This is a genomic window from Actinoplanes sp. NPDC048988, from assembly GCF_043197815.1.
GTDB lineage: Bacteria > Actinomycetota > Actinomycetes > Mycobacteriales > Micromonosporaceae > Actinoplanes.
This window is the reverse complement of the sequence record NZ_JBICTW010000001.1, coordinates 914185-968590: the sequence shown is the minus strand read 5'-3', so window position 1 is coordinate 968590 and position 54406 is coordinate 914185. Positions and strand designations below refer to the sequence as shown.

The following is a 54406-nucleotide window of genomic DNA, read 5'->3' as shown; positions in this document are numbered from 1 at the left end:
GGGTCAGGCCGGCGGCACGCAGGATCTCGAGGACGGCCTGGGCCTGGTCGAGGGGTATGCCCAGCTCGGCGGCCCTCAGCAGGACCTGGCGTTCGGGGCGGGTGCCGTCGAGCAGGTCGAGAATCTCGGCGGCTCGGGGGTCGGGCAGGCGCAGCAGCACGGCCCGGGCCGGGTCGGCGCCCAGTTGGAGTTCGGTGTCGTCCCGCCAGACTCGGGGGAGTCCCGGGAGGAGGAGAGGGCGGTTCACGGGTGACAGCATGTCACCACGGCGATGCGGAGCGAGTTGGTTGTCCACAGGGCCGCACCGCCTGGGAAGCGGGTTATCCACAGCTCTGCGGGAGTTATCCACAGGCTAGAGAGTTGTCCACAACCTCACTCAACGTGCCCGATTCGGTGTGGATATGGCGGTGCCAGGTAAAGCACCGGGGAGGGCGACGTGCCCTCCCCGGGTGGGTGAACGGCCTTGCCGGGAACTCGGATGTGGCCTAGAGGCCCCGGCGCGGCCGCGCCACTAGGCCTTGGCCTTGCCCAGGATGCGGTTGACCGTGGTGCCGCACACCGGGCACTTGCCCTTGGCCATGTTCATGCCCGTCTTCGAGACCTCGACGGTCCCCTGGAAGTCGCGCTTCTCCTTGCACTTCACGCAGTAGCCGTTGTACGTGTTGTCGGCCACGGTTCCTCCTCGTCAATGTTTGTCGGCCGGGGTCGGCCCGATGCCTGCTCGCGGTGGCAGGCCGCGACCTGTTTCGGCGCTGGACCGTTCCGCGACCACGTGGATGTGGCCACCCGTCAGGGCCGTCCACTACCCAGGTCAAGCCGGTTCCATGTCAGCGCGGCGTCGGTGGTGTCGGCGCCGACGTGAGTGTGCCGGGCGGAATCGCCCTTTTTGGCCAGTTGTGCCGCAACACGCCGTGGATTGCCTTCAAAAGGTCATAAAGGGGACGGGGGACGCGTGCGCTAAGTTGGCAAGCTGTCATCGATGTTGCGGCTGTGGAAATTTTTTCCGGTAATACAGGGAGCAACTACGCATATCCGGCGGGTGTCATCGGCCGTACTCTTGCGGTGACATGGGTCTCACGGATTAGCGTCTCAACGTGAACCCGAATCTGGGCCTCGCGAGCCGGTGATGGCCCGGACGCGCAAGCCTGTCGTCGAAGTGCGGCGCAGCCAGCGCCGGCGTCGCACAGTGTCCGCGTACCGGGACGGTGAGCGCGTGGTCGTGCTCATTCCGGACAGGTTCTCCCGTGCCGAGGAAACCGAGTGGGTCGAGCGCATGCTGGCCCGCCTCGAGGCCCGTGAGGAGCGCATCCGCCGTACCGACGAGGAGCTTCTGTCCCGGGCCCGGCGGCTCACCGGCCGATACCTCGCCGATCACGCCGAGCGGGTCCGGCCCGCCAGCGTGCGCTGGGTGACCAACCAGAACGGCCGCTGGGGCTCCTGCACCCCCGACGACAGCACCATCCGCATCTCCCACCGCATCCAGGAGATGCCCGACTGGGTGATCGACTACGTGCTGCTGCACGAGCTCTCCCACCTGGTCGTCCCCAGCCACAGCCCCCGCTTCTGGGAGCTGGTCAACCGCTACCCCAAGGCCGAACGCGCTCGCGGCTACCTCGAGGGCATCTCGGCCGCCACGGGGCTGGTGCTCGCCGACGACTAGGGTTGAGCCGTGGTGAAACGGCTCGTCGCTGCGTTGCTGGTGCCCGTCGAGTGGAGTCCGCCCGGCGTCGAACGCGCCGTGTGGCGGGCCGCGCTGGCCGAGGACGTGGTCGACCTGCTCGCCCGCCTGGCCCAGGCCGACGCGGCCATCGCGGCGACCCCGGCCGACCGTGAGCTGGCCGAGGAGATCGCCTGGCCCGGCATGCGGATCTACGAGGTGCCCACCCCGACCTACCTGCCGGTCCTGGCCGCGGCCGAGGCCGACGGCTTCGACCAGGCCGCCGTGATCGCGGCCGACGCCCCCGACCTGCCCGGCATGATCCTCGGCAAGCTTCTGCGGCCCTTGGAGACCAAGGCGGTCGCGGTGGCCGCCGGCGGCCCCGGCAACGGCCTGCTCGGCCTGGCCACGAGCCTTCCCGTCCCATCCTGGCTGGCCGATTTCGACCTGGACACGGCGACGGCACAACTTCTCCGGCGTACGGCTCCCGAGCCCGGCGCCGTCTCCTCGACTCCCGAGTGGCGCCGCCTGAAGGGCCCGGCCGAGCTGGCCTCGCTCGACCCCGCTCTGGAGGGCTGGGAGAACACCCGGGCCATCCTCGGGGGCTGAAAGCTCGAGTTGCAGCTCAGCCCGCAGCACGCGGCAAAGGCTGGGGACGGCAGCGAGGCCGCGCTGTCGAAGCGGAGCTGTGGCCGATCCGTACATTCAAAAGAGCCGGACCGGCCACGGCCAGTTACTTCTCCTCGTCGCCTTTGTCGAGGTTGTCGAGCTCGCTGATGTCCCAGTCGGAGCTGCCCTGCGCGAAGGACTGCGGGTTCGCGAAGTCCTCGTCGGTGGGCAGCAGGTCGGGGTGGCCCCACAGGGCGTCGCGGCCCTGGATGCCGCGCTGCTCGGCCACCGCGGCCCAGAGCGCGCCCGCCTCGCGCAGACGGCGTGGACGCAGCTCGAGGCCGACCAGGGCGGCGAAGGTCTGCTCGGCCGGGCCGCCCGCGGCCCGGCGGCGACGGAACGCCTCGCCGAGCTGGACCACCGACGGGAGCCGGTCGCCGGCGGCGGAGTCGACCACGTGGCCGACCCAGCCCTCGATCAGGGCCAGCGCCGTCTCGAGGCGGGCCAGGCTGGCCTTCTGCTGCGGCGTGTCCTCGGGTGTGAAAATGCCCTCGAGCGCCATGGCCTGCATCGACTCGGGATCGGTGGGGTCGACCCGGCTCATCGCCTCTTCGATGGCCTCACGGTTGACCGTGATGCCGTTGGCGTACGTCTCGACGGCGTTCAGCACGTGCGCCCGCAGCCACGGGACGTGACCGAAGAGCCGCTGGTGGGCCGCCTCGCGCAGCGCGACGTAGAGCCGGACCTGGTCCTCGGGGATCTCGAGGCCCTCGCCGTACGCCTTGATGTTGGCCGGGACGAGCGCGGCCGTGCCGGTGGGGCCGAGCGGGAGGCCGATGTCGCCGGCCGAGAGAACCTCGGCCGCGAGCTGGCCCAGCGCCTGGCCGAGCTGGCCGCCGAACAGGGCGCCGCCGAGCGTGGCCACCATCGACTGCATGGGGCCGAGCTGCGCTTTCGCCTCGTCGGGGACGAGGTCGCCCATGGCGCCCACCATGCGGCCCGCGATCGGGTCGCACAGCTTCTTCCAGACGTCGAGGGTGTTGTAGATCCATTCGTTGCGGTTCCAGGCGGCGGCCGAACGGATGCCGCTGGGCAGCGCCGAGGCCGGGTCGAGCCACAGGTCGGCGAGGCGCAGGGCTTCCTCGACCTGGTTGCGCTCGTACATGTTCACCGCGGGGTCACCGGACGCGGACAGCTGGCTGGCCGCGACCTGCCGGGCCAGGTCCCAGTTGACCGGGCCGCTGCCGGGACCGGCGAACATCTGCTGCAGCTGCGCCATGAACTGCTGCATCTGCTGCGGGTCGGAGGGGTCGGGCGGCTGGGCGCCCGGCAGGGAGAAGCCGAACGGGATATCAGGCACGTAGTCAACCGTACGCGGGAAACGCCCGCTCCGGACCGATGGCGGCGTCCGCTCAGAGAGAACTCTGGTCAGCTCAGAGAGCACTCAGGGAGGGGGGATAGTCTCACGCGCATGAGACGTCGTGGTGTCACGGTAATCCTCGGCGCCCTGATCACCGCCCTGCTGGCAGTCGGTGTCATGGCCGCACCCCTGCCCTTTGTCGTGCTGAAGCCCGGGCCGACCGTCAACACGCTCGGTTCGGACAACGGCGCCGAGGTGATCCAGGTGACGGACGCCGCCAAGACCTCGACGTCGGCCGGGCAGCTCCGGCTGACCACGGTGAACGTGCAGTCGCAGGTCGAGTTGGTGTGGGCGATCAGCAGCTGGTTCAGCCACTCGGACGCGGTGGTGCCGCGAGAGCTGATCTACCCGCCGAACCAGTCGGAGAAACAGGTCGAGCAGCAGAACGCCGAGGAGTGGACGGAGTCGCAGGCCAGCGCCGTCACCGTCGCGCTGACGAAGCTGGGCTACCCGGTTCTGCCCTACGTCAAGAAGGTCACCGCCGACGGCGCCGCGACCGGCGTGCTGAAGGCCGACGACGTGATCACCGCCGTGGACGGCACGAAGATCACCGAGCCCGACAAGCTGACCGAGCTGGTCCGGGCCAAGCCGGCCGGCACGACCTTCACCATCTCCTACACGCGCGCCGGCAAGGCCGCCACCGGCCGGATCACCACCAAGACGAGCGGTGACGACAAGACGCCGCGGCTCGGTATCGAGATCGGCACCAAGCAGGACGCCCCGTTCAAGGTCAAGATCGACCTGAACAAGATCGGCGGCCCGAGCGCGGGGCTGATGTTCACCCTCGGCATCCTCGACAAGCTCCAGCCCGAGGACCTGACCGGGGGGAAGATCATCGCGGGAACCGGCACGATCGACGACAGCGGTAACGTCGGCCCGATCGGCGGCATCCCGCAGAAGCTCGTCGGCGCCAAGAAGGCCGGCGCTCAGATCTTCCTGGTCCCCAAGGACAACTGCGCCGAGGCGCTGAAGAACGCGGTCGACGGCCTGCCGATGGCCGAGGTCGCCACCGTGGACGACGCGCTGACCGCCCTCAAGACCTTCACCGGCGGCGGCACCCCCAAGCCGTGCTCGGCCGCGTGACAGATGTCGTACTGTGAGACACCGGCCCGACTGAATTGTGGAGCCTCCGTTGGTTATGCGAAATAGCCCTCTTCCGAGGATGAGCCGGCGCGGTCGCGTCACCGTCGGCGTCCTGGTCGGGGTCTTCCTTCTTTTCACGCTGCTCGGGTGGGGCATCGACGCGTACACCGATTATCTGTGGTTCAACGAAGTTGATTTCGTCAACGTCTTCTCCGGTGTACTGCTCACCCGTCTCCTGCTGTTCCTGGCCATCGGCATCGCGGTGGCCCTGATCATCGCGGCCAACCTCTACCTGGCCTACCGGCTGCGCCCGCTGCTGCGGCCGCACTCGGCCGAGCAGGCGACCCTCGAGCGCTACCGAATGATCATCGCGCCCCGCCTGGGCACGTGGATCACCGTCATCACTGTGATCATCGGCTTCTTCGCCGGCCTCTCCGCGCAGGGCCGGTGGAAAGACTGGATGCTGTTCCGCAACGGCGGGAACTTCGGCGTCAAGGACCCGCAGTTCAACGTGGACATCGGGTTCTACGTCTTCGACTACCCGCTGTGGCGCTACATCCTCGGCGTCGCCTTCACGGCCGTCGTGCTCTCCGTTCTGGGCGCGCTCGCGGTCCACTACATCTTCGGTGGGGTACGCCTGCAGGGCGTCGGCGACCGCATGACGACCGCGGCCCGGGCCCACCTGACCACCCTGGTCGCGATCTTCGTCCTGCTCAAGGCTGTGGCCTACGTGCTCGACCGCCGCGCCCTGCTGCTCGAGCAGCACGTGTCGCCCGGTCTCTACGGCGCCGGCTACACCGACGTCAACGCGCTGCTGCCGGCCAAGGAGATCCTCGCCTACATCTCCATCGTGGTGGCGATCGCGATCATCGTGTTCTCCAACGCGGGCATGCGAAACCTGGTATGGCCCGGCGTCTCGCTGGCCCTGCTGGCCATCTCGGCGGTGGCGATCGGCGGCATCTACCCGCTCGCCGTGCAGAACTTCTCGGTCAAGCCCAGCCTGGCCGAGAAGGAAGCGCCGTACATCAAACGCTCGATCGAGGCGACCAGAGCGGCATTCGGCATCAGTGACACCGAGACGGCGCCCTACCGCGCCAACAACGTGGTCCCGCAAGCCGGGCTGACCAGCGACACGAGCGCCCAGAACGCCCGGCTGGTCGATCCGCAGCTGGTCTCGCAGGCCTTCACCCAGTCGCAGCAGTCCCGCGGCTTCTACGACTTCGGCAAGAAGCTCGACGTCGACCGGTACACGATCGACGACAAGACCGCCGACTACGTGGTGGGCGCGCGCGAGATCAACGACGACAAGCTGACCGCGCAGCAGCGCAACTGGCTCAACCGGCACACCGTCTACACCCACGGCTACGGCCTGGTGGCGGCCCCGGCCAACCAGGTCGTCTGCGGTGGCCTGCCGTACTTCGTCTCCGGCTTCCTCGGCGACGACCGCCCGCCGGGCTGCTCCTCGGCCAGCGACGAGATCAAGGTCGACCAGCCGCGGATCTACTTCGGCGAGCAGTCCACCGAGTACGCGATCGTCGGCCAGGAGGACGCGAACAAGAAGGTCGAGTTCGACCGTCCGCAGGAGGAGAACAACAACGCCGAGGAGCTTTACACGTACGACGGCAAGGGCGGCGTCCCGATCGGCTCGTTCTTCCGCCGGCTCGTCTTCGCGGTCAAGAACACCGAGAGCAACTTCCTGCTGTCGGACGCGGTCAACTCCGAGTCCCGGCTGATGTACATCCGCGACCCGCGCTCGCGCGTGGAAAAGGTCGCGCCCTTCCTCACCATCGACGGCGACCCGTACCCGGCCGTGGTCGACGGCCGGATCACCTGGATCCTCGACGGCTACACCACGGCCGCGACCTACCCGTACAGCCAGAAGATCAACCTGGCCAACGAGACGCGCGACGAGCTCACCGGTCAGGGGCAGTTCGCCCTGGCCCGCGACGACGTCAACTACATGCGCAACTCGGTCAAGGCGACCGTCGACGCGTACGACGGCACGGTCAAGCTGTACGAGTTCGACGAGAACGACCCGGTGCTCAAGGCGTGGAACAAGGCGTTCGGCGGTGACCTGATCATCCCGAAGGCGGACACGCCGGCGTCGCTCGAAGCGCACTTCCGCTACCCGCAGGACCTGTTCAAGGTGCAGCGCAACCTGCTCACCAAGTTCCACGTGACCGACCCGCAGGCGTACTTCTCCGGCCAGGACTTCTGGCAGGTGCCGAACGCGCCGGACTCGCCCTCGAGCAACATCAAGCAGCCGCCGTTCTACCTGAACGTGCAGCTGCCCGAACAGGACCAGACCAGATTCCAGCTCACGGCCGGCGTCACACCGGCCAACCGGGAAAACCTGGCGGCCCTGATCTCCGGCTCGTACGTGGACAACAAACCGGTGCTCCAGGTCCTCGAACTACCCGACCAGACGGTCATCCCCGGCCCGGTCCAGGTCCATCAGAAGATGACCAACAACGCGGCCGTACGCCAACAGCTGAACCTGCTGTCGAACAACGCCCAATCACAGGTGCTGTACGGCAACCTGATCTCCCTGCCGGTCGAAGGCGGCGTCCTGTACGTCGAACCGGTCTACGTCAAGACCGGCAACCAGGACAACGCCGCACCCCTGCTGCAGAAGGTCCTGATGTCGTACGGCGACGGCGGCACGTACGTGGTCCTCGCCGACAACCTGAAACAGGGCCTCGAACAGCTGGTGGCCCAGGGCAAGAACGCCAGTTCCGGCACCGGCAACAACACCGGCGGCAACAACACCGGCAACGGCAACACCACAAACCCGCCGCCGGCCTCCCTGACCGGCGAACTGGCCCAGGCGGCAGCCGCCCTCGACACGGCCATCGCCAACGTCAAAACCGCCCAGCAGTCCGGCGACTTCGCCAAATACGGCGAGGCGCTGCAGGCCCTCGACACCGCGATGACCAACTTCCAGAACGCCCAGAAGGCGGCCACCGCCCCATCCACCTCACCGTCGTCGGGCCCCTCCTCGGCCCCGTCGGCACCGGCGCCATCAGGATCCGCGGCGCCCAACCCCACACCAAGCGGCTGACAGAAAGGCGGTGGCCCACCGTGAGGAGGGCCACCGCCACCCGTTTTGCAGCAAGACAGACAGTTGCGCTAGTGTTAACGAGCCGACGCGGGGTGGAGCAGCTCGGTAGCTCGCTGGGCTCATAACCCAGAGGTCGCAGGTTCAAATCCTGTCCCCGCTACAAATTGGGAAATCCCTGTCCGCGGAGTGCGCGGACGGGGATTTTTCGCATTTGCCCCTGGGGGCCGAGCCCCCAGACCCCCACGGTGCGGTCTGTTGCGCTTGGTGGGTGGTTGCGCTCGCAGGCTGCGCCTGCATCGGAGTGACGGCTCGTCCTTCGGACTTCGCGCCCTGCGCTCTCGGGCCTGGCGCCTGCGCCTCGCGCGCCTGCGCCTCGCGCGCCTGCGCCTCCCGCCTTGCGCGGTGGCGCCTTGCGCCCTCGGACCTGGCGCCCTGGGCCTGGCGCCTCGCTCCGCGCCCTTGGACCTGGCGCCCTCGCGCCTCGCGCGCTCGGACCTTGCGCCTTTGCGCCCGCGCCCACGCCTTGCGCGCTCGCATCTGGCGCCTTGCGCCTGGCGCCCCGTGCCCTCGGACCTCGTGCCCCGCGCCTTGCACCTTGCGCTCTAGAACCTCGCGCCCCGCCCCTGCGCTCTGCGCCCCGGGCCTCGTGCCCCGCCCTCGGCCCCAGGCACCGCGCCTTGCCCCCGCGACCCTGCGGTCCACGGCCCGCGCCCTGCGGTCTACGGCCCGCGCCCTGCGGTCTACGGCCGGGCCCTGCGGTCCGCGGGCCGGGCACTGCGGGCCTGGACCTCGCCCCCGTGCCCCAGGGCTCGCGCCACAGGCCCTGGTCTCGCGTCCGCGCTCCGGCCCCGGGTCTCGCCTCCGCGTCCCAGGACTCGCGCCCTGGGTACGGGTCTTGCGCCGTCGCACCGGGACCCGGGTGGCGTGTCCTCGCGCCAGGTCTCGTGCCCTCGTTGCAGGGCTTGGGCCTTGTGGTCGGTTGCTGGGGTGGGAGCGTCGTTGCGGATAAGCGGCGTCTGGGGATTGGGTGCGTTCGTGGTCGGGGTCTTTGGTGGACGGTGGCTGTGTCGTGCGTGACGTGGTGCTCGGGATAGTGGCCTTCTGGTGTTGGCTCGGTCGGTATGTCGTCTGGGGTGAAGTTGTGGGGTGCTGACTCGGTGCTTGGGGGTGCGACGGAGTTGTCAGTGGAGGGTGGTGAGGGTGGTTCGGTAGGTGTCTAAGACGCCGGGGGCCAATAAGGAGCGTGGCCACAGGGTGGCGGTGGTTAGGCCGGTGAACTTTGAGGTTTCCATGATGGGGCGGGCCATGGAGTGGGCGGCGTTGAAGTGCTTGGTGGTCAGGGACTGGCCGAGTATGCGCTGGTAGGTGGTGGCGGTTTCGGTGATGTCCACGTTGAGGTCGTGGGTGGCCAGCATCAGCAAAGTGGGCAGGTGTCTGGTGGCGGCGGCGGTCAGGTCGGCTGTGGCGTCGGAGCGGTAGTTGAGCTTGACGAAAGTCCAGCGGGCGGCGTCCATGGGGTCGGGGGTGTGGGCGCGGTAGGTGGCGTAGTCGGCGTTGCTGGTCAGTAGTTCGCGGGTTTGGTTGCTGGCGGCTACGGCGCGGTTCTGGTCCTCGGGGGTGGCGCCGGACTCGCGTAGTTCGGCCAGGAGGTTGTAGCGGCCCTGGCGGAGCCAGTTGATGGCGGGGCTGACGGCGACGATGCCGGTCAGGTCGTTGCGGGCGGCGGCGACCTTGGGGAGGACCCAGCCGGCCTGGCTGGCGCCCCACAGCACGAGGGCGCGGGTGGGGATGTCGGGGCGGGCACGAGCCCAGTCGATGGCTGCCTCCACCTCGTGGGCGCGATCGTCCATGGTCTGGGAGAGCCAGTTGCCGGGCTTGGTCCAGGAGAGGGTGGCGAAACCGGCGTCGGCGGCGGCCTCGAACCAAGGGCGGTAGAGGCCGTCGTGGGTGGCCTCGACCGGACCGTCGCCGTGGACCATGACGACCAGGCCGGTGGGGTCGCTGTCGCGAGGGCGGGCGAGTACGGCGTCCAGGCTGCGGCCGGGCAGGTCGATGGTCAGCCGCTCCTCGGTGATCCGGTAGTCGTTGCCGATCAGAACCACCACGGTGACGCCGCCGACCAGCGTCAGGACGATCGCGAACAAGGTAAGTATCTTTTTCTTCACGCTCGTATCGTATGCGATAGGTTTTCACGTGTGATTGAGATGGGGTTCCACACGTCGGAGCGTCAGTGCGTGGGCGCGTTGTATTGGGCGGCCTTCGGGCGCAAGCTCCAAGTGGGCTTCCCCGACGCCGCGAGGGGCGAGGCGTTCGTGACGGACAACCTTCGGGCGGACCGCATGTTCGTGGCCCGGGTCGACGGTGAAGTGGCCGGCGTCTGCGGGTTCCACGCGGGTGGAGCGGGAGCGGCGGCGCTGACCTGGCCCGGCTTGCGCGACAGGTTCGGGTGGACGGGCGCGATCCGGGCCACCGTCGCCCTCGCCCCGCTCAGCCGAGCCGAGCGGGACGGGGTGCTCGTGCTCGACGGCATCTGCGTGGACGCCCGGCATCGTGGGCGAGGCCTCGGCACCGCGCTGCTGGCGGCCGCGCACGAGCATGCCGCCGGGTGCGGAGACCGGGAGGTGCAGTTGTCGGTCGTCGACACCAATCCGCGGGCCGAAGCCCTGTACCGGCGGCTCGGATACCGCGTCGTCGACGAGGGCTCGATGGGTTCACTCGGTAGCCTCTACGGGTTCCGGCGGTACAAGACGATGCGGAAGCGGGTCGCGAGATGACGGGCGCCGCGCCCACGCCGCGTACGGTGATCGAGGCCTTTCTCCCCCGGGAAGGCGAGGTCGGGCTGGACCTCGTCTACGACACGGCCAACGCCGCCGGCCTCGACGATCAGCCCCTGCGCCTGGCGATCCGGCGGATGGCCGCGGCCGGCGAGGTGATCCAGTCGGGCCGAGGGCGCGGCGGCAGCCTCGCGCTCACCCCGGCCGGGCGGGAACGGCTGGACCGGGACAGGCTCGCCCTGCGGCTCGCCTTCGCGCAGGACGCCGGTCAGGCGCCCTGGGACGGCCGGTGGCGGCTGCTGGCCTTCGGCATTCAAGAAGACGAGCGGGCCGTACGGGATCAGTTGCGCCGCTCGCTCGTCGAGGCCGGCGCCGCCGCGCTCGCGCCGGGCCTGTACGTCAGCCCGCACGACCTGAGCCCGATGCTCGACAGCCCGGCCCGCCTCGTCCGGGCGACCGCGACCGACCTCGACGTCCGCGGGGTCACCGACCCCGTCGAGCTCACCGAGCTGCTGTGGCCGGCGGGGCCGGTCGTCGAGGCGTACACCGCAATTGAGCATGTGATTTTGAAGCCGGGCCCGGACCCGGTCGTCGAACGGCTCCGGCTCGCCGAGGCCTTGGAACGGGCCATGCGCGACGACCCGCTCATCCCGCTTGAACTACGCCCGTCACCGTGGCCGCCGAGCGACGTCCGGCGCGCCTGGCTCGCCGCCTGGAACGAGCAGAACGACGGGCGCCTCTACCGCGGATGGCTGTGATTCGCCGATCGTGGACCCCGGATTGGGCGCCAAGGAGGGCGGCAAGGTAGTGTTAAGAAGCCGACGCGGGGTGGAGCAGCTCGGTAGCTCGCTGGGCTCATAACCCAGAGGTCGCAGGTTCAAATCCTGTCCCCGCTACAAATTGGGAGATCCCTGTCCGCGGAGTGCGCGGACGGGGATTTTTCGCATTTGCCCCTGGGGGCCGAGCCCCCAGACCCCCACGGTGCGGTCTGTTGCGCTTGGTGGGTGGTTGTGGTCGCTTGCTTTGGTACGGGGGTTGGGCCGCTGACACCCGTCGCTTGCTTTGGTGCGGGGTTGGGCCGCTGACACCCGTCGCTTGCTTTGGTGCGGGGTTGGGCGGCTGACACCCGTCGCTTGCTTTGGTACGGGGTTGGGCGGCCGACACCTGTTACTTGATCCCGCTGCTAGAGCGGTCGGCCGGTCGGCGGCGGAAACGTCGAGGCTTGATCGGCGGTCGCTCACCTGCGTTCGAACCTGGCTTCCGCTGGCGCGGGCTCGGCGACTGGGCGTCAATTACCGAGCCACCCTCGGCCTGGGCGCGACTGCCTGCCTGCGTGCGTGCCGGGCGCGACGGATGTGATCCGCGGGTAGGACCTGGCTGCTTATGGAAGGGGGTCAGGCGGCTAGCTGCTTGTAGAGGAGGGTCAGGTCTCCCGAGAGGGCGGATTTGACGGTGCGGCTTACGTCGTCGGCCAGGACCTCGTGGGCGTTGGACTCGATGCCGTTCAGGGCGGCCACGGCTACGTCGTGGGGGGAAGTCTTGGGGGCGTCGATCTTGGTGGTCATGTCGGTGTCGACGTAGCCGACGTGGAGGCCGGTCACGGCGATGTGGCGGGGGCGCAGCAGCAGGCGCAAGGAATTGGACTGGGACCAGAGGGCGGCCTTCGAGGCGCTGTACGGGCCGCCGTCGGCGAACCAGGACAGGGCCGAGTGCACGTTGAGGATGTGGCCGCCGCCGTTGCGCTCGATGATCGGGGCGAAGGCGCGGGTCAGCAGCAGCGGGCCGTAAAAGTTGGCCTCCATGTCGCGGCGGACCTCGTCGAGCGGGGAGTCCAGGAACGAGGCGCCGGAGGCGATGCCGGCGTTGTTGATCAGGATGGTGATGTCGCCGGCCTGGGCGGCCGCGGCGGCCACGGAAGCCTCGTCGGTCACTTCCAGGGCCAGCGGTACGGCGTCGGGGTTGGTCACCGTGCGCGGGTCGCGGGCCGTGGCGTACACCTTGGCCGCGCCCCGGGCGTACAACTCCTCGACCAAAGCCTTGCCGATGCCCCGGCTGCCGCCGGTGACGAGTGCTACAGAGTCCTTGATGGTGGTCATGGCGTGGCCTCTCGGAGAAAACTGATCGGTTTCCACCAAGGTAAACCGATCGGTTTCGGTACGGCAAGGCTGTGCCGTGTGACAAAGGAAACCGATCGGTTTTGGTGCGAGCTATGCTGGCGGCATGACCGGGGAAGCCACGCGGGACCGCCTGCTCGACGCTGCGGCGGACCTCTTCTATCGCGAGGGCGTCGGCGTGGGCGTGGAGGCTCTGAGCCGTGCCGCCGGTGTCTCCAAGCGCTCGATGTACCAGCTCTTCGGCAGCAAGGACGAGATCCTGGCGGCCGGGCTCGACCGCGTCGGGCCGGCCTTCACCGCGTACCTCCTGCCCGCCGCCGGCGACGAGTCCAGCCATCGCGAGCGGATCCTGCACGTGTTCCGCCGCTTCGAGGAAACCTCGGCCGCGCCCGGATTCCAGGGCTGCCCCATGGTCGCGGTCTCGGTCGAGGTCAAGGCGCCGGAGCATCCCGCACGGCTGGTGGCCCGGCGCTACAAGGACCAGCTGACCGCGTTCTTCCGGGCCGAGGCTGAGCAGGGCGGCGCCGCCCACCCGGAAAGGCTGGCGCGGCAGCTCACGATGACCTTCGACGGCGCCAGCGCCTGGGCCGTGATGCACGGCGAGGCGCCGGACGCGGTCGAGATGGCCACCGTGCTCCTCGACGCCGCGGGTGTCGAGGGGTGACTCAGCAGGTGGTTTCGCCGGTGCCGACGCGCGACCACTTGCAGGTGTCGACGGTCACATTCGCGGCGGTACGAAGTTGAGCCGTGTCCCCGCCGTTGTTCCAGACGTAGCCCGTTTTGCCGGTACGGCCCCAGTATCGGCGGACCGCCGTGTTCGTACCCTTGCCGGTCTGCACCAGGACCGACGCGCCGGCGTTCAGATAGACCGTGCCGGTGAACCTGTAGACGATGTTCTGGGCGTCGCGGAGGGTCCAGCCGTTGAGGTTGACACGGGTTCCGGTCTTGTTGGTGAGCTTGACCCACTCGGCGTTCAGGCTGGCGTTGGTGCCCGTGTCGGCGCCCGTCGAGTCGTACCTGATCTTGGTGAATTGGACCGAGCCGGCCCCCGTCGCCTTGACGGTGACCTTCAGCTCCTTGGAGTAGTTGCCCTGCACGCCCTGCGAGGTGTCGCCGCCGGCGTACGCCCGGAAAGTCTGGACGCTGCCGGGCGTCAGGCCACTGATCCGCGCGTCGAGGAAGGCGCCGTCGGCGTCGCTCGAACCCTTGCCGGAGAACACCGTCTTCCAGGTGCCGTCGGCCTGCTTGAGCTGGAACTGGTACGGCAACCCGCCCTCGCCCGGCACGTTCCACGCGGTCAGATCGGCCCGGCCGGCGACGGTCGACCCGCCGCTCAGGCCGACCTGCAGCCGGGAGTAGACGGTCACGCGGTTGGAGACGGCGGTGCCCTGGTGAACCTCGAAGAGGAAGCCCGAGTCGACGTACCGGCTGAACGAATAATGACCCGAGGCGTCGGCGGTGGCGACGACGGTGCCGCCGTTGGTCCAGTCCTGGGCCGGCTGCATGTCGTTCCAGCCGATAGCGGTCTCGTAGAGCCGCACCTGAGCCCCGGCGTCGGCGGTGCCGGACAGTGTCACGGGGTTGTAGCCGACGATGACCGGGGCGCTGGCCCGCAGCGTGGGAACACCGGCGGCCTGAGCCGGCACGGCGACGGCAACCGCCGCGCCGAGCCCGGAAACGACAGCCATAGACACGAGCCTGGAGATCATTCACAGCAGCGTAGTTAGATGTTTCCGCTGCTCAGATGGCCCGCACGGACATTTCGGGCCACCATCAGGACACCGGCGAGGACGCTTTCCGTCGGTGGGTTCCCGCCGTTGTGGGCCTATTTCGGTGCTCGATATCCACAAGCTCGGGGCCGTCCAGCGGAACCCGGTACCGATAGGTGATCCCCTCGTCTCGTACCACGAAATCGTCCGAATCCTCCCGCCGCCACGTCAGGATCATCTGCCCGTACTTCTCCGCCAGTTTGACCAGCGCCGGGAAGTTGTCGACGTTGACGACGGGTTTGCCCGGCGGGCTGGCCATCGGCTCGACCTGCACGAGAAGCTGCGGATAGCGCCGCTCAATCTGAGCCCGGGTCCGAAGCGGCATCCGCCGAAGCGCGAGCAGAAGCACAACGGCGACGATCACGGCCGCGGCGATAAGGACGAGAATGGCGTACGAACGCGCCTTGGCGGCCGTGAGGCCGAGAAGGCCGATTTCCCGGGGTACGACGGTGGTGCTCGCGCTTCCGGAGTTGCTGCTGGTGAGTTTGGCGCTTCCATTGAGCACCATCTGCATCGGCGTGATCTCCAGTACCAGGGGCGCGCTCATGGTGCCGAGGCCGTCGGACACCACTCGTGCCGTCAGGGCGACGGCGACCGCGCCGCTGCCCGCCGCTCCGATCGCGGCCGAGGCCGCGTCGGCCCGGGCGACCAGGGCCTTGAGGTCGAACTTGGCCGTCGCCTTGTACGTCGTGCCGGTGAAGGCCACCTCGTCGACCAGGTTGATCGTGGTGTGCCAGCCGGTGCCGTTGGTGAGATTGGCGCTGAGGTCGAAGGTGCCGGCCGGCCCCTTGTACTCCACGACGAGGTCGACGTTGTCGGTCAGCTTGCGGAAGATGGGCTCGGGCGAGGTGACGGTCGTGCCGTCGTAGGCCGCCGATTTCGGCACCTTGGCCGAGTACGAGTACGTGATCGACTGGCCGGGCGGAGCGGCGGTGGTCCGCGTCTCGACGACCGGCTTCATCCAGCCGAGAATTCCGATCACCAGCGCGAACACGGTCAAGGCGGCCGCGAAGTAGGCGGCCGAACGAAGGGCCGGTGGGAGGCGCTGCACCGTTTTGAGGACCGCCGCAGCGGTCTCCAGCGAACCTCCCTGCCGCGACATGGCCTTCACCTTCTTCTTCCGGCGGCCTCGCGGGATCTCCCGCCGGTTTCGCGCCGCGGTGGCGGCTCCGCCGCTGATGACCAGAAAGCTGAGCATCCCGAGCCCGGTGGGACTGAGAAAAGGCTTCAGCCAGGTGCCGACCTTCGGGATGTGCAGGACGGCGCGGCCGATCATCTCGTCGGTCGTCGGGTTCTTCGGGTCGATCGACTGGTTGTTGTCCCCCTTCAGCACGAATCCCGCGGAGCCGTTCCCGCCGATGATGCGATGCAGGACCCGCTGCCCGGGAATATCACCATGATAGGCAGCGATCTGCCCCACTTGGTACGAATCGGCCTTCGCGGTGATGACCAGGTCGCCCTGGTAGTAGACCGGGTTCATGCTGATTCCCGAGGTCACCACGTAGGCGATCCGCTCGGTCAGCAGCGCCCAAGCACCGATGGCCGCCATCCCGAGGATGGCGGCCACGAAGTAGGTGCGCAGAGACTTCTGGATCGGTCCCTCCGGAGGGCGAGGCTATGGGTCAGCCTCGCACTCCGAGCCGCCGATCGAGGCGGATTAGCTGACGCTGACGGCCATGTCCAGGGAGGCGAGCCCCTTGTACCAGCCCTGCGTCACGTGGCCGGCGGTGAGCTCCGGCACGCAGGTGACCGTGGCCGGGCTGGCGGTGAGCAGGACCTTGGGCGCCGTAGCGTGGTAGACCGTAGTCCCGCTGATGTTGCCCGTGCACTTCCACTGGTCGGCGACGTCGCCGGAGGTGCCATCGGAGAGGGTGCTGAAGCCCGTGCCGGTCGGGGTGAGCGTCAGGTACCGGGTGTCCGCGCCGCTGATGGTGACCGCGATCGAGGTGATCTTCGTGCCGGAGAGGTCCCGGCCGTACACGACATTCGTGACGGTCGCGCCGCCGGAGACGGTCTGCTGGATGGTACCGCCGACGAACTGGTCGGGCGTGGCGCTGCCGCCGAAAGCCACACCATGGCCGGTCAGAGCGGTTGCGCCGGTCGCGATGACACCGGCCGCGGCGACGCCGCCCACGATCTGAAGCATGCTGCGCATTCTGTATCTCCCCTGGTTTCGGTTATCCGTTTGGCCCGGTTTCGGTCCGGGGTTTTCGTTGTCAGCTGCGGACACAAGTTGTTTCGGCCACGGGGTGGGGACACATGAAGACGAGGGGGTTGCATCTCGGGTGCCGGTGACTCCGGGAAACGGCCGGGCGGGACTGTCTGAGACAGTTGAGGCCGTATGACTGATCGAGAACTTCACGCCGACTGCGCCCGCTGTGCGGGGCTGTGCTGCGTCGCACCCGCGTTCGTCAAATCGTCGGACTTCGCCGTCACCAAGGCGGCCGGCCAAGCCTGTCTCAACCTGGCCGACGACTTCCGGTGCCGGATTCATGAGCGGCTGGAGCCCAGTGGCTTCCACGGGTGTGTGGTCTTCGACTGCTTCGGGGCCGGGCAGCGGATCACCCAGGAGACCTTCGGCGGGCGTACGTGGCGGGACGCCCCGGAGTTGTCCGGGCCCATGTTCGCCGCCCTGCCCGTGGTGCGACAGCTGCACGAGATCATGTGGTACCTGGCCGAGGCGCTGAAGCTGGGCGAGGCCCACCGCGTACATCCCAAGCTCGAAAGCGCTCTCGCCGAGACCGATCGCCTGGCCGGCGGCACGCCGGACGAGCTGGCCGGGCTCGACCTGGACGCGCATCGGCGCAAGGTCAACCCGCTGCTGCGCAAGGCGAGTGAGCTGGCTCGCGGGCGCAACCGGCCCGACCACAGCGGCGCCGACCTGATCGGCCGCCGGATGCGCAAGGCCGACCTGCGCGGGGCGAGCTTCCGGGGTGCGCTGCTGATCGGCGCCGATCTGCGGGAAGCCGATCTGCGGCGGGCCGATTTCACCGGGGCCGATCTCCGGGGTACGGATCTCCGCGGCGCCGATCTGACCGGCGTGCTCTTCCTCACCGCCTCCCAACGTCGCGCCGCGGTCACCTCACCGCCTTAGGATGAGCGCATGCAGGATGTGTCGGGTGTGGTGTGGGTGGCGACCGTGCTCGGCATCGTCGGGTTGCTGCTCTTCGATTTCTTCTTCCACGTACGCAAGGCGCATGTGCCGACGCTCGGCGAGGCCGCCCGGTGGACGTCGATCTACGTGTCGATCGCGATCCTGTTCGGGCTCGGCGTGTGGATCTTCGGCGGCAGCCAGATGGGCGCGGAGTACTTCGCCGGCTACGTGACCGAGGAAGCGCTGTCCGTCGACAACCTGTTCGTCTTCCTCCTGTTGCTCGGCAGCTTCAAGGTGCCCCGCGCCGACCAGCAGAAAGTGCTGCTCGTCGGCATCGTGGTGTCACTGATAGCGCGGACCGGCTTCATCTTCCTGGGCTCGGCGCTGATCAACTCGTTCGCCTGGGTGTTCTACCTGTTCGGGCTGATCCTGCTGATCACCTCGGGCAACCTGCTCCGCGAACAGCACGGCGACCAGGAGGAGAAGCCCGACAACTTCGTGATCCGGATCGCCCGGCGGGTGCTGCGCACGTCCGACGAGTACGACGGGGACAAGCTGTTCACCTACCAGGACGGCAAGCGGGTGCTGACCCCGATGGTGCTGGTCATGGTGGCGATCGGCGGAACCGACATCCTGTTCGCGCTCGACTCGATCCCGGCCATCTTCGGCCTCACCCAGAACGTGTACCTGGTCTTCACGGCGACGGCGTTCTCCCTGCTCGGCCTGCGCCAGCTGTACTTCCTCATCGACGGGCTGCTGGACCGGCTGGTCTACCTGTCGTACGGGCTGGCGGCGATCCTGGCCCTGATCGGCGTGAAGCTGATCCTGCACGCCATGCACGAGAACAACGTGCCGTTCATCAACGACGGCGAGTCGATCCACGTGATCGAGATTTCCACCGCGCTCTCCCTGGCCCTGATCGTCTCGATCCTGCTGATCACCGTGGTGGCGTCACTGCTGAGCCCGAAGGGCCGGACCCAGACGTACGTGGCCGCGGCGCGCCGGCACGCCACCGAGTTCCTCGACATCGAGACGGACCCCGCCTACTGCGACGAGATCTTCCACAAGCTCCTGGTGGAGGAGGCCCGCCTCAAGAGCCTGCCGGAGAAATACCGAGCCCAGATCCGCTCCGAGGACGAGCTCATGGCCCTGCTGCACCGAGCACACGAGCTCCACGACCAGCGGGTAGCAGCCGGCACATGCTTCGTCCCCGAGTCAGCCGCAGCCCGCCGGGCCTGACCCACCACCTCCCCGCGCCTTGACGTCCAAGGCACCGCGGCCTTCACAGCGCCCGGGCGCCGGCGGCGCTTTGCCGTTGGCGTGCGCCGCCGCCTTCCGGCGCGTTGGCCCGCGCCGCTGCTTCGCTGCACCTATTCTTCGCGCCGCCTTGATTGCGCCGCGCCCCTGGTCTTCGCGGTGGGGCCTCGCGGTGGCTTGGCCTCGGCGTGCACCATGGGCGTGGCGGCGTCTCGGCCTTGGCGAGCGCCTGACCGTCGTGGCACCTGGCCTTTGCGAGGGCCTGGCCTTCGTGGCGCCTCGCCTTCGTGGCGCCTGGTCTTGGCGAGGGCCTGGCCTTCGTGGCGCCTCGCCTTCGTGGCGCCTGGTCTTGGCGAGGGCCTGGCGTTCGTGACGCCTCGCCTTCGTGACGCCTCGCCTTCGTGGCGCCTGGCCTTGGCGAGCGTCTGGCCTCGGCGAGCGCCTGGCCTTCCTGGCGCTCCTGTCTTTGCAGCGCCGTTGCCCTCGTGAGTGCTACAGCCTGAGCGGGGTCTGCTCTGGCGGTGTTTGGGTCGGGGTCAGCCCTGGCGGTGGTTGCCCGGGCTGGGGATGTCGCCCGTGTCCTGGCGTGCGATGGAGCCGCGGGTGCGTGCGGCGTTCCCGGCGAAGCGGGCGGCGGTGCGGCGTACTGACTCGGCCCGCTCGGCGCCGTCCCAGCCGGCGCCCGAGACCGGGGTGTCCCAGCCCGCGCCGGAGGTCGGTGATGCGGCGGCGCCGTACGGAGGAGGCTCGGGCGAGCGGGGCACCGGCCGCTCGAGGAACGCGGAGAGGTTGGTTTCGCCGTTCGGGCGGGTGCCGCCGCCGGAGACCAGGTCGGCCACGCGCGCGGCCAGGCTGGCGGCGCGCGAGTCGAGGTCGTCGCGGCCGTGCAGGGCGGTGTCGTCGGCGGGCTGGACGTGCCAGACCTCGGAGGAACCGTGTTCCCGGCCGCCGGCCTGCGACGTGGGCGAGGCAGAGGTGGGCGAGGCAGAGGTGGGCGAGGCAGGGGTGGGCGAGGCAGGGGTGGGCGAGGCAGAGGTGGGCGCGGCCGAGAACGGAGCTCCGGGCGCCGCCGAGGTAGGCGTGGCAGAGCCGGCAGAGAAGGGTGCGGCCGACGTGGGCACCGGCGGGGGAGCGGGGGCCGGAGCGGGAACGACGGGCGGGGCGGGCGCCGGGGCGGGGACCACCGGCGAGGCGGGCGTCGCCGAGCGGATCACCGGCGCGGATCCAGCGGCCGCCGCGGAGAAGCCGCCGGAGGAGTAGCCGGCCGCCGCGGGCGGGCCGGAAACGACCGGAGGCGCCGAGTAAGGAGCGGGGGAGTAGCCAGAGTGCGCGGCGTGGCCGGGGGCGGCCTGACCAGGGGCGCTGTTGCCGGAGGCGGAGTAGCCGGAGAAGGCCTGGCCAGGATCGTGAGCCGGGGCCGCGGACTGCGCGGGGGCCGAAGGAGCCGCGTGGGCCGGCTTCGCGTAGGCGTCCGAGGCGGGTGGTGCGTAGGCCGAGGCGACCCAGGGGTTTTGCGGCTCGGCCGCCAGGCGCTGGACCGACACCGCGCCGATCAGGGTCACCGTCTGGCCGTCGCCGCCCTGGAAGTTGTTGAATTCGGGGCCGATGACCAGGCGGGACAGCATGCGGGTCTGCAGCACCGGGATGCCCAGCTCGGTGGCGTGCTCGACCCGGTACCGGGCGATGGCCTGCCGCAGCGTGTTGGCCAGGCGGTCGGCGTCGCCGACGCCGGCCAGGTCGCCGCCGGCGAAGACCAGGGCCGGGAACGAGTTGTTCGGGCCGGCGCAGACGAGCTGGATCTGGGTGACCGTGCCGGAGCGGCCGGCGTCGCGGTTGCCGGGCTGCACGCGCAGGTGCTGCGGCCAGGGCCAGCGCAGCTCGCCGGTGCTGAGCGTGACCGGGTCGCGGTAGAGCACCCGCTCCTCGGTGACCACGACCTCGGTCCCCTCGGGCAGCGTCCAGCGCGGCATCGAGGCCGGCTCGTCGAACGCGTACTCGGCGACGGCGCACTGTCCGCTCCAGAGCACCCGCTCCGTCGCGCTCTGTATTGAGTCACGCAGTGACGATCCGGCGGGTGCCGCGCTCGTCGGCGCGGTCGCCTGCCCTGTATCTGCGGACGCGAAGTACTTGTCCGGCATGCGCGGCTATCCCCCCAGTAGTGCCGCGCCCCCACACGCGGCCGTAACCGATTACAGCGGGGTGCCGGTAGCCAAACAAGTGGGCAAGCGCGAATCACACCGGATTTCCTGACGACTACACGACAGGCTGGAAGAGCTTCAACCCTTTGGACCGAAACTGGTTACTTACGGTTACCGAAGAGGCCGGCTGGGGGAAGCGGTGACGATACGGCGACACTGTCGGTCACAGGTGCCGCGCCACCGGTGAACCGGTCGAGGTCGGTTTCGACCCGGCCCGGGAACCAGTCGCCGGCGGCCCGGCGCGAGAGCTCGGAGACCGGCGGCGGGGTCCGGCCGGCCAGGACCACCAGGTTGCCGAACCGGCGCCCGCGCAGCACGGCCGCGTCGGCGACCAGGCACGCCTCGGGCAGCGCGGCCCGGATGGTGGCGACCTGGACCTTGGCGTGGCGCAGCGGCGGCCCGTCGGCGATGTTGGCGATCAGCCATCCGGCCGGGTCGAGGACCCGGGCGATCTCGTTCATGAATTCGACCGAGGCCAGGTGGGCGGGGGTGCGGGCGCCGGCGAAGACGTCCAGCACGATCAGGTCGTACCCGTTGTCGCGCATGCCTTCCAGGGCCGCCCGCGCGTCGGCCACGCGGACCCGGATGTTGGCCTTGGCCGGCAGGGGCAGGACCCGGCGTACGAGCTCGACCAGCGGCCCGTCGATCTCGACCACCCGCTGGGCCGAGCCGGGCCGGGTCGCCGCGACGTAGCGGGGAAGCGTCAGCGCGCCGCCGCCGAGGTGCAGCGACCGCAGCGGCTGCCCGGACGGCGCGATCAGGTCGATCGCCGCCGCCATCCGCCGGATGTACTCGAACTCCAGGTGGGTGGGGTCGGCCAGGTCGACGTGGGACTGGGGCGCGCCGTCGAGCACCAGCGTGTAGGCGGTGTCGCGGTCGGGGTCCGGCGTCACCTCGGCCACGCCGGAGGCGACCGTCTCGACGATCCGCTCCGACCTTTTGCGCTGTGCCACGCCGCAAGTATCCCGGTTCGGCCGTTCGGGCCGTCACCGCGTCGGTGACCATTTCGGAGTTCCGGCCCCAAACCACGTTTTTCTGGCCAGACTTCTCGGCGTCGTCTCTCTTTATTTCTGTACGGAGGTGAGCCGTGTCCACGAGCAATGTGCTGGCGCAGATCATCGGCGGGGATGCGCGCCGCCCCACGGGCCCACCACCGGCCGGCGCCATGCCCGCGATCCTGGCCGCGGCTCAGGAAGAAGCGGGACCGCCGCTCAAGATCCGGCGTTACCTCTCGGACGAGGGCCCGGCGTTCTGGCGCTGGGACTGCGCCAATTGCGGTGAGTACGGCGGCGGCCGGCACCACAGCGACGCGATGACCCGGGCGATGCGGCACTGCGCCGAACACCCCGACCACCGTTCGTCGCTGCTGCCGCCGCTGCTGTGCCGGCAGCGGGACAATTTCGTCCCGCTGCACCCCATGCTGCACGCGGTCGACGACGATCCGCCGCCTCCGCCGCTGGCGGTCTGAGCCGCTCAGCCGTTGGTGTCCCCGTCGCCGGTGCGCTTCTGCGCCTCGTCGACGCCCTTGTCCACCTGGGACGAGTACTTGTTCCCGGTGCGGCTGTCGACCTGGTCGCCGGCCTTCTCGAGGCCCTGGTCGACCTGCTTGTCGTGGTCGTCGGCGAAGTCCTTGGCCTTATCCATGAAGCTCATCGCTTGCTCCTTCTTGCTCGGGGACCTTCTATTGCTTCCCGAGCAAGAAGGAGGGAAACGTCAGCGGCGGGTGTCGCCGTCGCCGGTGCGCTTCTGCGCCTCGTCGACGCCCTTGTCGATCTGCGACGAGTACTTGTGCCCGGTGCGCTTGTCGACCTCGTCGCCGATCTTCTCGAGGGCCTGGTCGACCTGCTTGTCGTGCTTGTCCAGGAAGTCCTTGGCCTTGTCCATGAAGCTCATCGGCTCGCCTTTCTCTCTCCGAGAACCTTCGCGATCGCCTGTACGCGCGGGTCCTCGGCTATCTTCTCCAGTCCCGTCCTGAGCGGCATCCGCCAGTTCGGGTACTCGTCCATGGTGCCGGGCAGGTTGGGCTGGTCGAGCTCGCCCAGCACGTCGTAGAGCGAGGCGGTCACGAAGCGGCACGGCGTACGGGCGAGGAACTCGTGCATGGCCACGATGATCTCGGCGTCCGTGCTGGCCGCGGTGATCAGGCCCTCGGCGCGGAGCGCGTCGAGCAGCTGGGCCCGGTCCTTGGCCGCGTTCTTCCGTTCCTGCTCCACCGGCCCGGCGAGCTGGCCGAGCTCGGCCCGCACCTTCACCTGCTCACCGGCGAGGAAGCCGGCGGCGGTGGGCAGGTCGTGGGTCGAGATCGAGGCCAGCGCGTTGCGCGGATACTTCTCGGCCGGCAGGTAGCCGCCGTCCGGATCGTCGTCGTCGCGGGTGAACCACAGCACGGCCGAGCCGAGCATGTTCATCCGCTCCAGCCCCTCGGTGACCTCGGGCAGTACGGTTCCCAGGTCCTCACCGATCACGACGGCGCCGGCCCGGTGCGCCTCCAGGGCCAGGATGCCGAGCATCGCGTCGGGGTCGTAGTGCACGTACGTCCCGCCGTCGGCGCCCATGCCCGGCGGCACCCACCACAGCCGCCACAGTCCGGCCACGTGGTCGACGCGGAGCCCGCCGGCGTACCGGAAGATCCGCCGCAGCATGTCCCGGTAGGCCGCGTAGCCGGTCTCGATGAGCCGGTCGGGCCGCCAGGCGGCCAGGCCCCAGTCCTGGCCGAGCTGGTTGAACGCGTCCGGCGGCGCCCCCGCGTGGACACCGGCCGCGAGCACGTCCTGCAGCAGCCAGCCGTCGGCCCCGTTCGGGTCGATGCCGACGGCCAGGTCGTGCACGACGCCGGCCGGCATGCCCCGGCGCCGGGCCTCGTCGTTGGCGGCCTCGAGCTGGGCCAGCAGAAGCCGCTGGAGCCAGGCATGGAAGGCGATGCGCTCGCTCGTGAAGGCTTTCACCTCGGGCGTGTCGGGCCGGCGGAACTCGGGCGGCCATTCCGGCCAGTTCGGGCCGTGGATCTCGGCCAGCGCGCAGAACCGGGCGAAGTCCACCAGGCCCTCGTCGGAGTCCACGTCCGACTTCTCGGCCAGCGGCCAGAGCAGCTCCAGCGCCTCCCGCTTGGCCTTCCAGACCGCGCTGTAGTCGATCAGCTCGGTCGGGCCGGGGCGCAGCGCGTCGATCCGCGCCCGCAGCGCCGGGTCGGCCGCCTGGTACTCCGGGATGTCCTCGATCCGCAGGTAGAGCGGGTTGACGAAGCGCCGGCTGGACGGCGAGTAGGGCGAGGCCGGCACCGGCAGGGTCGGCGTGATCGCGTGCAGCGGATTCAGCAGCACCAGCCCGGGCGAGCCGGAGACGCCGAGGAACTCCCGCAGGTCACCCAGGTCACCCATGCCCCACGAGCGGGCCGAGTGCAGTGCGTACAGCTGAAGCATCCAGCCCCAGGTCTGCGGTGGCTCGGGCAGCTCGGTGGGCACCACGACGAGCGTCACCCGCTGGCCGCCGACCTCGAGCCGGTGCCAGCCCAGGGGCAGGTCGGCGGGCACCTCGCGCACCTCGCGGGTGGTGCCGTCCTCGAGCTCGATCGTGGCCGGGCCGGGCAGGTCGCGCCGGCTGCCCTGCCGTACGACCACGGTGCCCGGCATGCGGCCGAGTCGCTCGCGCTCGCGTACGGCGGCCAGTTCGGTGCTGACCGCGGCCGGCGTGGTGGCGTCCACACCGAGCAGGCCGAGCACCCCGACGACGGATTCGGCGGAGACATCCTTGCGCTCGCGGTGCCAGTCCTCGTACCAGGTGGCCACCCCGTGAGCTGTCGCCAGTGCCGCCAGATCGGCGTCCATCCGTACCCCTCTCAGTTCGGTCCCGCTGGTCATACCCTGCCGGATCGGGGGGTACTCGCGTGGCCGTCCTTGCCCGTGTCCGTCAGGATGGGGTGCATGTCTCCAGTGGTGAAGTGGTGGTCCCGACTGGCCGCGGTGGTGACCGGTGCCGTGTTGACGCTGGTCGTGCCGGTGCACGCGTGGGCCGCGAGCAACGGCGTGGCCGACGTGGCGATCGAGGCGGCCAAGGCCCGGCGCCGTCGCGGTGGCTTCGGGTTCTTCGGCATCTTCGGGGGTCTGTGCTGCCTGTTCGTGGTGGCGGCGATCGTGCTCGTGATCGTCCTGGTCTCCCGCAACCGCAAGCGGAAGTAGGGCTTTTCGCCGAACCCCGGGGATCATGACGATTCCCGGCCTAGCGTTGAAGAATGCGCATCCGAGCAGGATCGGTCGGGTCGGCGGCGCTCGGTACCGGGGTGGCGGTCGTGCTCGGCGTTCCCCTGGTCATCTCCGTGGCGGCCGGTGCCGACAGCAACGTGCTGATCTCCCGCGGCCGGCCGGCGACCGCCTCGTCGGTGGAGCGGGGCGCCACGGCGGCCCAGGCGACGGACACGAGCGCGGTCACCCGGTGGGCCAGCGCCAGCGGTCCCGGCAGCCAGTGGCTGCGGATCGACCTCGGCTCGGTCAAGCGCGTCGAGCGGGTCTCGCTGCGCTGGTCGTCGTCGTACGCCCGGACGTACCGCGTGCAGACCTCGGTGGACGGCGCCAACTGGGCTTCGATCTACGCCACCACGGCCGGCAACGGCGGCACCGACGATCTGAAGCGGCTGAACGGGACCGGCCGTTTCGTGCGGGTGCTGGCGACGCAGCGGGCGTCGAGGACCGGCGGCTACTCGCTGGGTGACGTGCGCGTCTACGGCCCGGCGTCGAAGGTGCTGCCGGCCGCCGCCCCGCCGACCGGGTCGCTCGCCTCGGGCCTGGAGGACAAGCGGAAGAAGGAGGCCGCGCTCCAGCTGGTGTCGAGTGCGGAGAACTCGACGGTGAGCTGGCGCAATTCGTTCGGCTACATCGAGGACATCGACGACGGACGCGGTTACACGGCCGGCATCGTGGGCTTCTGCTCGGGCACCTCGGACATGCTCCAGGTGGTGGTCGAGTACACCAAGCGCAAGCCGGGCAACGTGCTCGCCCGGTACATCCCGGCGCTGCGCACTGTCGACGGCTCCGACTCGCACGCGGGGCTCGACCCGGGCTTCCCGGCGGCCTGGCGGACGGCGGCCCGGGATCCGATCTTCCAGAAGGTTCAGGAGGACGCCCGCGACTCGATGTACTTCAACCCGTCGGTGCGCATGGCCCGGCTGGACGGGCTGCGGGCGCTGGGGCAGTTCGCGTACTTCGACGCGGCCGTGATGCACGGCGTGTCGGGACTTCAGGGCATCCGCGCGGCCGCGATGCGTACGGCCCGGACCCCGGCCCAGGGCGGCGACGAGCCGGCCTATCTGAATGCCTTCCTCAACGCCCGGGTCGCCGAGATGCGCTCCGAGGCGGCCCACAGCGACACCACCCGCGTCGACACCGCCCAGCGCAGCCTCCTGGGCCGCAGCAACCTCGATCTGACGGCCCCGCTGAGCTGGAGCGTCTACGGCGACGCGTACCGGATCGCCCGCTGAGTCAGACCTTCTCGAAGAGGGCGGGCAGCGCCGTCGGCTCCCACCCGGGCAGCGACGTGTGCGCCTCCTTGACCCGGTAGGTCACTCCCTTGTAGGTCACCAGGTCGCCGGCGACGTAGTCGGTGAAGGACTTCCAAGCAGGGGCGGAAGGTGCGCTGCTGGTGGGGGCCGGGCTGGTGGGAGCCGGGCTGGTGGGGGCCGCGCTGGTGGGAGCCGGGCTGGTGGGAGCCGGGCTGGTGGGAGCCGGGCTGGTCGGAGCCGCGCTCGTCGGCGACGAGCTGGGCACGGACGGCGTGGGAAGGGGCTTCGCGCTCGCCGTGACCTTCACGAAGTCGACGGCCATGCGGCCGGGGCGGCGGCCGTCGGTGGCCAGGTTGAGCACCAGCGCGATCGGCAGGCCGGGCTCGTCCGGCACGAGCCGCAGGGCCGGCCGTCCGTCGACCGACCACACGATGGCGGTCGGGGACCAGTCGATGACGTACGTGTGGAAGTCGTCGCCCGACGTGGGATCGGCGTCCTTGTCGAGCACGTCGATCGAGCCGCGCAGCACCCGGCCGTACTTGTCGACCACCCCGAAGGCCCGCCAGGGCCCTGCCTCCCGGTCGACCTTGATGCGCGCCTCGGCGTGCCCGAACGGCTGCGCGAAGGCCTTACGGGTGCTGATCAGACGGTCGACGACGAGCTCACCGTCGCGCTGACGGCCGTTCTCCCACGGGTCGCCGTCGATCAGCCACTTGGCGGCGTCGAGACGTTCGCCGCCGAAGTCGTCGGCGAAGCTCGACCGGCGCTCGGAGGCGTCCGCGACGTCGTTGCGGCCGGGCAGATAGATCGCGGCCGCGAGCCCCACGACCGCCACGGCCAGAGCCGCCACCGCGCGCGGGCGGATGGGCCATCTCGACGTGACGGTCCGGTGACGTGCCTCGCCCACAGCTTCCCCCTGAAGTAACAGCAGGCACGACTGTCAAACGTGAGGAGCATTCGCGCAAGTTCGCCGGGCGTGGTTTAAGGATCTCTTAAGGAAGATCGGCTGGACACCCGAACCGTGGTGCCGCCGGCGCCCGTACGAATGTCGAACTCGTCCGTCAGCTCCTCCGCCAGCCACAGCCCCCACCCGCCGGGCTGATTCGCCGCCGGGCGCGCCGCCGGCTCGGCCCGCTGGGCCGGGAGGCCGCCGCCGGAATCGCTCACCTCGCACACGACCGAGCCGTCCGCGTGCCACAGGGACACCCGGCCGACGCCGCCGCCGTGCCGGACGGCGTTGGTGAGCAGCTCGTTGACCGCGACCACGAAATCGTCGAGGCGGTCGCCGCGGAGACCGGCGTCGGTGGCGCAGGACGCGACGGCGTGCCGCAGCGCGGTGATCGAGCTGTGGTCGAACGTTTCGGAGAGCAGGACCTGGGTGCTGATCCTTCGACGTTAGGCCACGTCCGATCTTCCCGCAGCGCGGCCTGCCGGTGCGATGCGCCATGTGGGATGGTCGGCGCATGCCGGACGTACGCGACAGCGGATTCCAGACCCCGCTGTGGAGAGCCATCGCGGTCTACCGGATCGCCGCCCTCATCTACGCGACGATCCTGGTCGTCGGCAACGTCGGGGACTACTTGCGGCCCATGCTGGCGTGGCCGGTGCTGGCCGTGATGGCCGCGTGGACGGTCGTGACCACGTACGCGTACGGGAATCCGGCCCGTCGCCGTCCGCCCCTGCTCGTGGCCGACCTGCTGATCACCATGGCCGCGCTGGCCGCCAGCGTCCTGATCGTCGGCCGCACCGCACTGGAGGCCGGCCGGCCCACCCTGGCCGTCGCCTGGCACGTCGCGCCGGTGCTCTGCTGGGCGGTGGCCGGCGGGCGCCGGGCCGGCATCGCGGCCGCGCTCGCCATGGGCGCCACCGACCTGATCGTGCGGGCCCACTACGACCAGGCGGCGCTCACCGGCGCGGTGCTGATGCTGCTGGCCGCGATCGCTGTCGGCTATCTGGTGCGGATCGCCGAGGTGGCGCAGGAACGGCTCGAACGGGCGGTCGAGCTGGAGGCGGCCACCCGGGAACGGGAGCGGCTGGCCCGGGAGGTGCACGACTCGGTGCTCCAAGTGCTCGCGCTGGTGAAGCGGCGCGGCGCGGGCCTCGACGGTGAGGCCGGCGAGCTGGCACGGCTGGCCGGGGAACAGGAGACGGCGTTGCGCAGTCTCATGGCGGGGCGCGCTCTGGGCGATCCGCAGGGGGCCGAGCTCGATCTCATGGCGCTGCTGGAGGCGTACGCCTCGCCGGTCGTGACCGTCTCCGGACCGGCCGGGCCGGTGCGGCTGCCGGCGCCGGTGGCGCGGGAACTGCGGCTGGCGGTGGCGGCCGCGCTCGACAACGTGGCCCGGCACTGCGCACCCGGGACGAAGGCGTACGTGTTCGTGGAGGACGAGCCCGGCGAGGTGGTCGTGACCGTCCGCGACGACGGCTGCGGCATCGAGCCCGACCGGCTGGCCCAGGCCGAGGCGCAGGGGCGGCTCGGGGTGGCCCAGTCGATCCGGGGCCGGGTGGCCGAGCTCGGCGGCCGGGTGTCGATCGTCTCGGCGCCGGGCGAGGGGGCCGAGGTGGAGATGGCCGTGCCGCGGGCACCGCTATCGTGAGCCGGTGACCGCTGCGATCCGGGTGATGGTGGTCGACGACCACCCGATGTGGCGCGAGGGCGTCAGCCGTGACCTGACCACCGCCGGCTACGACGTGGTGGCGACGACCGGGGAGGGCCGCCAGGCGGTCCGCATCGCCGCGGCGGCGCGGCCCGACGTCGTCGTGCTCGATCTCCAGCTGCCCGACGTCTCCGGCGTCGAGGTCATCAACGGCCTGCAGACGGAGCTTCCGGGTGTACGCATCCTCATGCTCTCGGCCAGCGGCGAGCAGCAGGACGTGCTCGACGCGATGAAGGCCGGCGCCACCGGATACCTGCTGAAGTCGGCCGGGCTCGACGAGTTCCTCGACGCGGTGAGCCGCACGGTCGCGGGCGACACCGTGTTCACCCCCGGCCTGGCCGGGCTGGTGCTGGGCGAGTTCCGCCGCATCGCGCCGCGGGAGGCCGCGCCGAAGCTCACCGAGCGGGAGACCGAGGTCCTGCGCCTGGTGGCGAAGGGTCTGTCGTACCGACAGATCGCCGCGCGGCTCGTGTTGAGCCACCGCACGGTGCAGAACCACGTCCAGAACACGCTCGGCAAGCTTCAGCTGCACAACCGCGTGGAGCTCACCCGCTATGCCCTGCAAGCCGGTCTCGCTCCGCTCGACGAGGATCCCGCCCCATAAGGTCGGGCGAGATCCCGAACAAGGGCTCGAGGAGCCCGAGCCTCAGTCGTAGTCGGGGGCGTTCGTCTCGTGCATGGCCAGTTCCTCGGCCGAGGCGCCGCCGCCCGAGGCGCCCGCGTCGTAGGCGACGCTGTCGGTCTCGTCGTCGAACCCGTAGCCCTCGTCCGGCGCGACCAGGCGGCCGACCGGCTGCGGGTCGTCGTCGTCGAGCTGGCCGTCGTCGTAGAGCGACACCTGCGACTTGGGGTCCGAGGTCGGGCTCGCGCCCCACACGTCCGCGTCGAAGTCGCGCTGCGCCGAGCTGTCGACGGTCTCGTCGATCGGGTCGCGGCGCTGCGGAATCGTCTCCTCGGCGCCGAAGTCCGGCTCCTCCTGGCTCAGGCGGTAGTCGAGAGACTCGCCCTCGCGGGCCTCCTCGGCGGTGTCGCCGAAGCGGTTGGAGCCGCCGGGGCCGACGCCCGCCAGCGCGGCCGGGTCGGCGCCGTCCGCCCAGCGGCCGCTCTCCACCTCGTCGTAGGCGGTCGAATCGTCATCCGCGGTGTCCGGCAGGCCTGAGGCCTCCGGGTCGGACACCTCGGCGGGGTAGTCGTTGTCTCGCATGAGCGCAATCTACCCGCGAGCGGGGTCCGCCATGCTTGCGCCGTCGGGTTTCCGGGGCGTGGCCTTCGCCGCTTCCTCGTCGCTGAGCAGCGCCCACACCACCTTGCCGCCGTCCAGGACGAGGCTGCCCCAGCGGGTCGCCACGGAATCGATCAGCAGCATGCCGCGGCCGCCGTAGGCGGTGACCGGCACGGGCGTGCCGTCGAAGCTCGGAACGGTGGCCGAGCGGTCGCGCACGGCCACGCTCATGCCCTCGCCGTGGGTGGCCAGCAGCACGATCATCGGGGTGTGCGCGTGCGCCACCACGTTGTTCACCAACTCGGTGACCACGATGCAGGCGGGACCGGCCAGCTCCGGGCAATCCCACCGGCCGCACGACTCGGTGATCAGCTCGCGGGACTGCCGGGCGGCGCCGACCGAGGGCTCCAGCTCCAGGCTCACCCTGTGCTCGGGTTCGGGCTCGCCCAGGGCGGCGAAGGCCTGCGCCGGGTCCGGCCAGACGGGCCAGCCCGTGCCCTGCCAGGCGCCGGCGTCGGTGGCGCAGAGAGCCAGGTGGGCCGCGGGCCAGTCGGTGGTCTCCCGCCGGATGTCGCGCAGCACGCCGGCCGACTCCGGGCCGTCGAGGCTCAGACCGCCGACGTCGACCACTACCGCCTCGGGTTGCTCGGCGATCAGGTCGAGCAGGACGGACCGGATCGTGGGAGCGCTTCCAGTGTTGAGCACACCGGAAAGCTGGACCAGGGGGTACGTCTGCCCGCGGTCCACCAGGTGCCGCACCTCGCTCGACATGATCGCTCCATTGTGCAGAACACGTGACGGTTTCGCATTTTCGCGACGAAAATCTCGGCCCCGCGCCGCACGACACGGAGGTAATCGGGACATAAGCGCCACTAAGGCATGGTCAGCTCTGTACCCGCGCGCGGCACTTCCATACACGCTTCCGCGGCCGCGGTCACAGACAGAGGTCAGTGGCTCGAGGTGGCCGGGCGCAGCGGAGTCTTCTCCGGGCGGCACGACTCGGCGGTCGTGTGGTGATGTTGCGGCTCGGCGTACCGGGTCAGGCCGATCACGGCGACCAGCGTGAGCACGAAACCGAGCGCGCCCAGCCAGCCCCGGCCCGGGTGGATCTGATCGCCCAGCAGGAGCAGGCCGACGACCGCGGCCGGGACGGCGCCACCGGCGTCCATGGCGGCCACGGCGGCCGTGGTGGAGCCGCGCTGCATGGCCAGCCCCAGCAGCAACTGGCCGACGAGCGAGTGCACGACCAGCAGGTAGAGCAGCGGATTGGCGAAGAAGCCACCGACCGAGTGCTCGTTGGCCAGCGGGCGGGCGGCGATCGCGGCGGCCGAGAACCCCACACCGGCCAGCGAGCCCAGCACGACAGAACCGAGCGCGCCCTGAAGCCGTACGGCAAAAAAGCCCAAAGCGGCGATCACCAGGACCGTCAGGGCCAGCATGGCGACGGCGAAAGCGCCCAGCGGGCGCGCCGGCGCCGGTTTCGCCGAGTGGACCAGGCCGGCGATGCCGACCAGCAGCAGCGCCAGCAGGCCGATCTCGGCGACCGGCAGCGACCACTTCAGCAGCAGCACACCCAGCAGCGCGGTCACGCCGAGCCCGGCGGCGACACTCGCCTGGACGAGGAAGAGCGGAAGATCCTCACGGGCCAGGAACGCCAGGACGAAGCCGAGCACCTGGCAGCCGAGGCCCACCAGGTAGGTGCGCTGACCGGCCAGCCGCACCAGCAGGCCCGGGTCGAAGGTGTGGTGCACGGTCGTACGGGTCGCGGCCGCCGACTGCAGCAGGTTAGCCACCCCGTACGCCAGAATCATGGCGATGAGGAAGAGCCAGCCCGAGGACACCACGTGACGCACGATAGACCAGCGATGGCCCGGGTTCAGCTCTTCGGGGCGCATTGCCGGTGAGGGTGCCCGGCCCGTCACTGAGGGCTACCGGGCCCGCGGCTACCTGATCTTCGGCGTCAAAGCGGTCAGAACGGTCTCGTGCAGCGGCCCGTTCGTGGCGATCACCGAGGACTTGTCGGCCGGCGCCCGCCCGGCCAGGTCGGTGACGGTACCCCCGGCCTCGGTGATGATCGGAATGAGCGCGGCCATGTCCCACAGCGACAGCTCCGGCTCGACCATGACGTCGAGCGCACCCTCGGCCAGCAGCATGTATCCGTAGAAGTCGCCGTAGGCCCGGCTGCGCCACGAGGCCAGGCTCAGATCGACGACGTTCTGCAGCAGCCCGACATCCGACCAGCCGGAGAGGCTGGCGAAGCAGAAACTGGCGTCGGCCATCCGCCGGACCCCCGACACCCCGATCCGGGTGGCGGCGTGCTGGTGCTTTCCCGCGTACGACCCATGGCCGCGCGCACCCCACCACCGCCGGCCCAGAGCTGGGGCCGAGACGAGACCGGCCACCGGCGTGTCCCCCTCGAGCAGCGCGATCAGCGTGGCCCAGACGGGCACCCCGCGCACGAAGTTCTTCGTCCCGTCGATCGGATCGATGACCCACCGGCGGGTGCCCGGCCCGGCCGCCGCCTCGGTGCGCCCGAACTCCTCACCCAGCACGGCGTCGCGTGGACGGGCACGGCCCAGCGTCGACCGGATCGCCTGCTCGACGGCGGTGTCGGCGTCCGACACCGGGGTCAGGTCGGGCTTGGACTCGACCCGAAGGTCGAGCGCCCGGAACCGCCCCATCGAAATCGAGTCGGCGGTGTCCGCCAGCATGTGGGCGAGAGCGAGATCGTCGGCATAGCCAGCCATGCCGGAACGCTATCCGATCCCCGCCGCACCCGGCCTGTGAGTCTCAGACCGGGTGGTTCTGCACGGTGTCGTCGTCGGGCGGGGTGTCCCGCCCGTCGGGCTCGCCGGCCCGGGAGGCCAGCAGCCGGCGGTACGAGGCGAGGCGGCGCGGGTCGGCTTTGCCCTCGGCCACCCACGTGTCCAGGCGACAGCCGGCGTCGGCCGCGGTGTGCCCGCAGTTCGGCTGGTCGTCCAGAGTGCCCTCGACCAGGTCGGGGAAGCCGTGCAGCAGGCTCTCGGCGCTGACGTGGGCCAGCCCGAAGCTGCGGATGCCCGGCGTGTCGATGATCCAGCCCGGATCCTTGCGGGAGCGCCCCACCGGCGGCAGGCGCAGCGCGACCGCGCTGGTCGAGGTGTGCCGGCCCTTGCCGATGGCGCTGACCGCGCCGACCGCCCGCAGCGCGTCCGGCACCAGGCGGTTGACCAGCGTGGACTTGCCGACCCCGGAGTGGCCGACCAGAACCGAGATGTTCCCGGCCAGGCGCTTGCGCACGTCGCCGAGGTCGCTGTCGGGGCGGACCAGCACGTACGGCAGATCAAGCTCCGCGTAGTAGTCGAGCACCGCCTCCGGACCGGCCAGATCGGCCTTGGTCAGGCACAGCAGCGGTTCGATGTCGGCGTCGTAGGCCGCCACCAGGCAGCGGTCGATGAAGCCGGTACGCGGCGGCGGATCGGCGAGCGCGCTCACGATGACCAGCTGGTCGGCGTTGGCCACCACGACCCGTTCGAGGCGCCCCTCGGGGGTGGTGTCGTCGTCGTCGGCCGTGCGCCGCAGCACCGAGGTGCGCTCGGCGATGCGCACGATGCGGGCCAGGGCGCCGGGCGCCCCGGTGACGTCGCCGACCAGGGCCACCCGGTCGCCCACGACCACCGACTTGCGGCCCAGCTCGCGCGCGCGCATAGCGGTGATCACGGGGCTGTCCGGCGGCGCGTCGGTCACCACGCAGCCGTACCGGCCACGATCCACGGTGATCACCAGGGCGTCGACGGCATCGTCGTGTTTGGGCCGGGTCCGGGTACGCGGACGCGACGAACGGCCCGGACGGATCCGGACGTCGTCCTCGTCGTACTCCCGCTTGCGCGCAGGCAGGTTCAGCTCCTCGCCACGAGTCCCGCCCAGAGTTCGGGGAACTCGGGCAACGTCTTCGACGTACACGCTACGTCGGTGAGGGCAATGCCCGGGACAGCGAGGCCCATAACCGCCGCCGCGTGCGCCATCCGGTGATCCGCGTACGTCTCGAAGCTCGACGCCCGCGGCGCCCCCGGCACGATCCGCAGCCCGTCGGGGAACTCGGTGACGTCGGCCCCGGCCTTGCCCAGCTCGGCCGCGAGGGCGGCGATGCGGTCGGTCTCGTGCCCGCGGATGTGCGCCACACCGCGCAGCTCGGAGGGCCCGTCGGCCAGCGCGGCCAGAGCGGCGACCACCGGCGTGAGCTCGCTGACCTCGGACAGGTCGGCGGTGATTCCGCGCAGCGAGCCGGTGCCCCGCACGGTCAGCCCCTCGGCGGACTGGGTCACCTCGGCCCCGAGCGCGGTCAGCAGCTCGGTGACCCGCCCGACCGGCTGCCAGCTCTCGGCCGGCCACCCGGCGAGCGTGATCGAGCCTCCGGTCACCATGGCCGCGGCGAAGAAAGGAGCAGCCCCGGAAAGATCAGGTTCGATCACCCACGTACGTCCCCGCAGAACCCCCGGCTCAACGGCCCACACATCGGGCACACTCTCGTCGACCACGGCCCCGGCGGCCCGCAGCATGTGCGTCGTCATGCGCAGATGCGGCGCGGACGGCACCGGCGGCCCCTCATGACGAAGCCGCAGCCCCTTGGTGAACCGGGGCGCGGACAGCAGCAGCCCCGAGACGAACTGGCTGGACCCGGAAGCGTCGATGACAGCCTCGCCGCCCTCGACAAGCCCAGCCCCGCGCACGGTCAGCGGCAGCCCACCGCTCGCGGAAGCCTCGATCGCCACCCCGAGAGCCCGAAGCGCCTCGACAATCGGCCGCAGCGGCCGGTTACGAGCATGCGGATCGCCGTCGAACTCGACAACACCCTCAGCCAGCGCCGCCGCCGGAGGCAGAAACCGCATGATCGTGCCGGCCAGCCCGACATCGACACGCGCGGGCCCCCGCAGCGGCCCCGGCTCGACCACCCAGCGCTCGTCAGAACTCGTGTCGACCCCGACCCCGAGAGCGCGAAGCCCCGCCGCCATGAGCTCGGTGTCACGCGCCCGCAGCGGCCGCTCCACCACGGACGGCTCACCGGCCAGCGCGGCCAGAACCAGCGCCCGCGCCGTCATCGACTTGGAGCCGGGCAGACGAACAACACCACTGACCGCGCCAGAAGCGGTCGGGGCAAGCCAGGGGCGAGCTTGAGCAGTCACGCGGCTATTCTGCCCGCCCCCACCGACAATTCCCCGCAGGCTCCCGCCGGCCGAGACGCCAACCTTCCGCCGAAAGCGCTCGTGCGGCGCCGTCCGCGTCGCCCGAGCGCCACCGGCGTCCGAGCGTCGTCCGGTGCTCGAGCGCCGTGTGCTTGGACATCCCATGCGCAGCGCCGCGTTCCTGGATCCCCTGCCCAGGCGTCTCGTGTCCGTGCCCTGCGTGTCCGTGCCCTGCGTGTCCGTGCCCTGCGTGTCCGTGCCCCGCGTGTCCGTGCCTCGCGTGTCTGGGCCTTCCACGCTCGACGTCGCGCTTCCAGGCGTCGCCTGTTCGAGCGTCGTGTGTCCGCCCGACCCCACGCTCGATCGCGTCGGGCCGGTCCGCGCTGCCCCCGGGCCTCCCGGCGCGAGTATGCCCAAGCGCGCTGAGCTCGCCCGCCGCCTTGGCCGTCCCGAGGGAGCTCGCCCGCACAGTGCCCGCCCACCCAAGGGGGAACCCCCGCTGGTCAGTCTTCCGGAAGGCTGCGTGATCGTGTCGGTGGGCTGTGGATAACCGCGTTTCTGTGGATGGCGATGTGCCATGTCGGTGACGGGGCGGGGCGCGGGGCCGCGGAAGGCGGCCGGAAGGCGTACCGTTTCGGGCCATGTGCGGGCGGTACGCGACGACGCGGAGCGAAGCCGACCTCAGCGATCTCTTCGAGGCCGTCAATGTGGCTGAGACGCTGGGGCCGAGCTGGAACGTCGCCCCGACCGACCCGGTGCCTGTCGTGCGCGTCTCGCAGACCCGTGAGGCTCGCGTTCTCGACGCGGCGCGCTGGGGGTTCGTGCCGCCGTGGGCCAAGGATCTGCGGGCCGGCGCTCGGATGATCAATGCTCGTTCGGAGACGGTGGCCACCTCCCCGGCCTTTGCCTCCTCCTTCGCCAAGCGGCGCTGTCTGGTGCCGGCCGACGGCTGGTTCGAGTGGGTACGTGACGGCAAGCAGCGCCAGGCGTACTACATGACGCCGGTCGACGGGTCCCCGCTCGCTTTCGCCGGCATCTGGTCGGCCTGGGGGCCGGAGTCGGTGGTGACGTGCAGCGTTCTGACGACGGCGGCGCTCGGTGGACTGGCTCGCGTGCACGACCGGATGCCGCTGATCCTGCCCCGCGAGCGCTGGGCCGACTGGCTCGCCGGCGGCGGGGACGCCGCTGAGCTGCTCACTCCGCTTGCGGTGGGTGAGCTGGAGAAGATCGAGGTTCGTGCGGTACGCCCGGACGTCGGCAACGTACGCAACAACGGTCCCCACCTGCTCGACCCGCCGGTGGAGCCGGCGCGCCAGGCCGCCCCGGCGGAGCAGACGCTCTTCTGACGAGCCCGGCCGGCCGCCCCGCCGCCGCTCGCCGTGCGGAGCGCAGCCGCAAGGGCTGGGCGGCACCGCTCGAGGCCCGGAAAAGCGCCGCTTAAGGGCCGAAAGGCACCCCGTTAGGGCTGGGAGGGCGCCGGGCGGGGGCTGGGGGCGCCAGGCGGGGGCTGCAAGAGCGCCAGGCGGGGGCTGCAAGAGCGCCAGGCGGGGACTGCAAGAGCGCCAGGCGGGGACTGCAAGAGCGCCAGGCGGGGACTGCAAGAGCGCCAGGCGGGGACTGCAAGAGCGCCAGGCGAGGGCTGCAAGAGCGCCAGGCGAGGGCTGGAGGAGCGCCAGGCGAGGGCTGGAGGGGCCAGGCGACGGCTAAGGGGGCGCTGGAGCGAGGGCTGAAGGCCGCCGAGTGGGGTCGCGGGAAGCGGTGGGAGCGGTCCCATGGCGCGACCTCGAAAAGGGCGACCGGTCGGTAACGATTACCTGGGAGTGGGGTAGATCAACAGGGCGATTGGTGGGTTAATGTCTGCATTTTTTACTGGCAACTTTGTTTCAAGATAGATAAGGCCCTTGTTCTGATCTCTTCGCCTGCGATACAAAACTGCGCCGGAGTGGTGCTGGTTCGCACGGTGCGGACTGGTTGCCATACGCATGACCGGTCCCACGGGGGAGGTGGGCTCATGACACGGGCACGTATGCCGCGTCCACATGAAGTTGCCATCGCGCGACGCGATCCTCGGCTGATCGAGGCCATTCGCGAGCGGCGCACCGACGAAGCCTGGCGGACACGCGGCGCCTGCCGTTCCGTCGATCCGGAAACGTTTTTTCCCGCGCCCAACGAGCCGTCCGAAGGGGCGGTCTCGCTCTGCGGTACCTGCACTGTCCAGGGTCCTTGCCTGGCCTGGGCGCTGCAGGTCGGCGACTGCCACGGCGTCTGGGGCGGCACCACACCGCGCGAGCGCCGGGCGATGCTGGTGGCCTGGCGGGAACGGGTCGGGCCGGACGGCGAAGGCGTCGACGACGAGCCGGACGAGGAAGACCGCAGGTTGCTGACCCTCTTACCGGTGATGCCGGTGAGCCGCTGATTACATAGGGGCTGTGACCAGCTCCGAAATCGAGACACCGCGCGGGCCGGCCGGCCTTCGGATCACCGAACCGGCCGGTTCGCCCGTCAGCCTGCTCGTTCTGGGCCACGGCGCGGGCGGCGGTGTCGACGCGCCCGACCTGATCGCCGTGCACGACGCGGCTGTCGCTTCGGGGGTACGGGTGGCGCTCGTGACCCAGCCCTACCGGGTCGCCGGCCGTCGCGCGCCCGCGCCCGCCGGTCAGCTCGACGAGGCGTGGACCGCCGTCGTGCGGACACTGCGCACGGGCGTACCGCAAATTCCTTTGATCGTCGGCGGAAGGTCCAGCGGCGCGCGAGTCGCCTGCCGCACCGCGACCACCCTCGAGGCCGCGGCCGTACTGTGCCTCGCTTTTCCTCTGCACCCGCCGGGCAAGCCCGACAAGACCCGCGCCGGCGAGCTGCCCGTGGGCGTGCCGACCCTGGTCCTCAACGGTGACCGAGATCCCTTCGGGGTGCCGCGGCCGGCACCCGGCGTCGAGGTGATCGTTCGGCCGGGCGCCACCCACGACCTGCGCAAAGACGTCAAGACGACGGCCGAGCTGGCAATCGGGTGGCTGCGCCGTCGCGGGTGGGCCAATTGAGGATCTGGCCGCCACCAAAGTCGCGCTGCGCCCTCGACAACGACCTCCCGGGGCGAAGTGCCCGCCGAGCGGAGCGAGGCCAGCCAGCCCAGCAGGGAATGCAAGTTGCGCCTTCGCGGTTGTACGGCTCGGAGCTTGTACGTCGGAAGGGGTAAATGAGGTGCGAGCCGGAACCGACTTCCTCGAGCGCGAGGGCGCGGAGGTGACTCGGGTGCGGGATCTGCTGGATTCCCCCGAGTGGCCGGCCACGCAACCCGCCTCTCTATCGGTGAGTGTCAGCACACCGGCGGTTTTCGAAGCCGCTGATGGGGCACTACCCGTATCCTCGGCGGGGCGGTCGAGGGGAGAGCTCAGGGTGGCCCAGACAGAACGGACCGAGGAGCGCCGGGCGCGCTTCGAGCGGGACGCGTTGCCTTTTGTGGACCAGTTGTACGCGGCTGGTCTGCGGATGACGCGTAATCCCGCGGACGCCGAGGACCTTGTTCAGGAGACCTACCTGAAGGCGTTCTCCGCGTTCCACCAGTTTGAGGAGGGCACCAACCTCAAGGCTTGGCTGTACCGCATCCTCACGAACACGTATATCAACTCTTATCGGCGTAAGCAGCGTCAGCCGGTGCAGGCTCCCACCGAGGAGATCACCGACTGGCAGCTCGCCTCGTCGGAGTCGCACACGTCGGCGGGCCTGCGGTCGGCCGAGACCGAGGCGCTGGACCGGCTGCCGGACAGCGACATCAAGGAAGCTCTCCAGGCTCTGCCCGAGGACTTCCGTTTGGCCGTCTACCTCGCTGATGTCGAGGGTTTCTCGTACAAGGAGATCGCCGACATCATGGGCACGCCGATCGGCACCGTCATGTCTCGTCTGCACCGTGGCCGGCGCAACCTGCGCAAGACCCTGGAGCGGTACGCCGTCGACCGGGGCATCACCCGGACCGCTTCGGAACCGCAGGAGGCGTGAACCGATGAGCGGCCACGACGACGAGCACGACACCGATTGCGGCATCGTCCTCTCCGAGGTGTACCTCTACCTCGACCTGGAGTGCAGTGAGGACCGGCGGACGCTGATCCAGAAGCACCTGGACGACTGCGACGGCTGCCTGCGGGAGTACGGCATCGAGCACGAGGTGAAGGCCCTGGTCTCCCGCTGCTGCGGCGACGAGAAGGCCCCGCGCGAGCTGCGCGACCGCCTGCGTATCAAGCTCGACCAGCTCGAGGTGCAGGTGGAGACGCGGGAGTACCTCCCGTAAGACGACACGAAAAAGCCCGGCGGACATCCGCCGGGCTTTTTCTTTGTCAGCTGTTGGGGCGCTTGCCGTGGTTGGCGCTGCTCTTCTTACGGGCCTTCTTCTTACGGGCCTTCTTAGCCATGGTGAGACTCCTGTCGGTGCGGTGTTTCCCGCGTCGATCGTAGTCGGGCCGCTTCCGTGGTTTGATGACCCCACCTAAGCCCACGAAGCGAGGAGGATTACCGATGGCCGACGAGATCCGGGCCGAGATGGTGGCGAACGTGTGGAAGGTCGTGGCCTCCGCCGGTGACACCGTCGCCGAGGGTGACACCCTGGTGATCCTCGAGTCGATGAAGATGGAGATCCCCGTCCTGGCCGAGTCGGAGGGCACGGTGGCCGAGCTGGCCGTGCACGAGGGCGACGTCGTCCAGGAGGGTGACCTCATAGCGGTTATCGCTGCCTGAACGACCACTTCAGGAGCAGGCGGTTGCGGCCGCGTGGGCGGGGGACCACCGGGACCCTGGTCATCGCGGCCGCGAGCTGACGGGTCGAGCGGTCGAGGCCGGGCGTGGCCAGCGCCAGTTCGGCCACCGAGCGGGCGCCGGGCCGGGACGCGACCTCGCTGAGCCGGGCCGTCACGACGCCGGCCACGTCGTCGCGGGCGGCCGGGTCGATCCAGGCCGCCACGATCATGGCGAACAGGGCCGCCTCGGTCACCCGATCGAGGCCGCCGTCGAGCAGTTCGAGCAGGCGCCGCCGGCGGGCCGAGTCGAGCCAGGGCTCCTCGGTGCCGTGGTGCAGCAGGCCGAGGCAGGCCCAGATCTCGGCCGCGGCCACGTCGGCCGGTGGGTGGGCCAGCAGGGCCGTCAGGTCCCCGGGGGTCAGCATGATCAGCGGGACGGCCGCGTCGTACGCCGCCGACGGGTGCGACCAGGAGAGGGCGGCCACCTGGCGCAGGCGGCGGACCGCCTCGTCCGAGGGTTCGGCGCCGGAGGCGACGTGGCCGCGTGGTAGCGGGGCGGCCGCCGGGGCGCCGCCGAGCCAGGGCGTGTCCCGGCAGCAGTCGCCGAGATCGCTGTGCTCGTGGGACTCGTCGGGGTGGTCGCGGATGTAGTCGGCCAGGCGGACCAGGTGCATGAGGTCGCCGTCGGCGCGGTAGCGCAGCCGGTGGGCCGTGTGCACCGCGCAGTCGTACTCGGGGTCGCGTTCGAGCGCCCGGTCGACCCAGCTCAGCGCGTCCTCGAGGCGGCCGTTGTCGGCCAGGGTGCCGGCGATGTCGGCGTACACCGAAAGGTCGTCGGGGTCGTGGGCGACCGCGCGGCGCAGCGCCGCGAGCGCCTCGGGGAGCCGACCGGCGCTGCGGTAGGCGTACCCGAGCCAGATCTCGCCGAGCTTGGACGGGCGGACCCGGGCGCCGCGGGCGGCCCAGTCGACGGCCAGGTCGTGTTCGCCGACCCGGCGGGCCAGGGCCGAGCCGGCGCCGAGCAGCATCGCGTGTTCGGGGTAGGCGGCGATCGCGTGCCGCACCACGGTCAGGTAGGGGCGCAGGGTGGGCGGGGCCGGTTCGCCCACCCGGGTGCAGAGGCGCATGAGAATCTGGGCGAGCAGGCCGGGTTCGATGCGCACGCCCAGGGCGGGCTCGGCGACCCAGGGCACGCCGGCCCAGTCGGCCGCGGGCGCGTGCCCGCTCGCGGCGGTGAGCAAGGGCAGGCCGTCCTCGGGGCGGCCGGCGGCGGCGAGCAGGTGGGCGCGGGCGGCGAGCCGGCCGGCCGACGTGTGCGGGCCGACCTGGAAGAGGTCGAGGCCGCCGCCGGGGCGGGCGGCCAGCCTGCTCAGCAGTTCGTGGACCTCGGGGAGCGCCGGCGCGTGGGCCAGGGCCCCGGCGAGGTGATCGGCGGCTTTCTCCGGCTCCTCGCGCGCCAGAGCCGATCGTGCCTGCTCAAGTGCGCGGTCGGCCGCACGGCGTACATCCACGGTGCAGAACAGTAGGCGATACGGGCGAGTATGTCAGCAGGCGTGTGATGCGCATTAGTGCGCGAAACGTTGACTATCTAAGCTGTTTCTTGCAAGACTGCGCATCGATTGCGCGATAGATGCTCATCAGGGGAGGAACACGTGACACAGCGAGGCCAGGGGATGGCGGCGGACATCGCGGAACAACCGGGCGGATTCGCTCGGCTGATCGGTGGTGAACACGCGGCCGGCATCGCCGAGGTGGCCGCCGAGGTGGCCCGCCGCAAGCCGCGCAACGTGGTGTTCGTGGGCCGGGGCACCTCCGACCACGCGGCGCTGTACGGCGCGTACCTCACCGAGATCCGCCTCGGCCTGCCGGTGGCCAGCGCCTCGCCGAGCGCGATCACGCTGTACGGCGCGCGGCCCGACTTCGCCGGCACCCTCGTCGTCGGGGTCAGCCAGAGCGGCGGCTCGCCCGACCTCACCGGCGTGCTCCAGACCGCCCGCGAGACCGGCGGCCTCACCCTCGCGGTGACCAACAACCCGTCGTCGCCGCTGGCCCAGGCGGCCGAGCTCTCGATCGACGTGGCGGCCGGCCACGAGCGGGCGGTCGCGGCCACCAAGACGTACACCGCCGAACTTCTCGCCCTGCTGATGCTCGTCGAGGGCATCCGGTCCGGCGACGGCCGCCTGCCCGACGAGGAACGCGCCGCGCTGGACAAGCTGCCCCAGCTGGCCGAGGACGCGCTCGGCGACCCGGCCGCCGACGACCTGGCGCAGCGCTACCGGTTCGCCTCCCGGATGGTCACGACCGGGCGTGGGTACGCCTATCCGACCGCTCGCGAGGCCGCCCTCAAGCTCATGGAGACCTCGTACCTGCCCGCGCTCTCCTTCTCGGGCGCCGACCTGCTGCACGGGCCGCTGGCCATGACCGACCCCGACGTGCCGGTGCTGGCCGTGGTCGGTGACGGCCCCGGCGGCCGGTCGATGCGCGACGTGGTCACCCGGCTCGCCGAGCGCCGGGCCGACGTGGTGACGGTCGGCGCGACCGACGTGACCGGCGCCTCGGGGCGGCTGGCGGTGCCCGCGGTGACCGACGAGCGCTACAGCGCCCTGCTCGACATCCTGCCGCTGCAGAAGCTCGCGCTCGCCCTGGCGCTCGCCCGCGGCGAGGACCCGGACGCGCCGCGGGGCTTGAAGAAGGTCACGACGACCCTTTAAAGAAATATGGACGTGGAAAGCTTGTGCCGTGTCCACGTTGCGTGATCTGGCCGAGGAGCACACCTCCCTCGGCCCAGCCGACATCGACCACCTGCACCGGCTCGCGGGTGACTGGCAGCTGCTGTCCGACCTCTCCTTCGCCGACCTGCTGCTCTGGGTGCCGGTGAAGCGGGAGGACGGGCAGCCGCGCGAATACCTGTGCGTGGCCCAGGTGCGCCCGAACAGCGCGCCCACCGCGTACCAGGACGACCAGGTCGGCAAGATCGTCGGTGGCCCCGAGGTCGCACACCTCGACATCGCCTTCACCCAGGAACGGATCTGGCGGGAGGGCGACCCCGTCTGGTACGGCGACACGCCGGCCCGCCACGAGGCCATTCCCGTCCGGCTGCGCGACGACAACGGCCGTGAGGAGGGCTGGAGCCAGGTCATCGCGGTGATCGGCCGGGACACCAACCTCTCCACCGCGCGCACGCCCAGCCAGCTCGAGCTCAATTACCTGACCACCGCCGACGACCTGGCCCAGATGGTCGCCGACGGCACCTTCCCGCCGCCGCGGCACCCGGGGGAGACCACCTCGGCCCCGCGCGTCGGCGACGGCCTGGCCCGGCTCGACGCCGGTGGCAAGGTGACCTACGCCAGCCCGAACGCGCAGTCGGCGTTCCGCCGGCTCGGCTTCAACGCGCATCTCGTGGGCGAGGAGCTGTCGAACCTGATCAGCCGGCTCGCGGCCGACCCGCTGGAGGGCAACGACGCGGCCGAGCGGATCCTGGCCGCCCTGCGCGGCGAGTTCCCGCCCCGCCAGGAGGTCGAGGCGCGCGGCGCCACCGTGCTCACCCGCGCCCTGCCTCTGCTGCCGGCCGGCGTCCCGATCGGCGCGCTGGTGCTGGTCCGCGACGTGACCGAGGTCCGCCGCCGGGACCGCGCGCTGATGACCAAGGATGCGACCATCCGGGAGATCCACCACCGGGTCAAGAACAACCTGCAGACGGTGGCCGCCCTGCTGCGGCTCCAGGCCCGCCGGGTGGACGCGCCCGAGGCCCGGATGGCATTGCAGGAGTCGGTACGCCGGGTCGCCTCGATCGCGCTGGTGCACGAGACGCTGTCGATGTCGAGCGACGAGGCGGTCGAGTTCGACGGCATCGTCGACCGGGTGGCGACCGCGGCGGCCGAGGTGGCGGCGACCAGCATCCAGGTCAAGATGCGCCGCGAGGGCACGTTCGGGGTGCTGCCGGCCGAGATCGCCACGTCGCTGGTGATGGTGCTCAACGAGCTGCTGATCAACGCGGTCGAGCACGGCTTCCCGGCCGACGAGGACGAGAACGGGGAGCCCGAGCCGCCCGGTCCGGAGACCGGCGAGGTGGTGGTGTCGGCGCACCGGTTCCGCAAGCAGCTGCACGTCACGGTGGCCGACAACGGGCAGGGACTGCCCGAGGGTTTCGCGGCCGACGCCGGGGGGCGGCTCGGCCTGCAGATCGTGCGCGCGCTGGCCACGGGCGAGCTGCGCGGCAGCATTGAGCTGCGCAATCGCGCCGGCGGCGGCACCGAAGCCGTACTGGTGGTGCCGCTCGGGAAAAGGTGATCTATGCGGCGTGACACATTCTCGAAATCTGGACCACACTGGCCCAGAATGGCCGGGCGTGAGAGGCTAGCCCACATGACCGCCGCAGTTGACCGCCGCTTCGTGGCCCGCCGCCACGTTGACTACGGGCGTGTCCGCAGCGCGATGTGTCCGGGTTCCTGACGCCACCCGATTTGTGTTCCGGGTGCGCGAGACGCCCCGGCCACTCCTGACACCGAAGTCGCGAGTCCACCACAACGGCCGAAGCGTCCTCCCGCGCCCACCCTAGCCCGGAGGACCGCCGACATGGCGCCCAGCAGCACACCCGCAGGCCCGGCCGCCCGTCCCCGCAAGGCGCGCGGCGAGGGTCAGTGGGCGCTCGGACACCGTGAGCCGCTCAACCCCAACGAGCGGATGAAGAAGGACGACAACCCGCTCCACGTTCGCGCCCGCATCGAGAACATCTACGCCAAGGGCGGGTTCGCCTCGATCGACCCGCAGGACCTGCGCGGCCGGTTCCGCTGGTGGGGCCTGTACACCCAGCGCAAGGCGGGCATCGACGGCGGTCGTACGGCGGTGCTCGAGCCGCACGAGCTCGAGGACGAGTACTTCATGCTCCGCGTCCGGGTCGACGGCGGCGCGCTGAACCTGGCCCAGCTGCGCACCATCGCCGGCATCTCCCAGGAGTTCGGCCGCGACTCGGCCGACATCACCGACCGGCAGAACATCCAGCTGCACTGGATCCGGGTCGAGGACGTGCCGGAGATCTGGCGCCGGCTCGAGGCGGTCGGCCTGCAGACCACCGAGGCGTGCGGCGACTGCCCACGGGTCGTGCTGGGCTCGCCCGTGGCCGGCATCGCCCGCGACGAGGTCGTCGACGGCACGCCGGCCATCGACGAGATCCTGAAGCGCTACATCGGCGACGAGCGGTACTCCAACCTGCCCCGCAAGTTCAAGTCGCAGATCTCCTGGCTGGCCGACGGGCCGTACGAGACCAACGACATCTCCTTCGTCGGCGTCGTCCACCCGCAGCACGGCCCCGGCTTCGACCTGTGGGTCGGCGGCGGCCTGTCCACCAACCCGCGGCTGGCCGAGCGCCTCGGCGTCTGGGTGCCGCTCGAGGAGATCCCGGACGTCTGGGAGGGCGTGGTCGGCATCTTCCGCGACTACGGCTACCGGCGGCTGCGCAACCGCGCCCGGCTGAAGTTCCTGCTGGCCGACTGGGGCGTGGCCAAGTTCCGCGAAATCCTCGAGAAGGAGTACCTGGGCCGGGCCCTGATCGACGGGCCGCCGCCGGAGCTGCCGGCCAAGCCGATCGACCACATCGGCGTGCACAAGCAGAACGACGGGCTCAACTACATCGGCGCCGCGCCGGTGGTCGGCCGGACGTCCGGCACCCAGCTGGCCCGGCTGGCCGACGTCGTCGAGGAGCACGGTTCCGATCGGGTACGCCTGACCGCGTACCAGAAACTCCTGGTCCTCGACATCGCCGACGACAAGGTCGAGCCGGCCATCGCGAAGCTGCGGGCCATCGGGCTCGAGGCCCGCCCGTCCGCGTGGCGGCGCGGCACGATGGCCTGCACCGGCATCGAGTACTGCAAGCTCGCCATCGTCGAGACCAAGGCGCGCGGCGAGGAGCTGGTGGCCCGGCTCGAGGAACGGCTCAAGGACTTCGACGCCGACATCTCGATCCACATCAACGGCTGCCCCAACGCGTGTGCCCGCACGCAGGTGGCCGACATCGGCCTCAAGGGCCAGCTCGTCATGAACTCCCACGGCGAGCAGGTCGAGGGCTTCCAGGTGCACCTCGGCGGCGGCCTCGGCATGGCGCAGGGGCAGACGTCCGGCTTCGGCCGCAAGCTGCGCGGCCTCAAGGCAACGGCGGAAGAGCTTCCGGGGTACGTCGAGAAGCTGGCCCGCAACTATCTCGGCGACCGGGAGTCGTCGGGGGAGACCTTCGCGACCTGGGTGCTCCGGGCCGACGAGGAGCTTCTGAAATGAGCGACGCCCGATCCACCCCGCTGTACTGCCCCTACTGCGGCGAAGAGGACCTGTTCCCGAACGAGGCTTCGCACGGCGCGTGGGAGTGCCACTCCTGCGCCCGAGTCTTCACGGTGAAGTTCAACGGCTTGCTCTCCAGAGGAGTCAAACAATGACCATCGTGGCCGCCACCAACCTCAACCTGGTCACCCTCGGCGCTCCCGCCGTCACCCAGGACCCCACCCGCCGTTCCCGCGAGGAGCTCCAGGCCCTCGCCCTCGACGCCGCCCGCGACCTCGAGGGCGCGCCGGCCGAGGTGATCGCCAAGTGGGCGACCGACACCTTCGGCGACCGTTTCTGCGTGACCAGCTCGATGGCCGACGCGGTGGTCGCGCACGTCTTCTCCCGGGTCTCGCCCGGCGTCGACGTGGTCTTCCTCGACACCGGCCTGCACTTCCCGGAGACGCTGAAGGTGCGCGACACCGTCGCCGCCACCATGAACGTCAACGTCCGCTCCATCCGCCCGCGGATGACGGTCGGCCAGCAGGACGGCGAGTACGGGCCGCGGCTGTTCGCCCGCAGCCCCGACGAGTGCTGCTTCCTGCGCAAGGTGGAGCCGCTGGAGCGCGCCCTGTCCGACTACGACGCGTGGGCCACCGGCCTGCGCCGCGACGAGTCACCGACCCGGGCCAACACGCCGATGGTCGCGTTCGACGCCAAGAAGGGCAAGGTCAAGGTCAACCCGATCGCGGCCTGGACCCAGGCCGACGTGGACCGCTACATCAGCCGGTGGAACGTGCCGGTGAACGAGCTCTTCAAGAAGGGCTATGGCTCGATCGGCTGCTGGCCGTGCACGCGGCGGACCAAGGCCGGCGAGGACCCGCGCGCGGGCCGCTGGGCGATGTTCGAGAAGACCGAATGCGGTCTGCACGTCTGACCGTCCTGCTGGTCGCCCACGGCAGCCGGGATCCGCGGGCCGCCGCCTCGACCGAGGCGCTGGCCCGCGCGGTGGGGCGCGCCCGGCCGCAGTGGAACGTGCGGGCGTCATACCTGGACCACGCGGGGCCGCGGCCGCTGGACGTTCTCGCGGCGCTCCCGGCGGGCTCCCGGGTCGTCGTGGTGCCCCTGCTGCTGACGGCGGCTTACCACGGGCGCGTCGACGTGCCTGCTGTGGTGGCGGCCGCGGCCGCGCTGCCGATCCACGTGACACTGGCCGATGTTCTCGGCCCCACTCCCGCCGACAAATACGAAATGTCCGGCATCGGGGGCGCGGCTGCGGGTTCTAGCGCTTCAGGCGCGGCCACAAGCGCCGGCGTTTCGAGCGCGGCTGCGGGTTCTGGTGCTTCGGGCGCAAGCGCCGGCGTTTCGAGCGCGGCTGCGGGTTCTGGTGCTTCGGGCGCGGGTGCCGGTGTTTCCGGCCTGGCTGCGGGTTCTGGTGGCTCAGGTGCGGGTGCCGGTGTCTTCAGCGCGGCTGCGGATTTCGGCGCGGCTGCGGGTTCTAACGGCGTCGGCGTCGGCGTCGGCGTCGGCGTCGGCGTGGGCGCGGGAACGGGCGTGGGCACGGGAACGGGCGTGGGCACGGGAACGGGCGTCGGTGGTGCGGGCGCGGCCGTAGGTTCTGAGGCTTTCGGGGTGGCTGGGCGTGGGGGCGTTCCGGGCGCCCTTCTCGACGGGCTGATCGGTCGGCTGCCGACGGGTGGGCTCGATGGCGTGGTGCTCGCCGCGGCCGGGACGCGGGACGCCGCCGCCCGGGAAACGATCATGTGGGTGGCGGATGCCCTGAGCGCTCGCCTGAGCCTTCCGTGCGCCGTCGCCTATGCCTCGGGCGCCCTGCCGCGTCCCGGGGGCGCTGTGGGCCTTCTGCGCGGTCGGGTCGGGATGGCGGCCTACTTCCTTGCTCCGGGTCACCTCTACGACCTCGCGGTGCGCTCGGCGCTCGACGCGGGTGCGGTGACTGTCGCGGCGCCGCTGGGTGACGCGCCCGATCTTGTACGCCTGGTGATCGCCCGCGTCGTGCTGACTCAGAGTCACTATCCCGTTGCGGCATAAGGCCGGCACGCACCGTATGGAGAATGTGGACCATTCGTGGTGGGCGCCGGCAATTTCGAGATCATTTCGTGGATTCTCGATGGAACCCAACGTGATCGAATTAGCGCGCTGGGCGAAGTCCGAAGGAACCTCTCAGGAAACGGCGCGCTGAGTAATCGACCGGAAACAGCAAGACGCCCCGGTGCCGATCGGCCCGGGGCGCAAATGCTGTGGGGGATTGGTTCAGGCGGTAGGAGCGCCGACCCGCAGGCCGCCACGACGCTTCACGGCGCGTCGCTCGTCTTCGCTCATCCCGCCCCAGACGCCGGCGTCCTGACCCGATTCGAGTGCCCAGGAAAGGCAGCTCTCGGTCACGGGACACCGCCGGCACACGGCCTTGGCCTGCTCGACCTGCAGGAGCGCGGGGCCGGACGTCCCGATCGGGAAGAACAGCTCCGGGTCCTCGTCGCGGCAGATCGCATCGTGACGCCAGTCCATGGCGGCAACACTCCTTGTTTCGGATGGGGTAATGAATCGCGTTACTGGTTTACCTATGCATGCGCGTTGGCGGCCGGCGGGCTGGAACCCTCCGCTCGCCATGCGTCAGCAAGCTTTTGTGTTTGTGGCAAGCCGTTCGGCGCATCTGAATTAGGAACGCGCACAAGCAGCAGCCGGTTACTTCATATCGCTTGTGAATGCTTTCACGAACTCTGGCGATGTCAAGGGTAGCGCCAGAAGTTTCTCCCGGCGGGTGAGCTGGCTCACGGCCCCTTTGTCCGGTTTCAGGGCTACTGCCAGGACCCGGTGACGAACGCTCCCATCAATGTAGTACGGTCACGGCCCTTCTGCCGACCTTTTGACCGAGTTTCTGTAACGGATCGTGAGGTTCCCTACCCCGTGATCAGCAGATCACACGTAGTGCGTCGGGAACGGACACGAAGTGCACCTTCTGACGCTCGCCGAGATAATCGCCGTCGAGCTGGAAAGGCTGCGGGCGCGCCGCCACCACGGTGAATTCGTCCTGGTCGTGCAGCTGCAGCACCTGTTTGCCGCTCGGATCGCCCTTGCGGGTCGCCAGCTGCGCCATCGTCCGGGTCGTGCTGGTGATCGCGAGACCACGCAAAGCGAGGATGTCGAGCCCGGTGTCGAAAGAGGCGTTCGGGTTGGGATTGATGGCCCGGTCGCCCAGATAGGTCCACGGCGCCGTGTTCTGAACGACGACCGTGCCGAGGTCGATCTCCGGCGGCTCGCCGGGACGCTCGATGCTCAGCGGCGGGGTTTTGCGGTCGTCGCCGAAGAACTGGCCGACGATCGACCGGAAGTAGAGGCCCGGCGTCGAGGTGCGGCCGCGCAGCCGGGCCTGCTCGACCCGGCGCACCACGGCGGCGTCGAAGCCCATGCCGGCGGCGAACGTGAAGAAGCGGTCGTCGGCCCGGCCCAGGCCGATCACCCGGTGCCGGCCGTCGCGCAGCCCGTCGAGGATCACGCTGGTGCCCTCGGCCCAGTCGCGGGGCAGGCCGAGCGCGCGGGCGAAGACGTTCGTGGAGCCGCCGGGCACCACCGCCAGGGCCGGCAGCGCCTGCGCGCGCGAATCGGTCATGCCGGTCAGCGCGCCCTCGGCGGTCATCAGCCCGTTCACCGCCTCGTTGACCGTGCCGTCGCCGCCGAGGGTGACCACCACATCGACGCCGCTCTCGGCGGCGGTGCGGGCCAGCGCCGTGGCGTGCCCGCGGCGGGTCGTGTACTCCACCGACAGATCGACCGCGCTGCGCAGGGCGCGCACCAGGACGTCCCGGCTGCGCTCGCTGGTGGTCGTAGCCTTGGGGTTGACCAGCAGTAACGCTCGCATGCGCGGCACTGTACCCAACAACGGCCCGAAAGACTGTCGGTATGGTGCTGCAGTGACAGGTGAGAAGTCAGTCGTTGACAACCCCACAACGCTGGTATGGGCGGTGCGGCTGCTCTACCTGGAGTGCGCCGCGCTGGCCGCGCTCACGGTATGGCTCGTCGTGCAGGATCTGACCAGTGACGACGTCAACGTCGGCGTGGCCGTGTCGCTCACGGTGTTCGCCGCGATCGGTGTCGCCTTCATCTTCCTCGTGGCGCGTTTCCTGGGTCAGCGACGGCGCGGCAGTCGGGGCCCGGCGATCGTCATTCAGCTCTTCGTGATCGCCACCGGAGGCTTCCTCATCCAGGTGAATCCGCTCTGGCTGGGTGTTGTGCTGATGGCGTTGGGTGTGCTTGTGGGCCTGCTGGTCGTGCTTCCGGCGAGTACGAGAGCACTGGGCATCGATTAACGGGTCTTATTTCGGGTACGAGGGCCTACCCTGTGGGAGTGACCGGATCAACGGTGCGGCCGCCCGCGTACCAACTGCTGGCGGACGAGTTACGGGCCGACATCACCTCGGGGCGCCTGCAACCTGGCGAGCGACTGCCCCCGGAACCTGAGCTGTGCGTCAAGACCGGCGTGAGCCGGAGCACCGTGCGGGAGGCGTTACGCCTGCTGGCCAGCCAGCATCTCATCGTGACCACCCGCGGAGTCACCGGCGGAAGCTTCGTCGCGCACCCGGACGCCGAGCAGCTCGCCGACGGCCTCGCCACCGGTTTCACGCTGCTGACCAACTCGGCCGACGTCGGGTTCGCCGACCTGCTCGAGCTGCGCCGGGCGCTGGAGGTGCCGGCGGCCGGGCTGGCCGCGGTGCGCCGTGACGACGAGCATCTCCTCGAGATACACGGTGCGCTCTTCGATCCGGCGGCCGACGACCTCGACACGATGCTGGCGGCGCACGCGGCGTTCCACATGTCGGTGGCCAAGGCGACCGGCAACCCGCTGTTCGAGCTGGTGGTGCGGCCGCTCTACCACGCCTCGTTCGGTGAGGACGTCACCAGCGACCTGCCGCCCGGGTATTGGCGGCAGATCGACGCCGACCACCGGCTGCTGCTCGACTGCCTGACGATGCGGGACGCGGAGTCGGCCACCAGGGCGGCCGCCCGTCACCTCGATTACATCGCGGCGGTCGTGCGCTAGAAGTTGACGCGGCGCGTCACGAGACGGATCGTGGCGCGCTGGCCCGTCGCCTCGGCGGTGGCCGAGGTGGTGAGGGCGGTCAGCACCTTCCACGCGAACGACGACTCGGCGGGAAGTTTGGCCCCGCGCACGGTCGTCACGGTGACCTCGACGGTCAGGGCGTCCTCGGTGACCGCGAACCGGCAGTCGAGCTCGGCGCCGCGGGTCGCGATGGCCAGCAGCATGGCGCACGCCTCGTCGACGGCGATGCGCAAATCCTCGATCTCGTCGAGGGCGAAGTGGAGCCGGGCGGCCAGACCGGCCGTCGCCGTCCGGAGCACGCCGAGATAACCACCGTCGGCGGGCACGGTGAGCATGACGACGTCGTCGCCGATCGCCGGATCCGGTTGTGTGTCCGTCAGAGTCACCGTGTCATCCTCCCAACGCCACGGACTCTAGCGCCCGGCCGGAAACTACGCGACGACGGCAGGCCCGTCCCTGCGGACGGTGCCTGCCGTCGTACGCGAAGCTCAGGCCTGCTTGGTCTCCCAGAAGATCTTGGAGATCTCCTCGATCTTGCCGAGCAGCTGGTCGGCCACGGCCGGGTCGACCGAGCCCTTGGCGCCGGAGGCGCCGGCCAGCTTGGTGGCCTCGTTGAACAGCTGGTGCAGGTTCGGGTACTTCTCGAAGTGCGGAGCCTTGAAGTAGTCGGTCCACAGCACCCACAGGTGGTGCTTGACCAGCTCGGCGCGCTGCTCCTTGATCAGGATGGCGCGGGTGCGGAACTCCGGGTCGGTGTTCGCCTGGTACTTCTCGGCGATGGCCTTGACCGACTCGGCCTCGATCCGGGCCTGCGCCGGGTCGTAGACGCCACAAGGCAGGTCGCAGTGGGCGCTGACCTCGGTGCGAGGCGTGAGGAAACGTGGAAGTCGCATCAGGACTCCTCCATACGGTTGCGATGATCCGTGGTTGACACTACCCCTTACATACTTGCCGTAACGCGACGGAGGACTGATGCCTTGAGATGGCAATTACCACTGTTCGCGGTCCTGGTCCGCGGGCCGTCCATGGCGCCCACCCTCCGATCGGGCGACGCGCTGATCGTGTGGCGGGGCGCCCGCCGGCTTCGCCCGGGCCGGATCGTGGTCGCGCGCTTCCGATCCCGGCCCGACCTCCTCGTGGTCAAGCGGACGGTCCGCGAGCAGGACGGCGGCTGGTGGATCGAGGGTGACAACTCCCTGGTGGAGGACGATTCCCGGGCGTACGGGGTGGCCGATGTCATCGGGCGGGTTTTATTGCGCTACTACCCGCGGCTCACTCGGCTACGTTAGGGTTCAGAGATCGCAGCGCACACTCGCGCTGCGATAGCTGTTACACGGGTGATCCCCGCATCGCGCTCCGGTCCGGCGCACAACTCGCCGTGCGATCGGTGAGCGCCTCGACAACGTCCTGATGCCGGTTGGAGTCACCGTGTCCTACTTCAGTTTCGAGCTCGATCCCGCCCTCGCCGCCGACCCCGTCTTCGACCTGCACAAGCGGGGCAAGATGGAGATCAGCGCGACCGTTCCGCTGACCAGCCGCGACCACCTCTCGCTGGCCTACACGCCCGGCGTGGCCCGGGTCTGCGAGGCCATCGCCGACGACGAGTCGCTCTACTCCGACTACACGTGGACGGCCAACACGGTCGCCGTGGTCACCGACGGCTCGGCGGTGCTCGGCCTCGGCAACATCGGCCCCAAGGCCGCGATGCCGGTCATGGAGGGCAAGTCCATCCTGTTCAAGCAGTTCGGCGGCGTCGACTCGATCCCGATCTGCCTCGGCACGCAGGACGTCGAGGGCATCATCGCCACGGTCACGGCGATGGCGCCGTCGTTCGGCGGCATCAACCTCGAGGACATCAGCGCGCCCCGCTGCTTCGAGATCGAGCGCCGGCTCGACGCCGCGCTCGACATCCCCGTCTTCCACGACGACCAGCACGGTACGGCGGTGGTCACGCTGGCCGCCCTGCGCAACGCGGCCAAGCTGCTCGGCCGCCGCTTCGCCGACCTCCGCGTCGTGATCAGCGGCGCCGGCGCGGCCGGGGTGGCGATCACCCAGACGCTGATCGCGGCCGGGGTCGAGGGCGCCAACGTCATCGTCTGCGACTCGCGGGGCATCATCCACGCCGAGCGCGGCGACCTCACCCCGATCAAGGCCGAGCTGGCCGCCACCACCAACCTCTCCGGCCGTACGGGCGGAATCTCCGAGGCGCTGATCGGGGCGGACGTGCTGATCGGGGTCTCCGGCGGCGCCATCGAGGAGAGCGCGGTCGCCGGCATGGCGCCCGGCGGGATCATCTTCGCCCTGGCCAACCCGACGCCCGAGGTGCCGCCGGCCCTGGCCCACAAGTACGCGGCGATCGTGGCGACCGGCCGCAGCGACTTCCCCAACCAGATCAACAACGTGCTGGCGTTCCCGGGCATCTTCCGGGGCGCGCTCGACGTGCGGGCCTCGACGATCACCGAGCGGATGAAGGTGGCCGCCGCCGAGGCGATCGCCGACGTGGTCTCCGACGACCTGCGCCCCGAGGCGATCGTCCCGTCGCCCCTCGACCCGCGGGTCGCGCCGGCGGTCGCCGAGGCGGTCGCGGCCGCCGCCATCGCCGACGGGGTGGCCCGCCGCACCGCGCCGGTCCCGGCCGAGACCCGTACGGCAAGCGTCTCCTGATCTTCGAGAGGTTCATCGATGGCCCGCGGCGCTCGCAAAAGCGCCGCGGGCCGTTAATGTCTTCGGCTATGCGCGCCGCCTACGCCATCGCCGCCGATCCCGACGACCCCCGCTCCGCGCTGCG

General features: G+C 70.4%; 57 protein-coding genes and 2 tRNA genes (2 of these 59 running past the window's edge). 32 read left to right on the top strand and 27 right to left on the bottom strand.

What is annotated here, in order from left to right; translation table 11 throughout:
- Together ACGFJ7_RS04210 and ACGFJ7_RS04205 are read right to left on the bottom strand one after the other, a co-directional pair.
- Window positions 1-259: the beginning of a ThiF family adenylyltransferase gene (locus tag ACGFJ7_RS04210; RefSeq protein ID WP_360243070.1), read on the bottom strand. 920 nt of this gene lie to the left of the window's left edge; 259 of the gene's 1179 nt are visible here — the first part of the coding sequence; the start codon lies at window positions 257-259; its stop codon lies beyond the left edge, outside the window.
- 252 nt (window positions 260-511) lie between these two features.
- Window positions 512-673 carry a DUF5679 domain-containing protein gene (locus ACGFJ7_RS04205; RefSeq protein WP_015625326.1) on the bottom strand — a complete coding sequence of 54 codons (162 nt, stop codon included), beginning with the start codon at window positions 671-673 and terminating at the stop codon, window positions 512-514.
- A gap of 453 nt (window positions 674-1126) precedes the next feature.
- On the opposite strand from ACGFJ7_RS04205, the gene ACGFJ7_RS04200 reads away from it, so the two are divergent.
- A complete protein-coding gene (locus ACGFJ7_RS04200; protein WP_360243067.1) occupies window positions 1127-1660 on the top strand; it encodes a M48 family metallopeptidase in 534 nt (177 codons plus the stop codon).
- 9 nt (window positions 1661-1669) lie between these two features.
- Window positions 1670-2266, top strand: a complete 597-nt coding sequence (locus ACGFJ7_RS04195; RefSeq protein WP_360243064.1) for a hypothetical protein — start codon at window positions 1670-1672, stop codon at window positions 2264-2266.
- 124 nt (window positions 2267-2390) lie between these two features.
- On the opposite strand, the gene ACGFJ7_RS04190 is transcribed toward ACGFJ7_RS04195, so the two are convergent.
- The gene (locus ACGFJ7_RS04190) at window positions 2391-3557 is read right to left on the bottom strand and encodes a zinc-dependent metalloprotease (RefSeq protein WP_360243640.1); all 1167 of its coding nucleotides are present in this window, start codon (window positions 3555-3557) and stop codon (window positions 2391-2393) included.
- 180 nt (window positions 3558-3737) lie between these two features.
- On the opposite strand from ACGFJ7_RS04190, the gene ACGFJ7_RS04185 reads away from it, so the two are divergent.
- From ACGFJ7_RS04185 to ACGFJ7_RS04175, 3 genes are all read left to right on the top strand, one after another.
- On the top strand, window positions 3738-4769 hold the full coding sequence (locus tag ACGFJ7_RS04185; RefSeq protein WP_360243061.1) for a PDZ domain-containing protein: 1032 nt from the start codon (window positions 3738-3740) through the stop codon (window positions 4767-4769).
- A 79-nt stretch (window positions 4770-4848) separates the two neighbouring features.
- On the top strand, window positions 4849-7830 hold the full coding sequence (locus ACGFJ7_RS04180) for a UPF0182 family protein (RefSeq protein WP_360243058.1): 2982 nt from the start codon (window positions 4849-4851) through the stop codon (window positions 7828-7830).
- 86 nt (window positions 7831-7916) lie between these two features.
- A tRNA-Met gene (locus ACGFJ7_RS04175) sits at window positions 7917-7990 on the top strand.
- Between the two features lie 1021 nt (window positions 7991-9011).
- Here the strand turns inward: ACGFJ7_RS04175 and ACGFJ7_RS04170 are convergent.
- A complete protein-coding gene (locus ACGFJ7_RS04170; protein ID WP_392640794.1) occupies window positions 9012-9995 on the bottom strand; it encodes an alpha/beta hydrolase family protein in 984 nt (327 codons plus the stop codon).
- Between the two features lie 69 nt (window positions 9996-10064).
- Here ACGFJ7_RS04170 and ACGFJ7_RS04165 point away from each other — a divergent pair, with 69 nt between their 5' ends.
- The 3 genes from ACGFJ7_RS04165 to ACGFJ7_RS04155 all read left to right on the top strand — a co-directional run bounded on the left by ACGFJ7_RS04165 (window position 10065) and on the right by ACGFJ7_RS04155 (window position 11500).
- Window positions 10065-10604, top strand: coding sequence for a GNAT family N-acetyltransferase (locus tag ACGFJ7_RS04165; RefSeq protein WP_392640791.1), 540 nt, complete (start codon window positions 10065-10067; stop codon window positions 10602-10604).
- On the top strand, window positions 10601-11362 hold the full coding sequence (locus ACGFJ7_RS04160) for a PaaX family transcriptional regulator (protein WP_360243052.1): 762 nt from the start codon (window positions 10601-10603) through the stop codon (window positions 11360-11362). The genes ACGFJ7_RS04165 and ACGFJ7_RS04160 overlap by 4 nt, the downstream gene beginning before the upstream one ends.
- Before the next feature lie 64 nt (window positions 11363-11426).
- Window positions 11427-11500: transfer RNA gene (locus tag ACGFJ7_RS04155), tRNA-Met, on the top strand.
- A 498-nt stretch (window positions 11501-11998) separates the two neighbouring features.
- Here the strand turns inward: ACGFJ7_RS04155 and ACGFJ7_RS04150 are convergent.
- Window positions 11999-12700, bottom strand: a complete 702-nt coding sequence (locus ACGFJ7_RS04150) for an SDR family oxidoreductase (RefSeq protein WP_360243049.1) — start codon at window positions 12698-12700, stop codon at window positions 11999-12001.
- A 124-nt stretch (window positions 12701-12824) separates the two neighbouring features.
- Here ACGFJ7_RS04150 and ACGFJ7_RS04145 point away from each other — a divergent pair, with 124 nt between their 5' ends.
- Window positions 12825-13382 carry a TetR/AcrR family transcriptional regulator gene (locus tag ACGFJ7_RS04145; protein WP_392640787.1) on the top strand — a complete coding sequence of 186 codons (558 nt, stop codon included), beginning with the start codon at window positions 12825-12827 and terminating at the stop codon, window positions 13380-13382.
- Between the two features lies 1 nt (window position 13383).
- Here ACGFJ7_RS04145 and ACGFJ7_RS04140 read toward each other — a convergent pair whose 3' ends face one another.
- The 3 genes from ACGFJ7_RS04140 to ACGFJ7_RS04130 form a co-directional block, all read right to left on the bottom strand.
- Window positions 13384-14406, bottom strand: coding sequence for a lamin tail domain-containing protein (locus ACGFJ7_RS04140; protein ID WP_360243043.1), 1023 nt, complete (start codon window positions 14404-14406; stop codon window positions 13384-13386).
- Between the two features lie 85 nt (window positions 14407-14491).
- Window positions 14492-16054, bottom strand: a complete 1563-nt coding sequence (locus tag ACGFJ7_RS04135) for a DUF5305 family protein (protein WP_392640784.1) — start codon at window positions 16052-16054, stop codon at window positions 14492-14494.
- Between the two features lie 90 nt (window positions 16055-16144).
- Window positions 16145-16633, bottom strand: a complete 489-nt coding sequence (locus ACGFJ7_RS04130; protein ID WP_392640781.1) for a hypothetical protein — start codon at window positions 16631-16633, stop codon at window positions 16145-16147.
- Window positions 16634-16828: 195 nt separating this feature from the next.
- On the opposite strand from ACGFJ7_RS04130, the gene ACGFJ7_RS04125 reads away from it, so the two are divergent.
- Window positions 16829-17581 carry a pentapeptide repeat-containing protein gene (locus tag ACGFJ7_RS04125; RefSeq protein ID WP_360243034.1) on the top strand — a complete coding sequence of 251 codons (753 nt, stop codon included), beginning with the start codon at window positions 16829-16831 and terminating at the stop codon, window positions 17579-17581.
- A 9-nt stretch (window positions 17582-17590) separates the two neighbouring features.
- A complete protein-coding gene (locus ACGFJ7_RS04120) occupies window positions 17591-18820 on the top strand; it encodes a TerC family protein (RefSeq protein ID WP_360243031.1) in 1230 nt (409 codons plus the stop codon).
- Between the two features lie 554 nt (window positions 18821-19374).
- Here ACGFJ7_RS04120 and ACGFJ7_RS04115 read toward each other — a convergent pair.
- Window positions 19375-20976, bottom strand: coding sequence for a hypothetical protein (locus ACGFJ7_RS04115; RefSeq protein ID WP_392640778.1), 1602 nt, complete (start codon window positions 20974-20976; stop codon window positions 19375-19377).
- 161 nt (window positions 20977-21137) lie between these two features.
- A complete protein-coding gene (locus ACGFJ7_RS04110) occupies window positions 21138-21989 on the bottom strand; it encodes a spermidine synthase (protein ID WP_392640775.1) in 852 nt (283 codons plus the stop codon).
- A gap of 134 nt (window positions 21990-22123) precedes the next feature.
- Here ACGFJ7_RS04110 and ACGFJ7_RS04105 point away from each other — a divergent pair, with 134 nt between their 5' ends.
- Complete coding sequence (locus ACGFJ7_RS04105; RefSeq protein ID WP_360243022.1) at window positions 22124-22504, top strand: hypothetical protein; 381 nt, start codon at window positions 22124-22126, stop codon at window positions 22502-22504.
- 5 nt (window positions 22505-22509) lie between these two features.
- Here ACGFJ7_RS04105 and ACGFJ7_RS04100 read toward each other — a convergent pair whose 3' ends face one another.
- From ACGFJ7_RS04100 to malQ, 3 genes are read right to left on the bottom strand one after another with little or no spacing between them, the layout of a single operon-like run.
- A complete protein-coding gene (locus tag ACGFJ7_RS04100) occupies window positions 22510-22689 on the bottom strand; it encodes an antitoxin (protein WP_360243019.1) in 180 nt (59 codons plus the stop codon).
- 60 nt (window positions 22690-22749) lie between these two features.
- A complete protein-coding gene (locus ACGFJ7_RS04095; RefSeq protein ID WP_360243016.1) occupies window positions 22750-22929 on the bottom strand; it encodes an antitoxin in 180 nt (59 codons plus the stop codon).
- On the bottom strand, window positions 22926-24860 hold the full coding sequence (malQ, locus tag ACGFJ7_RS04090; protein ID WP_360243013.1) for a 4-alpha-glucanotransferase: 1935 nt from the start codon (window positions 24858-24860) through the stop codon (window positions 22926-22928). The genes ACGFJ7_RS04095 and malQ overlap by 4 nt, the downstream gene beginning before the upstream one ends.
- Before the next feature lie 96 nt (window positions 24861-24956).
- Here malQ and ACGFJ7_RS04085 point away from each other — a divergent pair, with 96 nt between their 5' ends.
- Window positions 24957-25211, top strand: a complete 255-nt coding sequence (locus ACGFJ7_RS04085) for a hypothetical protein (protein WP_392640771.1) — start codon at window positions 24957-24959, stop codon at window positions 25209-25211.
- Window positions 25212-25264: 53 nt separating this feature from the next.
- The gene (locus ACGFJ7_RS04080) at window positions 25265-26506 is read left to right on the top strand and encodes a chitosanase (protein WP_360243007.1); all 1242 of its coding nucleotides are present in this window, start codon (window positions 25265-25267) and stop codon (window positions 26504-26506) included.
- A gap of 1 nt (window position 26507) precedes the next feature.
- On the opposite strand, the gene ACGFJ7_RS04075 is transcribed toward ACGFJ7_RS04080, so the two are convergent.
- Both ACGFJ7_RS04075 and ACGFJ7_RS04070 read right to left on the bottom strand, forming a co-directional pair.
- Entirely contained in the window at window positions 26508-27434 is a 927-nt protein-coding gene (locus tag ACGFJ7_RS04075; protein WP_360243004.1) for a carbohydrate-binding protein, read from the bottom strand.
- A gap of 74 nt (window positions 27435-27508) precedes the next feature.
- Window positions 27509-27913, bottom strand: coding sequence for an ATP-binding protein (locus ACGFJ7_RS04070; protein WP_392641289.1), 405 nt, complete (start codon window positions 27911-27913; stop codon window positions 27509-27511).
- A gap of 77 nt (window positions 27914-27990) precedes the next feature.
- Here ACGFJ7_RS04070 and macS point away from each other — a divergent pair, with 77 nt between their 5' ends.
- Entirely contained in the window at window positions 27991-29124 is a 1134-nt protein-coding gene (macS, locus tag ACGFJ7_RS04065; protein WP_360243001.1) for a MacS family sensor histidine kinase, read from the top strand.
- A gap of 25 nt (window positions 29125-29149) precedes the next feature.
- Window positions 29150-29788, top strand: a complete 639-nt coding sequence (locus ACGFJ7_RS04060) for a response regulator transcription factor (RefSeq protein WP_360243630.1) — start codon at window positions 29150-29152, stop codon at window positions 29786-29788.
- A 42-nt stretch (window positions 29789-29830) separates the two neighbouring features.
- Here the strand turns inward: ACGFJ7_RS04060 and ACGFJ7_RS04055 are convergent, their stop codons facing one another.
- The 6 genes from ACGFJ7_RS04055 to aroA all read right to left on the bottom strand — a co-directional run bounded on the left by ACGFJ7_RS04055 (window position 29831) and on the right by aroA (window position 35568).
- Window positions 29831-30388, bottom strand: a complete 558-nt coding sequence (locus ACGFJ7_RS04055) for a DUF5709 domain-containing protein (RefSeq protein ID WP_392640766.1) — start codon at window positions 30386-30388, stop codon at window positions 29831-29833.
- A 9-nt stretch (window positions 30389-30397) separates the two neighbouring features.
- Window positions 30398-31177, bottom strand: a complete 780-nt coding sequence (locus ACGFJ7_RS04050; protein ID WP_392640764.1) for an ATP-binding protein — start codon at window positions 31175-31177, stop codon at window positions 30398-30400.
- Between the two features lie 176 nt (window positions 31178-31353).
- Window positions 31354-32217 (bottom strand): hypothetical protein, encoded by an 864-nt coding sequence (locus ACGFJ7_RS04045; RefSeq protein ID WP_360243627.1) that lies wholly within the window; start codon window positions 32215-32217, stop codon window positions 31354-31356.
- Window positions 32218-32349: 132 nt separating this feature from the next.
- Complete coding sequence (gene hisN / locus ACGFJ7_RS04040) at window positions 32350-33153, bottom strand: histidinol-phosphatase (RefSeq protein ID WP_392640761.1); 804 nt, start codon at window positions 33151-33153, stop codon at window positions 32350-32352.
- A 43-nt stretch (window positions 33154-33196) separates the two neighbouring features.
- Window positions 33197-34282 (bottom strand): ribosome small subunit-dependent GTPase A, encoded by a 1086-nt coding sequence (gene rsgA / locus ACGFJ7_RS04035; RefSeq protein ID WP_360243624.1) that lies wholly within the window; start codon window positions 34280-34282, stop codon window positions 33197-33199.
- A 2-nt stretch (window positions 34283-34284) separates the two neighbouring features.
- The gene (gene aroA / locus ACGFJ7_RS04030; protein ID WP_392640758.1) at window positions 34285-35568 is read right to left on the bottom strand and encodes a 3-phosphoshikimate 1-carboxyvinyltransferase; all 1284 of its coding nucleotides are present in this window, start codon (window positions 35566-35568) and stop codon (window positions 34285-34287) included.
- Window positions 35569-36209: 641 nt separating this feature from the next.
- Between aroA and ACGFJ7_RS04025 the strand changes: the two genes are divergently transcribed.
- From ACGFJ7_RS04025 to rsrA, 5 genes are all read left to right on the top strand, one after another.
- Window positions 36210-36914, top strand: a complete 705-nt coding sequence (locus ACGFJ7_RS04025; protein WP_360242986.1) for an SOS response-associated peptidase — start codon at window positions 36210-36212, stop codon at window positions 36912-36914.
- A gap of 665 nt (window positions 36915-37579) precedes the next feature.
- Window positions 37580-37984 (top strand): WhiB family transcriptional regulator, encoded by a 405-nt coding sequence (locus ACGFJ7_RS04020; RefSeq protein ID WP_360242983.1) that lies wholly within the window; start codon window positions 37580-37582, stop codon window positions 37982-37984.
- Between the two features lie 13 nt (window positions 37985-37997).
- A complete protein-coding gene (locus tag ACGFJ7_RS04015; RefSeq protein WP_360242980.1) occupies window positions 37998-38606 on the top strand; it encodes an alpha/beta family hydrolase in 609 nt (202 codons plus the stop codon).
- Between the two features lie 160 nt (window positions 38607-38766).
- Window positions 38767-39561 carry a sigma-70 family RNA polymerase sigma factor gene (locus tag ACGFJ7_RS04010; RefSeq protein WP_360242977.1) on the top strand — a complete coding sequence of 265 codons (795 nt, stop codon included), beginning with the start codon at window positions 38767-38769 and terminating at the stop codon, window positions 39559-39561.
- Between the two features lie 4 nt (window positions 39562-39565).
- Window positions 39566-39850: a mycothiol system anti-sigma-R factor gene (rsrA, locus tag ACGFJ7_RS04005; protein WP_360242975.1), complete on the top strand. Its 285-nt coding sequence runs from the start codon at window positions 39566-39568 to the stop codon at window positions 39848-39850.
- Between the two features lie 46 nt (window positions 39851-39896).
- Here rsrA and ACGFJ7_RS04000 read toward each other — a convergent pair whose 3' ends face one another.
- Window positions 39897-39971 carry a 50S ribosomal protein bL37 gene (locus ACGFJ7_RS04000; RefSeq protein WP_369752275.1) on the bottom strand — a complete coding sequence of 25 codons (75 nt, stop codon included), beginning with the start codon at window positions 39969-39971 and terminating at the stop codon, window positions 39897-39899.
- Between the two features lie 103 nt (window positions 39972-40074).
- On the opposite strand from ACGFJ7_RS04000, the gene ACGFJ7_RS03995 reads away from it, so the two are divergent.
- The gene (locus ACGFJ7_RS03995; protein WP_203776786.1) at window positions 40075-40293 is read left to right on the top strand and encodes a biotin/lipoyl-binding carrier protein; all 219 of its coding nucleotides are present in this window, start codon (window positions 40075-40077) and stop codon (window positions 40291-40293) included.
- Here the strand turns inward: ACGFJ7_RS03995 and ACGFJ7_RS03990 are convergent.
- Window positions 40280-41803: a tetratricopeptide repeat protein gene (locus tag ACGFJ7_RS03990; RefSeq protein WP_392640751.1), complete on the bottom strand. Its 1524-nt coding sequence runs from the start codon at window positions 41801-41803 to the stop codon at window positions 40280-40282. The two genes, ACGFJ7_RS03995 and ACGFJ7_RS03990, sit on opposite strands and share 14 nt — an antisense overlap.
- Window positions 41804-41965: 162 nt before the next feature.
- Between ACGFJ7_RS03990 and ACGFJ7_RS03985 the strand changes: the two genes are divergently transcribed.
- The 5 genes from ACGFJ7_RS03985 to ACGFJ7_RS03965 all read left to right on the top strand — a co-directional run bounded on the left by ACGFJ7_RS03985 (window position 41966) and on the right by ACGFJ7_RS03965 (window position 48590).
- Window positions 41966-43003, top strand: a complete 1038-nt coding sequence (locus ACGFJ7_RS03985) for an SIS domain-containing protein (protein ID WP_360243618.1) — start codon at window positions 41966-41968, stop codon at window positions 43001-43003.
- Between the two features lie 28 nt (window positions 43004-43031).
- The gene (locus ACGFJ7_RS03980) at window positions 43032-44582 is read left to right on the top strand and encodes a histidine kinase N-terminal domain-containing protein (protein WP_360242971.1); all 1551 of its coding nucleotides are present in this window, start codon (window positions 43032-43034) and stop codon (window positions 44580-44582) included.
- A gap of 285 nt (window positions 44583-44867) precedes the next feature.
- Complete coding sequence (locus ACGFJ7_RS03975) at window positions 44868-46562, top strand: nitrite/sulfite reductase (protein ID WP_360242968.1); 1695 nt, start codon at window positions 44868-44870, stop codon at window positions 46560-46562.
- Window positions 46563-46713: 151 nt separating this feature from the next.
- On the top strand, window positions 46714-47478 hold the full coding sequence (locus ACGFJ7_RS03970; protein WP_360242965.1) for a phosphoadenylyl-sulfate reductase: 765 nt from the start codon (window positions 46714-46716) through the stop codon (window positions 47476-47478).
- Complete coding sequence (locus ACGFJ7_RS03965) at window positions 47460-48590, top strand: CbiX/SirB N-terminal domain-containing protein (protein ID WP_392640747.1); 1131 nt, start codon at window positions 47460-47462, stop codon at window positions 48588-48590. Before ACGFJ7_RS03970 ends, ACGFJ7_RS03965 begins: the two co-directional genes overlap by 19 nt.
- 222 nt (window positions 48591-48812) lie before the next feature.
- Here the strand turns inward: ACGFJ7_RS03965 and ACGFJ7_RS03960 are convergent, their stop codons facing one another.
- Entirely contained in the window at window positions 48813-49067 is a 255-nt protein-coding gene (locus tag ACGFJ7_RS03960) for a WhiB family transcriptional regulator (RefSeq protein ID WP_014447395.1), read from the bottom strand.
- A 403-nt stretch (window positions 49068-49470) separates the two neighbouring features.
- The gene (locus tag ACGFJ7_RS03955) at window positions 49471-50418 is read right to left on the bottom strand and encodes a diacylglycerol kinase family protein (protein WP_360242962.1); all 948 of its coding nucleotides are present in this window, start codon (window positions 50416-50418) and stop codon (window positions 49471-49473) included.
- A gap of 52 nt (window positions 50419-50470) precedes the next feature.
- On the opposite strand from ACGFJ7_RS03955, the gene ACGFJ7_RS03950 reads away from it, so the two are divergent.
- Window positions 50471-50866, top strand: coding sequence for a hypothetical protein (locus ACGFJ7_RS03950; RefSeq protein ID WP_360242959.1), 396 nt, complete (start codon window positions 50471-50473; stop codon window positions 50864-50866).
- 38 nt (window positions 50867-50904) lie between these two features.
- Window positions 50905-51597, top strand: a complete 693-nt coding sequence (locus ACGFJ7_RS03945) for a FadR/GntR family transcriptional regulator (RefSeq protein ID WP_360242956.1) — start codon at window positions 50905-50907, stop codon at window positions 51595-51597.
- Here ACGFJ7_RS03945 and ACGFJ7_RS03940 read toward each other — a convergent pair.
- Both ACGFJ7_RS03940 and sodN read right to left on the bottom strand, forming a co-directional pair.
- Window positions 51594-51953 carry a trypco2 family protein gene (locus ACGFJ7_RS03940; RefSeq protein WP_097318732.1) on the bottom strand — a complete coding sequence of 120 codons (360 nt, stop codon included), beginning with the start codon at window positions 51951-51953 and terminating at the stop codon, window positions 51594-51596. The genes ACGFJ7_RS03945 and ACGFJ7_RS03940 overlap by 4 nt on opposite strands.
- 153 nt (window positions 51954-52106) lie before the next feature.
- On the bottom strand, window positions 52107-52511 hold the full coding sequence (gene sodN / locus ACGFJ7_RS03935; protein WP_360242953.1) for a superoxide dismutase, Ni: 405 nt from the start codon (window positions 52509-52511) through the stop codon (window positions 52107-52109).
- Between the two features lie 84 nt (window positions 52512-52595).
- Between sodN and ACGFJ7_RS03930 the strand changes: the two genes are divergently transcribed.
- The 3 genes from ACGFJ7_RS03930 to ACGFJ7_RS03920 all read left to right on the top strand — a co-directional run.
- Window positions 52596-52907: a S24/S26 family peptidase gene (locus ACGFJ7_RS03930; protein WP_360242950.1), complete on the top strand. Its 312-nt coding sequence runs from the start codon at window positions 52596-52598 to the stop codon at window positions 52905-52907.
- 121 nt (window positions 52908-53028) lie between these two features.
- On the top strand, window positions 53029-54282 hold the full coding sequence (locus tag ACGFJ7_RS03925) for an NADP-dependent malic enzyme (RefSeq protein ID WP_392640740.1): 1254 nt from the start codon (window positions 53029-53031) through the stop codon (window positions 54280-54282).
- Window positions 54283-54350: 68 nt separating this feature from the next.
- Window positions 54351-54406, top strand: the 5' portion of a protein-coding gene (locus ACGFJ7_RS03920; protein WP_392640738.1) for a zinc-binding dehydrogenase. It continues 895 nt past the right edge of the window; only the first 56 of its 951 coding nucleotides appear in the window; the start codon lies at window positions 54351-54353; the stop codon falls past the right edge of the window.

Bases quoted from the DNA above. Each gene is read 5' to 3' on its own strand.
- ACGFJ7_RS04200 (WP_360243067.1), top strand. From the start codon at position 1,127: ATGGCCCGGACGCGCAAGCCTGTCGTCGAAGTGCGGCGCAGCCAGCGC.
- ACGFJ7_RS04190 (WP_360243640.1), bottom strand. From the start codon at position 3,557: ATGCAGCAGTTCATGGCGCAGCTGCAGCAGATGTTCGCCGGTCCCGGC.
- ACGFJ7_RS04185 (WP_360243061.1), top strand. From the start codon at position 3,738: ATGAGACGTCGTGGTGTCACGGTAATCCTCGGCGCCCTGATCACCGCC.
- ACGFJ7_RS04180 (WP_360243058.1), top strand. From the start codon at position 4,849: ATGAGCCGGCGCGGTCGCGTCACCGTCGGCGTCCTGGTCGGGGTCTTC.
- ACGFJ7_RS04160 (WP_360243052.1), top strand. From the start codon at position 10,601: ATGACGGGCGCCGCGCCCACGCCGCGTACGGTGATCGAGGCCTTTCTC.
- ACGFJ7_RS04150 (WP_360243049.1), bottom strand. From the start codon at position 12,700: ATGACCACCATCAAGGACTCTGTAGCACTCGTCACCGGCGGCAGCCGG.
- ACGFJ7_RS04145 (WP_392640787.1), top strand. From the start codon at position 12,825: ATGACCGGGGAAGCCACGCGGGACCGCCTGCTCGACGCTGCGGCGGAC.
- ACGFJ7_RS04140 (WP_360243043.1), bottom strand. From the start codon at position 14,406: ATGGCTGTCGTTTCCGGGCTCGGCGCGGCGGTTGCCGTCGCCGTGCCG.
- ACGFJ7_RS04130 (WP_392640781.1), bottom strand. From the start codon at position 16,633: ATGCTTCAGATCGTGGGCGGCGTCGCCGCGGCCGGTGTCATCGCGACC.
- ACGFJ7_RS04125 (WP_360243034.1), top strand. From the start codon at position 16,829: ATGACTGATCGAGAACTTCACGCCGACTGCGCCCGCTGTGCGGGGCTG.
- ACGFJ7_RS04120 (WP_360243031.1), top strand. From the start codon at position 17,591: ATGCAGGATGTGTCGGGTGTGGTGTGGGTGGCGACCGTGCTCGGCATC.
- ACGFJ7_RS04115 (WP_392640778.1), bottom strand. From the start codon at position 20,976: ATGCCGGACAAGTACTTCGCGTCCGCAGATACAGGGCAGGCGACCGCG.
- ACGFJ7_RS04100 (WP_360243019.1), bottom strand. From the start codon at position 22,689: ATGAGCTTCATGGATAAGGCCAAGGACTTCGCCGACGACCACGACAAG.
- ACGFJ7_RS04095 (WP_360243016.1), bottom strand. From the start codon at position 22,929: ATGAGCTTCATGGACAAGGCCAAGGACTTCCTGGACAAGCACGACAAG.
- malQ (WP_360243013.1), bottom strand. From the start codon at position 24,860: ATGGACGCCGATCTGGCGGCACTGGCGACAGCTCACGGGGTGGCCACC.
- ACGFJ7_RS04085 (WP_392640771.1), top strand. From the start codon at position 24,957: ATGTCTCCAGTGGTGAAGTGGTGGTCCCGACTGGCCGCGGTGGTGACC.
- ACGFJ7_RS04080 (WP_360243007.1), top strand. From the start codon at position 25,265: ATGCGCATCCGAGCAGGATCGGTCGGGTCGGCGGCGCTCGGTACCGGG.
- macS (WP_360243001.1), top strand. From the start codon at position 27,991: ATGCCGGACGTACGCGACAGCGGATTCCAGACCCCGCTGTGGAGAGCC.
- ACGFJ7_RS04060 (WP_360243630.1), top strand. From the start codon at position 29,150: ATGGTGGTCGACGACCACCCGATGTGGCGCGAGGGCGTCAGCCGTGAC.
- ACGFJ7_RS04055 (WP_392640766.1), bottom strand. From the start codon at position 30,388: ATGCGAGACAACGACTACCCCGCCGAGGTGTCCGACCCGGAGGCCTCA.
- ACGFJ7_RS04050 (WP_392640764.1), bottom strand. From the start codon at position 31,177: ATGTCGAGCGAGGTGCGGCACCTGGTGGACCGCGGGCAGACGTACCCC.
- ACGFJ7_RS04045 (WP_360243627.1), bottom strand. From the start codon at position 32,217: ATGATTCTGGCGTACGGGGTGGCTAACCTGCTGCAGTCGGCGGCCGCG.
- hisN (WP_392640761.1), bottom strand. From the start codon at position 33,153: ATGGCTGGCTATGCCGACGATCTCGCTCTCGCCCACATGCTGGCGGAC.
- ACGFJ7_RS04025 (WP_360242986.1), top strand. From the start codon at position 36,210: ATGTGCGGGCGGTACGCGACGACGCGGAGCGAAGCCGACCTCAGCGAT.
- ACGFJ7_RS04020 (WP_360242983.1), top strand. From the start codon at position 37,580: ATGACACGGGCACGTATGCCGCGTCCACATGAAGTTGCCATCGCGCGA.
- rsrA (WP_360242975.1), top strand. From the start codon at position 39,566: ATGAGCGGCCACGACGACGAGCACGACACCGATTGCGGCATCGTCCTC.
- ACGFJ7_RS03995 (WP_203776786.1), top strand. From the start codon at position 40,075: ATGGCCGACGAGATCCGGGCCGAGATGGTGGCGAACGTGTGGAAGGTC.
- ACGFJ7_RS03985 (WP_360243618.1), top strand. From the start codon at position 41,966: ATGGCGGCGGACATCGCGGAACAACCGGGCGGATTCGCTCGGCTGATC.
- ACGFJ7_RS03975 (WP_360242968.1), top strand. From the start codon at position 44,868: ATGGCGCCCAGCAGCACACCCGCAGGCCCGGCCGCCCGTCCCCGCAAG.
- ACGFJ7_RS03970 (WP_360242965.1), top strand. From the start codon at position 46,714: ATGACCATCGTGGCCGCCACCAACCTCAACCTGGTCACCCTCGGCGCT.
- ACGFJ7_RS03965 (WP_392640747.1), top strand. From the start codon at position 47,460: ATGCGGTCTGCACGTCTGACCGTCCTGCTGGTCGCCCACGGCAGCCGG.
- ACGFJ7_RS03960 (WP_014447395.1), bottom strand. From the start codon at position 49,067: ATGGACTGGCGTCACGATGCGATCTGCCGCGACGAGGACCCGGAGCTG.
- ACGFJ7_RS03955 (WP_360242962.1), bottom strand. From the start codon at position 50,418: ATGCGAGCGTTACTGCTGGTCAACCCCAAGGCTACGACCACCAGCGAG.
- ACGFJ7_RS03940 (WP_097318732.1), bottom strand. From the start codon at position 51,953: ATGCTCACCGTGCCCGCCGACGGTGGTTATCTCGGCGTGCTCCGGACG.
- sodN (WP_360242953.1), bottom strand. From the start codon at position 52,511: ATGCGACTTCCACGTTTCCTCACGCCTCGCACCGAGGTCAGCGCCCAC.
- ACGFJ7_RS03925 (WP_392640740.1), top strand. From the start codon at position 53,029: ATGCCGGTTGGAGTCACCGTGTCCTACTTCAGTTTCGAGCTCGATCCC.